The 48,435-nt window shown below is 62.4% G+C and carries 58 protein-coding genes, 1 other RNA gene and 2 pseudogenes (1 of these 61 only partly in view); 34 read left to right on the top strand and 27 right to left on the bottom strand.

Annotation, left to right across the window (positions count from 1 at the left end):
* From pyc to NKI73_RS18055, 4 genes are all read left to right on the top strand, one after another.
* Window positions 1–800: the 3' portion of a pyruvate carboxylase gene (gene pyc / locus NKI73_RS18040; protein WP_352631962.1), read on the top strand. 2,659 nt of this gene lie to the left of the window's left edge; only the last 800 of its 3,459 coding nucleotides appear in the window; its start codon lies off the left edge, out of view; the stop codon is at window positions 798–800.
* A gap of 157 nt (window positions 801–957) precedes the next feature.
* Window positions 958–1,218 (top strand): DUF2312 domain-containing protein, encoded by a 261-nt coding sequence (locus tag NKI73_RS18045; protein WP_013529099.1) that lies wholly within the window; start codon window positions 958–960, stop codon window positions 1,216–1,218.
* A gap of 50 nt (window positions 1,219–1,268) precedes the next feature.
* Window positions 1,269–1,709 carry a hypothetical protein gene (locus NKI73_RS18050; RefSeq protein ID WP_352631964.1) on the top strand — a complete coding sequence of 147 codons (441 nt, stop codon included), beginning with the start codon at window positions 1,269–1,271 and terminating at the stop codon, window positions 1,707–1,709.
* A gap of 7 nt (window positions 1,710–1,716) precedes the next feature.
* The gene (locus NKI73_RS18055; protein WP_352631966.1) at window positions 1,717–2,028 is read left to right on the top strand and encodes a hypothetical protein; all 312 of its coding nucleotides are present in this window, start codon (window positions 1,717–1,719) and stop codon (window positions 2,026–2,028) included.
* 166 nt (window positions 2,029–2,194) lie between these two features.
* Here the strand turns inward: NKI73_RS18055 and msrB are convergent, their stop codons facing one another.
* From msrB to NKI73_RS18090, 7 genes are all read right to left on the bottom strand, one after another.
* Window positions 2,195–2,599, bottom strand: coding sequence for a peptide-methionine (R)-S-oxide reductase MsrB (gene msrB / locus NKI73_RS18060; RefSeq protein WP_352631968.1), 405 nt, complete (start codon window positions 2,597–2,599; stop codon window positions 2,195–2,197).
* 197 nt (window positions 2,600–2,796) lie between these two features.
* Window positions 2,797–3,606, bottom strand: a complete 810-nt coding sequence (locus NKI73_RS18065) for an MBL fold metallo-hydrolase (protein ID WP_352631970.1) — start codon at window positions 3,604–3,606, stop codon at window positions 2,797–2,799.
* The gene (locus NKI73_RS18070; protein ID WP_352631971.1) at window positions 3,607–4,797 is read right to left on the bottom strand and encodes a vWA domain-containing protein; all 1,191 of its coding nucleotides are present in this window, start codon (window positions 4,795–4,797) and stop codon (window positions 3,607–3,609) included.
* A gap of 6 nt (window positions 4,798–4,803) precedes the next feature.
* A complete protein-coding gene (locus NKI73_RS18075; RefSeq protein ID WP_023758609.1) occupies window positions 4,804–5,208 on the bottom strand; it encodes a type II toxin-antitoxin system HicB family antitoxin in 405 nt (134 codons plus the stop codon).
* Between the two features lie 11 nt (window positions 5,209–5,219).
* Window positions 5,220–5,408, bottom strand: coding sequence for a type II toxin-antitoxin system HicA family toxin (locus NKI73_RS18080; RefSeq protein ID WP_352631972.1), 189 nt, complete (start codon window positions 5,406–5,408; stop codon window positions 5,220–5,222).
* A gap of 68 nt (window positions 5,409–5,476) precedes the next feature.
* Complete coding sequence (locus tag NKI73_RS18085; protein ID WP_352631973.1) at window positions 5,477–5,923, bottom strand: GNAT family N-acetyltransferase; 447 nt, start codon at window positions 5,921–5,923, stop codon at window positions 5,477–5,479.
* A 90-nt stretch (window positions 5,924–6,013) separates the two neighbouring features.
* The gene (locus NKI73_RS18090) at window positions 6,014–6,853 is read right to left on the bottom strand and encodes an AAA family ATPase (protein ID WP_352631974.1); all 840 of its coding nucleotides are present in this window, start codon (window positions 6,851–6,853) and stop codon (window positions 6,014–6,016) included.
* 162 nt (window positions 6,854–7,015) lie between these two features.
* Between NKI73_RS18090 and ssrS the strand changes: the two genes are divergently transcribed.
* From ssrS to NKI73_RS18110, 4 genes are all read left to right on the top strand, one after another.
* Window positions 7,016–7,171: non-coding RNA, 6S RNA (gene ssrS / locus NKI73_RS18095), on the top strand.
* A gap of 139 nt (window positions 7,172–7,310) precedes the next feature.
* On the top strand, window positions 7,311–7,898 hold the full coding sequence (locus tag NKI73_RS18100) for a 5-formyltetrahydrofolate cyclo-ligase (RefSeq protein ID WP_352631976.1): 588 nt from the start codon (window positions 7,311–7,313) through the stop codon (window positions 7,896–7,898).
* A 70-nt stretch (window positions 7,899–7,968) separates the two neighbouring features.
* A complete protein-coding gene (locus NKI73_RS18105) occupies window positions 7,969–8,793 on the top strand; it encodes a TIGR00282 family metallophosphoesterase (RefSeq protein WP_352631978.1) in 825 nt (274 codons plus the stop codon).
* Window positions 8,794–8,867: 74 nt separating this feature from the next.
* On the top strand, window positions 8,868–9,635 hold the full coding sequence (locus NKI73_RS18110; protein WP_352631980.1) for a TerC family protein: 768 nt from the start codon (window positions 8,868–8,870) through the stop codon (window positions 9,633–9,635).
* Window positions 9,636–9,640: 5 nt separating this feature from the next.
* Here the strand turns inward: NKI73_RS18110 and NKI73_RS18115 are convergent, their stop codons facing one another.
* Genes NKI73_RS18115 through NKI73_RS18130 form a run of 4 tightly spaced genes read right to left on the bottom strand, consistent with a single transcriptional unit; the run spans window position 9,641 to window position 11,469 of the window.
* On the bottom strand, window positions 9,641–10,108 hold the full coding sequence (locus NKI73_RS18115) for an SRPBCC family protein (RefSeq protein WP_352631982.1): 468 nt from the start codon (window positions 10,106–10,108) through the stop codon (window positions 9,641–9,643).
* Between the two features lie 26 nt (window positions 10,109–10,134).
* Window positions 10,135–10,497, bottom strand: coding sequence for a VOC family protein (locus NKI73_RS18120; protein ID WP_352631983.1), 363 nt, complete (start codon window positions 10,495–10,497; stop codon window positions 10,135–10,137).
* Window positions 10,498–10,548: 51 nt separating this feature from the next.
* Window positions 10,549–10,941 (bottom strand): VOC family protein, encoded by a 393-nt coding sequence (locus tag NKI73_RS18125; protein ID WP_352631985.1) that lies wholly within the window; start codon window positions 10,939–10,941, stop codon window positions 10,549–10,551.
* 45 nt (window positions 10,942–10,986) lie between these two features.
* Window positions 10,987–11,469: an SRPBCC domain-containing protein gene (locus NKI73_RS18130; RefSeq protein WP_352631987.1), complete on the bottom strand. Its 483-nt coding sequence runs from the start codon at window positions 11,467–11,469 to the stop codon at window positions 10,987–10,989.
* A 52-nt stretch (window positions 11,470–11,521) separates the two neighbouring features.
* On the opposite strand from NKI73_RS18130, the gene NKI73_RS18135 reads away from it, so the two are divergent.
* The 3 genes from NKI73_RS18135 to NKI73_RS18145 all read left to right on the top strand — a co-directional run bounded on the left by NKI73_RS18135 (window position 11,522) and on the right by NKI73_RS18145 (window position 13,164).
* A complete protein-coding gene (locus tag NKI73_RS18135) occupies window positions 11,522–11,845 on the top strand; it encodes an ArsR/SmtB family transcription factor (protein ID WP_352631989.1) in 324 nt (107 codons plus the stop codon).
* Window positions 11,846–12,056: 211 nt separating this feature from the next.
* A complete protein-coding gene (locus NKI73_RS18140; protein WP_352631991.1) occupies window positions 12,057–12,806 on the top strand; it encodes a YebC/PmpR family DNA-binding transcriptional regulator in 750 nt (249 codons plus the stop codon).
* A 61-nt stretch (window positions 12,807–12,867) separates the two neighbouring features.
* The gene (locus NKI73_RS18145) at window positions 12,868–13,164 is read left to right on the top strand and encodes an Rdx family protein (protein ID WP_352631993.1); all 297 of its coding nucleotides are present in this window, start codon (window positions 12,868–12,870) and stop codon (window positions 13,162–13,164) included.
* 18 nt (window positions 13,165–13,182) lie between these two features.
* On the opposite strand, the gene NKI73_RS18150 is transcribed toward NKI73_RS18145, so the two are convergent.
* Window positions 13,183–13,332 carry a glycine zipper domain-containing protein gene (locus NKI73_RS18150; RefSeq protein ID WP_352632071.1) on the bottom strand — a complete coding sequence of 50 codons (150 nt, stop codon included), beginning with the start codon at window positions 13,330–13,332 and terminating at the stop codon, window positions 13,183–13,185.
* An 80-nt stretch (window positions 13,333–13,412) separates the two neighbouring features.
* The gene (locus tag NKI73_RS18155; protein WP_352631995.1) at window positions 13,413–13,892 is read right to left on the bottom strand and encodes an anthrone oxygenase family protein; all 480 of its coding nucleotides are present in this window, start codon (window positions 13,890–13,892) and stop codon (window positions 13,413–13,415) included.
* Window positions 13,893–14,007: 115 nt separating this feature from the next.
* On the opposite strand from NKI73_RS18155, the gene NKI73_RS18160 reads away from it, so the two are divergent.
* The gene (locus NKI73_RS18160; protein ID WP_352631997.1) at window positions 14,008–14,649 is read left to right on the top strand and encodes a TetR/AcrR family transcriptional regulator; all 642 of its coding nucleotides are present in this window, start codon (window positions 14,008–14,010) and stop codon (window positions 14,647–14,649) included.
* A 9-nt stretch (window positions 14,650–14,658) separates the two neighbouring features.
* Here NKI73_RS18160 and NKI73_RS18165 read toward each other — a convergent pair whose 3' ends face one another.
* A complete protein-coding gene (locus NKI73_RS18165; RefSeq protein WP_352631999.1) occupies window positions 14,659–15,159 on the bottom strand; it encodes a hypothetical protein in 501 nt (166 codons plus the stop codon).
* Window positions 15,160–15,326: 167 nt separating this feature from the next.
* Window positions 15,327–15,548, bottom strand: a complete 222-nt coding sequence (rpmE, locus tag NKI73_RS18170; protein WP_352632001.1) for a 50S ribosomal protein L31 — start codon at window positions 15,546–15,548, stop codon at window positions 15,327–15,329.
* A 206-nt stretch (window positions 15,549–15,754) separates the two neighbouring features.
* Between rpmE and NKI73_RS18175 the strand changes: the two genes are divergently transcribed.
* Window positions 15,755–17,554: an ABC transporter transmembrane domain-containing protein gene (locus NKI73_RS18175; protein ID WP_352632003.1), complete on the top strand. Its 1,800-nt coding sequence runs from the start codon at window positions 15,755–15,757 to the stop codon at window positions 17,552–17,554.
* Window positions 17,555–17,589: 35 nt separating this feature from the next.
* On the opposite strand, the pseudogene NKI73_RS18180 reads toward NKI73_RS18175, so the two are convergent.
* Window positions 17,590–19,076, bottom strand: a pseudogene (locus tag NKI73_RS18180) (carboxypeptidase M32).
* A gap of 140 nt (window positions 19,077–19,216) precedes the next feature.
* Between NKI73_RS18180 and NKI73_RS18185 the strand changes: the two are divergent.
* Window positions 19,217–19,570 (top strand): DUF1304 domain-containing protein, encoded by a 354-nt coding sequence (locus tag NKI73_RS18185; RefSeq protein WP_352632007.1) that lies wholly within the window; start codon window positions 19,217–19,219, stop codon window positions 19,568–19,570.
* A 77-nt stretch (window positions 19,571–19,647) separates the two neighbouring features.
* Here the strand turns inward: NKI73_RS18185 and NKI73_RS18190 are convergent.
* The 9 genes and pseudogenes from NKI73_RS18190 to NKI73_RS18230 form a co-directional block, all read right to left on the bottom strand.
* Window positions 19,648–20,059, bottom strand: a pseudogene (locus NKI73_RS18190) (hypothetical protein).
* Between the two features lie 248 nt (window positions 20,060–20,307).
* A complete protein-coding gene (locus NKI73_RS18195) occupies window positions 20,308–21,339 on the bottom strand; it encodes a peptidoglycan -binding protein (RefSeq protein ID WP_352632008.1) in 1,032 nt (343 codons plus the stop codon).
* A 1-nt stretch (window position 21,340) separates the two neighbouring features.
* The gene (locus NKI73_RS18200; protein ID WP_352632010.1) at window positions 21,341–22,366 is read right to left on the bottom strand and encodes a MotA/TolQ/ExbB proton channel family protein; all 1,026 of its coding nucleotides are present in this window, start codon (window positions 22,364–22,366) and stop codon (window positions 21,341–21,343) included.
* A 109-nt stretch (window positions 22,367–22,475) separates the two neighbouring features.
* Window positions 22,476–23,162 carry a PAQR family membrane homeostasis protein TrhA gene (gene trhA, locus NKI73_RS18205; RefSeq protein WP_352632012.1) on the bottom strand — a complete coding sequence of 229 codons (687 nt, stop codon included), beginning with the start codon at window positions 23,160–23,162 and terminating at the stop codon, window positions 22,476–22,478.
* Window positions 23,163–23,285: 123 nt separating this feature from the next.
* Entirely contained in the window at window positions 23,286–24,086 is an 801-nt protein-coding gene (locus NKI73_RS18210) for an inositol monophosphatase family protein (protein WP_352632013.1), read from the bottom strand.
* Window positions 24,087–24,169: 83 nt separating this feature from the next.
* On the bottom strand, window positions 24,170–24,736 hold the full coding sequence (gene efp / locus NKI73_RS18215) for an elongation factor P (protein ID WP_013529127.1): 567 nt from the start codon (window positions 24,734–24,736) through the stop codon (window positions 24,170–24,172).
* Between the two features lie 140 nt (window positions 24,737–24,876).
* The gene (locus NKI73_RS18220) at window positions 24,877–25,872 is read right to left on the bottom strand and encodes a tetratricopeptide repeat protein (RefSeq protein WP_502905586.1); all 996 of its coding nucleotides are present in this window, start codon (window positions 25,870–25,872) and stop codon (window positions 24,877–24,879) included.
* Between the two features lie 46 nt (window positions 25,873–25,918).
* The gene (locus NKI73_RS18225) at window positions 25,919–26,566 is read right to left on the bottom strand and encodes a thiamine phosphate synthase (RefSeq protein WP_352632018.1); all 648 of its coding nucleotides are present in this window, start codon (window positions 26,564–26,566) and stop codon (window positions 25,919–25,921) included.
* 132 nt (window positions 26,567–26,698) lie between these two features.
* Window positions 26,699–27,604, bottom strand: a complete 906-nt coding sequence (locus NKI73_RS18230; protein ID WP_352632019.1) for a DMT family transporter — start codon at window positions 27,602–27,604, stop codon at window positions 26,699–26,701.
* Window positions 27,605–27,736: 132 nt separating this feature from the next.
* Here NKI73_RS18230 and NKI73_RS18235 point away from each other — a divergent pair, with 132 nt between their 5' ends.
* From NKI73_RS18235 to NKI73_RS18245, 3 genes are all read left to right on the top strand, one after another.
* A complete protein-coding gene (locus tag NKI73_RS18235; protein WP_352632021.1) occupies window positions 27,737–28,216 on the top strand; it encodes an Lrp/AsnC family transcriptional regulator in 480 nt (159 codons plus the stop codon).
* 100 nt (window positions 28,217–28,316) lie between these two features.
* Complete coding sequence (locus NKI73_RS18240; RefSeq protein ID WP_352632023.1) at window positions 28,317–29,045, top strand: class I SAM-dependent methyltransferase; 729 nt, start codon at window positions 28,317–28,319, stop codon at window positions 29,043–29,045.
* Window positions 29,046–29,162: 117 nt separating this feature from the next.
* Window positions 29,163–29,933 (top strand): sulfite exporter TauE/SafE family protein, encoded by a 771-nt coding sequence (locus NKI73_RS18245; protein ID WP_352632025.1) that lies wholly within the window; start codon window positions 29,163–29,165, stop codon window positions 29,931–29,933.
* 37 nt (window positions 29,934–29,970) lie between these two features.
* On the opposite strand, the gene NKI73_RS18250 is transcribed toward NKI73_RS18245, so the two are convergent.
* Window positions 29,971–30,522, bottom strand: a complete 552-nt coding sequence (locus NKI73_RS18250) for a DUF2269 family protein (protein ID WP_352632027.1) — start codon at window positions 30,520–30,522, stop codon at window positions 29,971–29,973.
* Window positions 30,523–30,855: 333 nt separating this feature from the next.
* On the opposite strand from NKI73_RS18250, the gene NKI73_RS18255 reads away from it, so the two are divergent.
* The 7 genes from NKI73_RS18255 (at window position 30,856) to NKI73_RS18285 (ending at window position 36,353) form a co-directional block, all read left to right on the top strand.
* Complete coding sequence (locus tag NKI73_RS18255) at window positions 30,856–31,236, top strand: hypothetical protein (protein ID WP_352632029.1); 381 nt, start codon at window positions 30,856–30,858, stop codon at window positions 31,234–31,236.
* 438 nt (window positions 31,237–31,674) lie between these two features.
* Window positions 31,675–32,208, top strand: a complete 534-nt coding sequence (gene rcdA, locus NKI73_RS18260; RefSeq protein ID WP_352632031.1) for a protease adaptor protein RcdA — start codon at window positions 31,675–31,677, stop codon at window positions 32,206–32,208.
* Between the two features lie 75 nt (window positions 32,209–32,283).
* Entirely contained in the window at window positions 32,284–32,793 is a 510-nt protein-coding gene (gene ruvC / locus NKI73_RS18265) for a crossover junction endodeoxyribonuclease RuvC (RefSeq protein ID WP_352632033.1), read from the top strand.
* Between the two features lie 62 nt (window positions 32,794–32,855).
* The gene (gene ruvA, locus NKI73_RS18270; RefSeq protein WP_352632035.1) at window positions 32,856–33,476 is read left to right on the top strand and encodes a Holliday junction branch migration protein RuvA; all 621 of its coding nucleotides are present in this window, start codon (window positions 32,856–32,858) and stop codon (window positions 33,474–33,476) included.
* Window positions 33,477–33,519: 43 nt separating this feature from the next.
* Window positions 33,520–34,557 (top strand): Holliday junction branch migration DNA helicase RuvB, encoded by a 1,038-nt coding sequence (gene ruvB, locus NKI73_RS18275; protein ID WP_352632038.1) that lies wholly within the window; start codon window positions 33,520–33,522, stop codon window positions 34,555–34,557.
* 14 nt (window positions 34,558–34,571) lie between these two features.
* Window positions 34,572–35,339, top strand: a complete 768-nt coding sequence (locus tag NKI73_RS18280; protein WP_352632040.1) for a hypothetical protein — start codon at window positions 34,572–34,574, stop codon at window positions 35,337–35,339.
* 117 nt (window positions 35,340–35,456) lie between these two features.
* A complete protein-coding gene (locus tag NKI73_RS18285; protein WP_352632042.1) occupies window positions 35,457–36,353 on the top strand; it encodes a metallophosphoesterase in 897 nt (298 codons plus the stop codon).
* A gap of 13 nt (window positions 36,354–36,366) precedes the next feature.
* Here the strand turns inward: NKI73_RS18285 and NKI73_RS18290 are convergent, their stop codons facing one another.
* Window positions 36,367–37,617: a glycoside hydrolase family 5 protein gene (locus tag NKI73_RS18290; RefSeq protein ID WP_352632044.1), complete on the bottom strand. Its 1,251-nt coding sequence runs from the start codon at window positions 37,615–37,617 to the stop codon at window positions 36,367–36,369.
* 57 nt (window positions 37,618–37,674) lie between these two features.
* Here NKI73_RS18290 and ybgC point away from each other — a divergent pair, with 57 nt between their 5' ends.
* The 10 genes from ybgC (at window position 37,675) to ftsH (ending at window position 48,096) form a co-directional block, all read left to right on the top strand.
* Window positions 37,675–38,157: a tol-pal system-associated acyl-CoA thioesterase gene (gene ybgC, locus NKI73_RS18295; RefSeq protein WP_352632046.1), complete on the top strand. Its 483-nt coding sequence runs from the start codon at window positions 37,675–37,677 to the stop codon at window positions 38,155–38,157.
* 261 nt (window positions 38,158–38,418) lie between these two features.
* Window positions 38,419–39,129 carry a protein TolQ gene (gene tolQ / locus NKI73_RS18300; RefSeq protein ID WP_352632048.1) on the top strand — a complete coding sequence of 237 codons (711 nt, stop codon included), beginning with the start codon at window positions 38,419–38,421 and terminating at the stop codon, window positions 39,127–39,129.
* A gap of 10 nt (window positions 39,130–39,139) precedes the next feature.
* Window positions 39,140–39,592: a protein TolR gene (tolR, locus tag NKI73_RS18305; protein WP_352632050.1), complete on the top strand. Its 453-nt coding sequence runs from the start codon at window positions 39,140–39,142 to the stop codon at window positions 39,590–39,592.
* A gap of 8 nt (window positions 39,593–39,600) precedes the next feature.
* Entirely contained in the window at window positions 39,601–40,758 is a 1,158-nt protein-coding gene (gene tolA / locus NKI73_RS18310) for a cell envelope integrity protein TolA (RefSeq protein ID WP_352632052.1), read from the top strand.
* 67 nt (window positions 40,759–40,825) lie between these two features.
* Window positions 40,826–42,109: a Tol-Pal system beta propeller repeat protein TolB gene (gene tolB / locus NKI73_RS18315; protein WP_502898032.1), complete on the top strand. Its 1,284-nt coding sequence runs from the start codon at window positions 40,826–40,828 to the stop codon at window positions 42,107–42,109.
* 38 nt (window positions 42,110–42,147) lie between these two features.
* On the top strand, window positions 42,148–42,525 hold the full coding sequence (locus NKI73_RS18320) for a four helix bundle protein (RefSeq protein WP_352632055.1): 378 nt from the start codon (window positions 42,148–42,150) through the stop codon (window positions 42,523–42,525).
* A gap of 255 nt (window positions 42,526–42,780) precedes the next feature.
* Window positions 42,781–43,287: a peptidoglycan-associated lipoprotein Pal gene (gene pal / locus NKI73_RS18325; RefSeq protein ID WP_109664780.1), complete on the top strand. Its 507-nt coding sequence runs from the start codon at window positions 42,781–42,783 to the stop codon at window positions 43,285–43,287.
* A 222-nt stretch (window positions 43,288–43,509) separates the two neighbouring features.
* The gene (ybgF, locus tag NKI73_RS18330) at window positions 43,510–44,619 is read left to right on the top strand and encodes a tol-pal system protein YbgF (protein ID WP_352632057.1); all 1,110 of its coding nucleotides are present in this window, start codon (window positions 43,510–43,512) and stop codon (window positions 44,617–44,619) included.
* 52 nt (window positions 44,620–44,671) lie between these two features.
* Window positions 44,672–46,045 (top strand): tRNA lysidine(34) synthetase TilS, encoded by a 1,374-nt coding sequence (gene tilS / locus NKI73_RS18335; protein ID WP_352632059.1) that lies wholly within the window; start codon window positions 44,672–44,674, stop codon window positions 46,043–46,045.
* Window positions 46,046–46,170: 125 nt separating this feature from the next.
* Window positions 46,171–48,096, top strand: a complete 1,926-nt coding sequence (gene ftsH, locus NKI73_RS18340) for an ATP-dependent zinc metalloprotease FtsH (protein ID WP_352632061.1) — start codon at window positions 46,171–46,173, stop codon at window positions 48,094–48,096.
* The last annotated feature ends 339 nt before the right edge of the window (window positions 48,097–48,435 follow it).

Raw genomic sequence — 48,435 nt, forward strand, 5'->3', positions numbered from 1 at the left:
TCGGCGACATGGCATTGATGATGGTCAGCCAGGATCTGGCCGTCGCCGATGTCGAAAACCCGGACAGGGATATCGCCTTCCCGGATTCGGTCGTCTCGATGCTGCGCGGCGATCTCGGCCAGTCGCCCGGCGGCTGGCCTGAGAAGCTGCAGAAGAAGGTGCTGAAGGGCGACAAGCCGATCAAGGTGCGGCCTGGCTCGCTGCTCAAGCCGGCGGACCTCAAGGCCAACCGCAAGGAGATCGAGGAGAAGCTCGATCGTAAGCTAAGCGAGTTCGAATTCGCCTCGTGGCTGATGTATCCCAAGGTGTTTACGGATTTCGCCGGCGCGCAGGAGACCTACGGTCCGGTCAGCGTCCTGCCGACGCCGACCTATTTCTACGGCATGAAACCTGAAGACGAAATCTTCGTCGACATCGAGAAGGGCAAGACGCTGGTGGTGCGCTGCCTTGCCATCGGCGATGTCGACGAGAAGGGCATGGTCACCGTGTTCTTCGAACTCAACGGCCAGCCGCGCCGCGTCAAGGTGCCCGACAGGGCCCATGGCGCGTCCGCCGCCAAGGCCCGCCGCAAGGCCGAGCCCGGCAACGAGGCCCATGTCGGCGCGCCGATGCCGGGCGTCGTCTCCGCACTTGCGGTTGCTGCCGGCCAGGCCGTGAAGGCCGGTGACGTGCTGCTCTCCATCGAGGCGATGAAGATGGAGACGGCGCTGCATGCCGAGCGCGACGGCACCATCGCCGAGGTGCTGGTCAAGGCCGGCGACCAGATCGATGCAAAGGATCTGCTGATCGCCTTCGGATAATGCTACCTTCCTGGGGATGGCTGTCCGCATCATGGCGGCAGCCTTTCATGCAGCATCGATAACGGCTTGACCCGCCGCCGCTGGTCGGGCATCGAACCGGCTCAAATTTGCCGCCGTCGTCACCGAGTCGCGGCGCGAAAAACGATGTGGAGAAAAAATGGCCGACGATATCACCGATACCAGCCAGACTGTTGCCGCCGGCCAGCTGCGTGCCTTCATCGAGCGCATAGAGCGGCTCGAGGAAGAGAAGAAGACTATTTCCGACGACATCAAGGAAGTGTTCGCCGAGGCCAAGGGCACCGGCTTCGACACCAAGGCGATGCGCACGATCATCCGGCTGCGCAAGAAGGACCAGGCCGAGCGGCAGGAAGAGGAGACCATCCTCGATCTGTACAAGGCCGCACTGGGCATGGTGTAAGACTAACCGGCCCGGCGCCCAATGCGGTTGCCGGAGAAACGGTTCGGACCATGAGCGAATTCGACTTCGGCGCCCGCCGTGCTTCTGAATTCCGCCAACGCGGTTTCTGGATGCTGTTCGCCGAACGGCATCCGGAAGAAAAGCCTCTGATGGCGAGGCGCGGACCCTGGTTCTGGCAGCGCGGGCTGCCCGATTTCGCATTGGTCCTTTCCATGTATGTCGCGCCGGCACAGAACCATGTCGGCGTCTTTTTCGGCCGCAACGAGAAGTTCGGCGCCACGCAAGCCTGGTCGCGGCTGAAGCCGTTCCAGCCGGCGATCGAAGACAGGCTGAAGCTTAAGCCGGAACAGAGTTGCGAAGGCCTCGGCATCAATTCGATGTGGCGGGTGAACTGTTATGCCGAAGACAATTGGCCGGCGATGACCGATTGGCTGGTGACCGAATGCTCGCGTATCGAGCGCGCGGTGACAGAAGTCCTGGGACAGGGGTAGATATCAGGTGTTGCCAGAAGGCGTCGGATCCTTCTTCCGCTCACGCTGGCAAGGCCTGGTGCCGCTCGACCGGCTGTTCTGGCGCGACCTTGTTCTTGTCGGCACGGCGCTCAACGTCGCATCAGCGGTGGCCGCGATCATCCTGCTTGCGCTGAAGCTGCCGCTTGTGCTGGTTCTGGCGGTGCATTTCGCGCTGGTGCCCTACAACATCTTCCTGACCTTTGCCGTATGGCGAACCACGGAAAAGGCCAGTGGCACCAAAGCTTCATTGATGGCGCTCGGCGCCATATTGTGGCTGATCCTGACGGTCGTGGCCTGAGCGAGTATCGACGGCACCAACCAATTTCACGGACCGCAAACAAAAAAGGGCGGCCGCAGCCGCCCTTCCTATCTATCTAGCGATCGTTTGGCTCAAAGCGCGTCGCGCTTTGAGTTCTATGCATGTCGTTGTCCCAAAACCGCTGCGCACTTTTGGGCGACTTGCGTCAAGCCGCCGGCTCGAATTTCAGCGCCACGCCGTTGATGCAATAGCGCAGGCCAGTCGGCGGCGGGCCGTCTTCGAAGACATGGCCGAGATGGCTGCCGCAGCGGGCGCAGTGGCATTCGGTGCGGACCATGCCGTAGCTGCGGTCGACAGTGTTCTCGACCGAGCCCGGTACCGGGTCGTTGAAGCTCGGCCAGCCGGTGCCGCTCTCGAACTTCAGTTTGGATTCAAACAAAGACTGATCGCAGCCGACGCAGGAAAACGTGCCGGCGCGCTTCTCGTAGAGCAGAGCGCAGCTTCCCGGTCGCTCGGTGCCATGGCCGCGCATGACAGCATATTGCTCCGGCGTCAGCCGGGCGCGCCATTCTGCGTCGGTGCGGGTTACGGGGTAGGTATGGGTGTCCATTCGATCTCCTCAGCCTTGCCGGCTCGTTACTACAGCGCCGCGCGTCCATCGGACGCGCAAAGGACGCTGTAGCGCTTTGGTTTTTGCGCATGATCCTTTCCGAACCGGAGGTTCGGCGTCATGCGCGGATTGCGACTTCATATTCGCACCAAGATAGGCATTTGTTACGGCATTTGCCCGCAATTTCGATGGCGTCTTTATGCGATCGCCGCGAGATAGCGGGCGACCGATGTGGCTAATGCCCCTTTTGCATCCCCGATGACATTCTGGTTCCACCATGCACCGTAGATATGGTCGAACTGGAACGGCTCCAGCGCCGAGGCGATGCGGTGCACGGTGGCAGCATTGAGCGGGATGTAGTTCGGATAGCTGTACATGAAAGAGACATGGCGGCGCGTCGGCGTCACCTGCAAGATATCGCCGGCCAGCAAGACGTCGCCGCCATCGCGTTTCCAGTGCAGCACCTGACCGCCGGCAAAGTGACCGCCGCAGCGAATGAGTGTCAGCGACGGGTTGATGACCAACATCTCGCCTTGCCAACTGACGATCGCCTTGTGCGGCCGCATGATCCACTCACGATCGTCGGCGTGGAGATAAATCGGCACGCCGCCAAACGCCTCGCTCCACTCGACCATCACCGAATAATAGTGGCAGTGCGAGATGGCGATCGCCGTCAGGCCGCCGCGGCGGTTGATTTCGGCCACCGCCTCGTCGGTCACCATCGAAATGCAATCCCACAGCACATTGCCGTGCGGCGTCTGCGCCAGCAGCGCCCGCTGGCCGATGGCGAAGCGCGGTTCGATGCCGAAGGCGAGCACGCCGGTATCGTCCTTCATCACAAGCCGATGTCCGTCAGCGAGTTCCTGCGACGTAATCCACGCTGGGCCTTTCCAGCGCACATACTGGCGCTCATCCTCGCAGATCGGGCAGTGTTCCGGCGGCGCCTCTGTTGCCGCGAACTGGACGCCGCATTGCAGGCAGAGAAAGCAGGTTTCCCGTCGGTCCATTCAATGCTTCCTTGAAAGCTGCTTCGTCGCGCTTTCGAGCCCGGCCAGTGTCATCGGAAACATGCGGCCGCCGAAAATGTCGCGGATCATCGCGATCGAATGGGTGTAACCCCAGTTCTTTTCGGCCTCGGGATTGAGCCACACCGCGTTCGGCCATTGCTGCAGCAGGCGACCGAGCCAGACGGCTCCGGCCTCCGGGTTCCAGTGCTCGACCGAGCCGCCGGGGTGTGCAATCTCGTAGGGGCTCATCGAAGCGTCGCCGACGACGATCACCTTGTAGTCGGGCCCATATTTGTGGAGGAGGTCGAAGGTCGGGACCGTCTCGGCATGCCTGCGGCGATTGTCCTTCCACACGCCCTCGTAGAGGCAGTTGTGGAAATAGAAATATTCGAGCTGGCGGAATTCGGCGCGGGCGGCCGAGAACAGCTCCTCGACGCTTTTGATGTGATCGTCCATCGAGCCGCCGACATCGAAGAACATCAGGAGCTTCACGGCGTTGCGGCGTTCCGGCCGCGTCCGCACGTCGAGATAGCCGTGCTCGGCGGTGGCGTGGATGGTTCCGGGCAGGTCGAACTCCTCCTCGGCACCCTCGCGCACCCAGCGGCGCAGACGCTTCAGCGCGATCTTGATATTGCGGGTGCCGAGCTCGACGGCATCGTCGAAATTCCTGAACTCGCGCTTGTCCCACACCTTCACCGCGCGGCGGTTGCGGCTTTCATGCTGGCCGATGCGCACGCCTTCGGGATTATAGCCATAGGCGCCGAAAGGCGAGGTGCCGTCGGTGCCGATCCATTTCGAGCCGCCCTGGTGGCGGCCGTTCTGCTCCTTGAGCCGCTGCTTCAGCGTCTCCATCAGTTTCTCGAAACCGCCGAGCGCCTCCACCAGCTTTTTCTCTTCGTCGGTCAGGTGCTTTTCTGCGAGGCGGCGCAGCCATTCTTCGGGAATGTTGGCGACATCGACGGCATCCGGCCCGCCCAGTGCTTCGATGCCCTTGAAGACATGCGCGAACACCTGGTCGAAGCGGTCGATATGACGCTCGTCCTTCACCAGTGCCATGCGGGCGAGGTAATAAAAACCTTCGACATCATAGTCGACCAGCCCGGCTTCCAGCCCTTCCAGCAACGACAGATATTCCCGCAGCGAAACGGGAACACGCGCTGCCTTCAGTTCGAGGAAGAAGGGAATGAACATTGTCGGTTATCTGTGGCCCTCGATCTTCTCTCGTGCGGCGCTTGCAATGAATGCGGAACGCGTCAGGCCACGCCGGCCTGCTTCTTCGTCGATCGCCGCCAGAAGACCGGCGTCGAGCGACAGATTGGCTCGGACGGGCCGGCCCGAGTCGATCAGCACCGGGATCATCACGGCGGATTCGCCTGCGGCAGTATCGAGTTCGTCTTGCAGGAGCAATTGCGCCACCGTACGCGAGACCGGTAACTGCAGATGTTTCGTCGCACGTGCTTCGACCCATTCGCGCACGGCGGAAGTGGCATCGGCAATGGCTTCTTCGGGGCTTGCGCCGCCGCCATGGCAGCCGGGAAGATCAGGGACTCGCACCCCCCAGATGTCCTCTGCCCCATCGAGAATTCCAACATAATGCGTCATGCGGTCTGTCCTCAAATCCATGCAGCCAGCCGGGCGATCGACCGGGCGACACCGGGAGATTGTTCACGATGCCTAGGCACGATGATCATCACCTCTGGCCGTTCCGGATGCTCATACTTGTCGTGCTTGCCGCCGCCGACACTTACCCAGCCATCGCGCAAAAGCCTGATGATAATTTCGCGCGTATTGGTCTCGATCAACGGCACTACACACCCAGGTCATGCGCAATATATTGCGCAATGGCGACCATATCAATCTCCCACTTTCTTCACAATAGATCATACTCGATGAAGCCGGTCCGGCGCGCCACATGGTCGTAGAGCTTGCGCGCGGTGGTGTTGGTCTCGTGCGTCATCCAGTAGACGTTCTTGACGCCGATTTTTGCGGCTTCCTGTTTCACCGCCTCGATCAGCGCAGCACCAATGCCCTTGCCGCGCACATCCGGGTCGGCAAACAGATCCTGCAGATAGCAGTTGTTTTTCTCCGACCAGCCGGAGCGGTGGTAGAGATAGTGGGTGAGGCCAACCGCCTTGCCGTCGAGGGTGGCGATGAAGCCCTTGGGCTCGAACTCGCCCGCCGTGAACAGCCGCTTCCAGGTGACGGCGTAGACCTCTTCCGGCAGCTTCGTCTCGTAGAAGGTCAGGTAGTCGGTCCAGAGCCGCCGCCAGTCGGCGTGGTCGGACTGCGCGAGCGGGCGGACAATAATCTCAGACATTTCATCTCCTCCGAAGGTTCTGGCCGAAGCTGCCTCCCAGTTCGGCGGGCGGCAACGGTCCACAGAAGGGAAAGTGCTACTGCTGCCGCCCTATTGCTGCCTTCTGGCCATGAAGGCCAGCCGCTCGAATAGGTGCACGTCCTGTTCGTTCTTCAGCAGCGCCCCATGCAGCTTGGGCAGCGCGTTCTTCGGGTCGGCGCGCAGGTCCTCCGGCGCGATATCGTCGGCGACCAGCAGGCGGATCCAGTCGAGTGCCTCGGAGGTCGACGGCTTCTTCTTCAGCCCCGGCACCTCGCGGATCTCGTAGAACTGGGTGAGGGCCGCCCGCACCAGGTTCTGCTTGATGCCGGGATAGTGGACGTCGACGATTCTGTGCAGCGTGTCGACGTCGGGAAAGCGGATGTAGTGGAAGAAGCAGCGGCGCAGGAAGGCGTCCGGCAATTCCTTCTCGTTGTTGGAGGTGATGATGACGATCGGCCTGACCTCGGCGCGGATGGTTTCGCCGGTCTCGTAGACGAAGAACTCCATCCGATCGAGCTCCTGCAGGAGGTCGTTGGGGAATTCGATGTCGGCCTTGTCGATCTCGTCGATCAAAAGCACGATTTTCCTGCCGGCCGCGAACGCTTCCCAGAGCTTGCCGCGTTTGATGTAGTTCCTGATGTCGTTGAACCTGATATCGCCGAGCTGGCTGTCGCGCAGCCGCGAGACGGCATCATACTCGTAAAGGCCCTGCTGCGCCCTGGTGGTCGACTTGACGTGCCATTCGATGAGGTCGAGGCCAAGTGCTGACGCCACCTGGCGGGCGAGCTCCGTCTTGCCGGTGCCGGGTTCGCCCTTGACCAGCAAGGGCCGTTCCAGCGCGATCGCCGCGTTGACGGCCACCATCAGATCCTTGTCGGCGACATAGGCCGCCGTGCCTTCGAAACGCATTTTTGCTCCTTGGTTGCCATGACAACCGTAAGGAGGCGGACTTGCCAGTGCAAGGCACGGCGGCGAACGGCGCTGAACAGGGGTAGCGGATTCGCAGCGAATAAAGTCGCCGGCCACTCTGTCTCTCTGGCGCTTGCCCGATGAGCAGCCTATATTGGGTGGGACGGTCTGTGCTTCCCGGCAGGAGAACATTTTCCCCGGGGCCTTAACGATCCTTAGGGAGCTGTCCCTGGGAAGACCCGTGGGTTTTCTCACACGGCGCCCACCTACTTTGTAGGTTCCCGGGATCGCTCTCTCCACCGGTTGTGTGGACCGTCACCCATCGAAAAGGCCATATTTGGCGGATTTCGTCGTCGCGTCGCTTTGTGTGGTGCTCACGAACGAAAAGTTCGCTCCGCTCCTCCAAAACGTCGCTCCTAAAACTCCATCCAAATCTGACCTTTTCTAGCGTCGGCGCATGACATCCTCAAAAGACCTGAAAAAGCAGCTTCGCCGCGAGGCCCTCGGGCGCCGCGACGCGCTCAATGAATTCTGGCGGGTTGAGGTCGCGCTTGAAATGGCCGAGACGGCACGCGATCACCTGCATATCGAGCCGGGGCAGATCGTTTCCGGCTTCTGGCCGATGCGCTCGGAAGTCGACGTCAGGCCGCTGATGTTTGCCTTGCGCGAGAAGGGTGCACGGCTCTGCCTGCCGGCCATTCTCGACAAGACCACGATCGTCTTTCGCGAGCTGGTGCGCGGCGCGCCGATGGTTGAGATGGGTTTCGGCACGGTCGGTCCACATGAGGAGGCCGAGGTGCTCGACCCCTCGGTGATGCTGGTGCCGCTCGCCGCCTTCGATGCGCGCGGCCATCGCATTGGCTACGGCGCCGGCTATTACGACCGCGCCATCGCCGGGCTGATCGACAAGGGACAGCCGCCGCGGCTGATCGGCATCGCCTTTGATTGCCAGGAGGTGGCGCAGGTGCCGGATGAGGATCATGACGTCATCATCGCGGAAATACTCACCGAGAGCGGGTTGCGCCGCTTCGTGCCAAAATTGTAGATAAATGGACGCATGATCTTCCACTGGCGTCATGCAGCTTTTGCTTTGCTGACTTTCGGTGCGGGATCTTATGAGACTTCTCTTCCTCGGTGACATGGTTGGAAAGACGGGACGCACGGCGGTGTGGGAACAACTGCCGGGGCTGATCTCCGATTTCAAACTCGATTTCGTCATCGTCAACGGCGAGAATGCCGCCGGCGGCTTCGGCATCACCGAAGACATCTTCCGCGAGACGATCGCGGCCGGCGCCGATGTCGTCACCACCGGCAACCATGTCTGGGACCAGCGCGACGCGCTGGCCTTCGCGCCGCGCGAAGAACGCTTCCTGCGCCCCTCCAACTTTCCCAAAGGCACGCCCGGGCGCGGCTCCGGCGTCTACATCGCCAGGAGCGGTGCGCGCGTGCTGGTCGCCAACATCATGGGCCGGGTGTTCATGCATCCCGAGCTCGATGACCCGTTCCAGGCCGGCGAACGGGAGCTTGCCGCCTGTCCGCTCGGCGAGCAGGCGGATGCGGTGGTCATCGACTTCCACGCCGAGGCGACGTCTGAAAAAATGTGCTTCGCGCATTTCGTCGATGGCCGCGCCAGCCTCGTCATCGGAACCCACACCCACCAGCCGACCGGCGATCACCAGATCCTCAATGGCGGCACCGGCTATATGTCCGACGCCGGTATGTGCGGCGACTATGATTCCTCGCTCGGCATGGACAAGGAGGAACCGCTCAACCGGTTCCTGTCGAAGGTGCCGAAAGGGCGTTTCGAGGCCGCGACCGGACCGGCGACATTGTGCGGCGTCGGCGTCGATATTTCCGACCGCACCGGACTGACAGAGCGGATCGCGCCGTTTCGTCGCGGGCCACGGCTGGAGGAAACCGCGCCATCCTTCTGGTCGTGACATTGATATAAACGCGCTTAGTACCTAATTGCCGGCGACACTGCTCTAGATCGTTAAAAGAGGGGACGACCTCCATGCAGCTCATCGAATTCCTGGCGCCGCATTTTCAATTCGTGTCCGACCCAACGGCCTGGGTCGCGCTGCTGACGCTGGTGGTGCTGGAGATCGTTCTCGGCATCGACAATCTGATTTTCATCTCGATCCTGACCAACAAGCTGCCGCAAGCGCAAAGGGCCCGCGCCCGCCGCCTCGGCATCTCGGCGGCGCTGATCATGCGGCTGGTGCTGTTGGCCACCATTTCGATCATCGTCCAGCTGACGGCGCCGGTTTTCACGGCCTTCGGTCACGGCTTTTCCTGGCGCGACCTGATCCTGATCGCCGGCGGCCTGTTCCTGGTCTGGAAGGCGACCAAGGAAATCCATCACACGGTCGACCCCGACGACCACAAGGACACGATGCTGGGCGAGACGCTGCAGATCAGTCTTGCCGGGGCGATCTTCCAGATACTGCTGCTCGACCTGGTCTTTTCGATCGATTCGATCATCACCGCCGTCGGCATGACCGACGAAATCGCCATCATGTACATCGCCGTGATCGTCGCGGTCAGCGTGATGATGCTGGCGGCCGGGCCGCTGGCCAACTTCATCGCCAAGAACCCGAGCATCGTCATGCTGGCGCTGGGCTTCCTTTTGATGATCGGCATGACGCTGATCGCCGACGGCATGGGCTACCACGTGCCCAAGGGTTACATTTACGCGGCGATGGGCTTTTCGGCGTTGGTCGAGGGGCTCAACATGCTGGCGCGACGGCGCAAGAAGGCGAAGTCCGGCAGCGGGTACTGAGGAAACTAATTCGTCGGCACCCCTTTCGGATGACGGTCGCCGATCAGACCCAGCGTCAGGCCTTGCTCCAGCCACGCCTTGGCGCCGGCCAGCACGAGCGTGAAGCCGCCGGTTGAGCCGACGGCTTCCTTCACCTGCTCGTCGCCATTGCCGGCGAAGCCGAAATTGCGAACCTCGAGAAAGGTCGCATCGCCTGGCATTTCGGTGAAGGTCCAGACCACCGTGGTCGGCGGATCGCTCCATTGCATGACGATCTTCTCGTTCGCGACGATCTCGCTGACATTGACTGTCGTTGAGACGTCGTACATGCGCCACTCCCAGCGAACCACCTTGCCGCTGTCCAGCCGGTCGCTGCCGTGGGTGAACCAGAATTTCGTGGTGATGGCCGGATCGACGATGGCTTCGAACACTTCGGCGACAGGTCGCCGGATCAGCATGCCGGCTTCGGCGGTTGGTGTTTCGCTGATCTCCATCGGATGCTCCTTTCGAGGCTTGGCGCTCACCAGGCGTCGGGTTCGCGCAGCATGTGAACGATGCTGGCAGGGTTGGTTATCCAGCCGCCGCGGAAGCCCTCGCCCAGGGGTTCGATGGCGTCGCAACGCACAACGCCGGCCTTGGCGAAATGATCCGCCGCGGCGGGAAAATCATCGGTGAACAGCTCCAGCCAAACCTCGGCCTGGCTCATCATCGGCGCCTCGTCGATCCACAGACGGTTGGGGCCGAGCTCGAAGCCGATTGCCGGCGCCTTGTCGGTGAACGGCTTCAGGCCGACGACGTCGCGGTAGAAGGCGACCGTCGCCTGATATTGGTGCGGCGGCACCTTCATGGCGATGTTGATGCCGCCGGTGATCTTCGCGGTCATTGCTGGCTCCGTTGTCGTTCAGTTGTTGTTGCTCGCCTTTGCCCAGACTGGTTATGCAAGATTGATCTGCCAGGAGACCCCGAACCTGTCGTTGAGCCAAGCGAAGCGGCGGCTGAAGCCGTAATTGTCGGGCGGCATTAGAAACCCGCCGTCCTTTGCCAGTGTCTCGACAATGCGGTTCAGCTCGTCCTCGGAGGAACAGTCCACATACAGCGAGACCGACGGCGTGAACGTGAAGGCGTGGTGCACGGGGCTGTTGAAGACCATCACTTCCAGGCCGGCGATCGACATGCGCGCCAGCTTGACCGTTCCATCCGGGCCGTCTTCGCCTGGGCCATAGCGTGTGATATCAAGGATGCTGCTGTCCGGAATGGTCTCGCTATAGAGGGCCATTGCCTCTTCGGCCTTGCCTTCGAACATCAGGAATGGCGTAACTTTCGTCATCGCAAGGCCTCCATCTTCCTCTTGGACGCTCAAATTTGGGGTCGCTCAAATATTGGTCTCGTTGGCGGGTTCGCCCTTCATCTCGCTGCGGTAGTAGCCGTCGCGCAGATTGATGCCGTATTCGACATAGGCTTTCATGCAGGCCAGCATCTGCGACCAGCCTTCGCAGTTGAGGTAGGACTTCTTCAAGCCGACAGCACCTTCCTGCCAGCCGCTCTCGGCGATGGTGACGAAGGTGCCGCCATCGTCGAGCGGTTCGAAATTCATCTCGATGCGGGTCTTGTAGGCGGGCTTGCCGTCGGCATCGGTGGCATCCCAGCGCAGCACGATGCGGCTGTCCTTGACCACTTCATCGACCTCGACCGGCACCTTGCCCCACCAGACGACGCCGGCACCGGCTTCCAGCGGGGCGCTGGCGCCGCCGATGGTGGTGAAATAGCCGCTGAGCTTTTTTGGATTGACGACCGCGTCGAAGACTTCGGCGACCGGTTTGCCAATGCGTCCTGAGACACTGAATCCAAGTGACATATCCACAACTCCTTCCCTTGATCGGTTCAATAATATGTTATATAAACATAACATGTCAAGCCGATCGCAAGATGACAATGTTTTCAAGGCGCTGGCGCATCCGCGCCGGCGCGAAATGCTGGACCAGCTGAAGGACACGCCGAAGACGACCGGCATGCTGTGCGATGCGTTTCCCGATATCGACCGCTGCACGGTGATGCTGCATCTCAAGGTGCTGGAGGAGGCCGACCTGATCATCGCGCGGCGCGAGGGACGCGAGCGCTGGAACCATCTCAACGCGCTGCCGATCAAGCAGATCCACGACCGCTGGATCAGCCAGTATGCCGGCCATGCACTCAGCATCATCGACCGGCTGAAGTCGGATCTGGAGGCGTGAGCAACCGCAGCAGACTATGTCGTGTGTCCCATACGCCCTGTGGCTGGACGAATTGAGCCGATTTATCTATAAGCCGGCCATTCCGACAGAGAACGCCGTGCTTCCACGAGTTGCACCTGGGACGCTCTGAAATTTTGAATTCGAGCATTGCGGAAGACGAGGTGAGATCACCCGCTTCGGATGCTCTAGCCGAGAAGACGACAGGGGTGCCATGGCTGGCCATTCACAGTTCAAGAACATCATGCACCGCAAGGGCCGCCAGGATGCGGTGCGGTCGAAAATGTTTTCCAAGCTGGCGCGCGAAATCACCGTCGCCGCCAAGAGCGGGACGCCCGATCCGTCGATGAACCCGCGCCTGCGCCTGGCGATCCAGAACGCCAAGGCGGTGTCGATGCCGAAGGACAACATCCAGCGCGCCGTCAACAAGGCTTCGATGGGCGACGCCGAGAACTACGAAGCCGTGCGCTATGAGGGCTATGGCCCAGGTGGCGTCGCCGTCATCGTCGAGGCCCTGACCGACAACCGCAACCGTTCGGCATCGAACGTGCGCGCCGCCTTCACCAAGGCCGGCGGCGCGATGGGCGAAACCGGCTCGGTGTCGTTCATGTGGGACCGTGCCGGCGAGATCTACTATCCGGCATCGGCCGGCAGCCCTGACAAGATCATGGATGCGGCGATCGAAGCCGGTGCCGACGATGTGGAATCGGATGAAGAGGGCCACACGATCTATTGCGCCTTCGAAAATCTCGGCGAAGTGTCGAAGGCGCTGGAAGGCGCGCTCGGCGAGGCTGAATCGGTGAAGCCGATCTGGCGGCCGCAGAACAATGTTCCGGTCGACGAGGAGCGGGCACAGTCGCTGATGAAGCTGGTCGCCACGCTCGAGGATGACGACGACGTGCAGAGCGTCTACGCCAACTTCGAAGTCGATGACGAGACCATGGCCAAGCTCAGCGCCGCATGAGCGGAACTCAGCCCGGCATGAGCGGAGCTCAGCCTGAGACATAAGCGGAGCTTAGTCTGACATGAGCGAAAAAGCGCTTCCCGCCATCCGCATCACCTATTGCACGCAGTGCCAGTGGCTGCTGCGTGCTGGTTGGATGGCGCAGGAGCTGCTGTCGACCTTCGGCGCGGATCTCGGCGAAGTGACGCTGGTGCCTGGGACCGGCGGCATCTTCACCATTTCCTGCAACGACGCTCTGGTTTGGGACCGCAAGCGCGATGGCGGCTTTCCAGACGCGGCCAAACTCAAGCAGCTTGTGCGCGACGTCATCGATCCGGATCGCGATCTCGGCCATTCGGATCGAAAAACAAAGGCCTGAAGAGCGCCGGCAGCACCGTCACTTACGTCGCAACGCTCCGAAAGCCGCGCCTATGGCGACGCCCATAGCGATGCCGATTGGCAGATCATCCAGAGCGGCGCCGATCGCCGAGCCGACACCAACTCCGATGGCCATGCCGAAGGCCATGTTTGAGTACTGATCCTTCAAAACGCATCTCCCAAACGATCGCCGTGAATTTCTAGTGCGGAGACCACGCGGTCGGTCACCGGTGGCTCCGCCCATTGCCGTCAACGCGCGGCGAACCAGAAGGATGCCAGCGCGGCTACGCCGCTGATGGTGCGGACATGGTTCCACATCACCCATTCATTGAGGTATCGCGACCATAGGCTTGCGCCACTGGCGCTTGCCGGATCGGCGGCGGCAAGTGCATCATTGAGCGGGACGTTGAAGATCATCGTCACCACCACGATGCCGATGAGATAGACCAGGCTGCCGGCAACCAGCCAGAGCGAACCCGGCTGGCTCGAGCCCATCACCGCGCCGATGGCGACAAGGACGCAGATAAGCGCCGTGCCGAACAGGGCGGTCATGAACAGCGGCGTCACGGCCGTCACGTTGATCGAATTCATTGCGGCGATGCCGCCAGCGGCGGGCATGCGGGCGAGGCCGGGCATGACGAAGCTGGAAAACGCAAAGAACACGCCGCCGACGACGCCTGAGCCGATTGCGGCGATGAAGATGAGGGTGGGGAGAAGTTTCGCGATCATCTCAGTTGCTCCAGATGCCTTCTGCATTAAAATGTGACTAATCCTCACATTTGCAAAACGTGATAAACCCTCGTATTTTCCAAGTCAAGCGATTTTTCCGACACTGGAGTTAGCCATGGTAGACACGGCCGCGCGGGTTTCCCCTCAGGAGCAGGTCGCTTCGCCGCGCCGGGCGCCGAGCCAGCGGCGCAGCCGCGAGCGGGTCGGGCGCATGCTGGCCGCCGCTTCGGCGCTGATTGCAGAGCAGGGCAGCGACGCCATGCGCATGGGTGAGGTGGCGGAACGGGCAGGGGTGTCGATCGGCTCGCTCTACCAGTTCTTCCCGGACAAGCGGGCGATCATCTGGGCGCTGGCCGAGCGCTACACCGCCGAGAGCCAGGCCTGCATCTCAGCCGCACTCGCCGGCGTCGACGACGCCGAAGGGCTGGGCCAAGCGTTTTCGGAACTGGTCGATATCTACTACCGGCTGTTCCTGGCGGAGCCGGTGATGCGCGACATCTGGTCGGGCACACAGGCCGACAAGGCGCTGCGCCAGCTCGAGCTCGCCGACAGCCGGGCCAATGCGGAGTTTCTGACCGCGGTGCTCAGGCGCTTGCGCCCCAACGCCGATCCGGTGGAACTCGATACAACGGCGTTCCTGGTCTGGCAGATGGGCGAGGCCGCCATGCGGCTGGCGATCTCCGTCGAGCGGCAGGAGGGCGACAGGCTGGTCGCTGCCTACAAGCGCATGGCGCTCAGGGAACTGGTGGCCGAGTAGAGCCTCGCGTTAGCGGCCGAAATAGTCCCTAAGCATTTCCGCGCGCTCATCCTCTGCGCACATCGCCATGCGACCGAGGTTGAACCGGCCCCGATAAAGCGCGACGACAGCCAATGCGCAATTCACCGTCTCATCATCGGTGGCAGTTGCCAGATCCCGCAATGCCAAATGCACAAATGTTCGCCACGCTGCCTTGTAATGCGGTTCGATCCAAGCAGGGATCGGCGGATTCCGGTCGTCGAGCAGGCGCGCTTCTTCGATGGTTGCGGCCAGACCATAGGCCCCCCAGTAAGCCGGAGCGTGGCCTTCGGAGATGCGAACGATTTCAACCACCGCCGCGTAAGACGCGGCTCCGACATCTCCCTGATGATGCAATTCATTCCAGAGTTCGTCCCAGACCGCCTTGTCGTCATAGCGAAGGGCCAGCGCTCGCAACGCTGGTCGGGGATCATAGACGACCTTGTATCCACCTTTGAGCCCTGACCATCGCTGATCGTTGAGCATAGACATATCGCTCTCCAGGACCGAATGCGTCCCACTACGGCTAGTCGAGGTCAACAAAAAAACCCGCCTCGAGGGCGGGTTTTCTGATCTGCGAAAGGCCGATACGGCTTAAGTTCTTACTCGGTGCAAGTCGTTATCCCAAAAACCGCTTCGCACTTTTGGGCGACATGCCCTTAGAGGCCGAAACCTTCGAAACGCTTCTTGAACTTCGACAGGCGACCGCCGCGGTCGAGCAGGGTCTGCTGGCCGCCAGTCCAGGCCGGGTGGGTGGTCGGGTCGATATCGAGGTTCATCGTATCGCCTTCCTTGCCCCACGTCGAACGGGTCGCGTATTCGGTGCCGTCGGTCATGACGACCTTGATGGTGTGGTAATCGGGATGGATGTCGGTCTTCATGGTTCGGTTCCTGGCTTGCCGGCGCTGCTGACGGGCATAAGCCTGCGTCGATGCGCCCCTTTTTAAAACTCGAAGCCGCAGCTATTGAAGAGCCACGGCTTCTAAAACGGTCGGCGAGCCTATACATCAGCCGGAATTGAATCACAAGGCCGCGGCAAGCGCATATTGAGGCGCAGACCCCAAGGGCGGCTAGAGGAAACATCGGGATGGCGCAAATCAGCAGCGCAGACGAGCGCCGGCGCTCGCTCAAGCCGCTCAGGCGCCTGTTTCCGTATATAACGCGCTACCGCACGCTGGTTGTCGGCGCCATCATCTCACTGGTCATTGCCGCGGCAACCACGCTGGCGCTGCCGCTGGCGGTGCGACGCATGATCGATCATGGGTTTTCGTCGTCCAGCACCACCTTCATCGCTGAATATTTCGCCGCACTGGTGGCGATGGCCGCCCTGCTGGCGGCGGCCTCGGCCGGCCGCTACTATTTCGTCATCACGCTCGGCGAGCGCGTCGTCGCCGACATCCGCCGCGATGTCTTTGCCCATGTGACGACACTGTCGCCTTCCTTCTTCGACACTGCCCAGTCGGGCGAGATCGTGTCGCGGCTCGCCGCCGACACGACGCAGGTCAAGTCCGCGGTCGGGGCGACGGCCTCGGTGGCGCTGCGCAATGTCATCCTCGGTCTCGGCGCGGTGGGGATGATGGTCATCACCAGCCCGAAACTGTCTGGCCTCGTCATTGCCGCTATTCCCGTGATCGTGCTACCGCTGGTCGCCTTCGGCCGTTCGGTGCGCGCCAAGTCTCGGCAGGCGCAGGATACGCTTGCCGACGCGACCGCCTATGCCAGCGAGCAGATCGGCGCGGTGCGCACCTTGCAGGCCTTCACCAACGAGAAGCTGGTCACCGGCCATTTCTCGGCCGCGGTGGAAGCCGCTTTCGAGGCGGCGCGCTCCTCGATCTTCGCGCGCTCCTTCCTCACCTTCTTCGCCATTTTCACCATCTTTTCGTCCGTCGTGGCGGTGTTGTGGTTCGGCTCGCGCGGCGTGCTCGAAGGCTCGATATCGCCGGGCACGCTCGGTCAGTTCCTGCTTTATTCGGTGTTCGCCGCCGGCGCGCTGGGCGCCCTATCGGAAGTGTGGGGCGAGCTTGCGCAAGCGGCGGGTGCCGCCGAACGGCTGACCGAGATCCTGGCCGAGAACCCAGCGATCCAGGCGCCTGCCGACCCGAAGCCACTGCCGGCGGTCGCCAAGGGCGCGATCGTCTTCGACAACGTCTCCTTCTCCTATCCGGCAAGGCCCGACCGGGCCGCCGTGCACGGCTTGAGCTTTCAGGTCATGCCCGGCGAGACCGTGGCGATCGTCGGGCCGTCAGGGGCCGGCAAGAGCACGGTCTTTTCGCTGATCCTGCGCTTCTACGATCCCGAAACCGGCAAGATCCTGATCGACGGCGTCGACGTGCGCGAGGCCGATCCCGTTTCGGTGCGCGAGCGCATCGCCATCGTGCCGCAGGACGTCACCATCTTTGCGGCCACCGCGCGCGATAATATCGGCTTTGGCCGGCCGGGCGCCAGCAGGGCTGAGATCGAGACGGCGGCGAAGGATGCGCTGGCCAATGAATTCATCCTGAGGCTGGAAAAGGGCTATGACAGCCAGGTCGGCGAGCGCGGTGTGACGCTGTCCGGCGGCCAACGCCAGCGTGTGGCGATCGCCCGCGCCATTCTGCGCGACGCGCCGATCCTGCTGCTCGATGAGGCTACCTCGGCGCTCGACGCCGAAAGCGAGACGCTGGTGCAGATGGCGCTGGAGCGCCTGATGCAGGGCCGAACCACCATCGTCATCGCGCACCGTCTGGCAACGGTGCTGAAAGCCGACAGGATCCTGGTCATGGATGGCGGCTCGATCGTCGAGGAAGGCACGCATCAGAGCCTGGTCGCCAAGGGTGGCATTTATGCGCGCCTGGCCAAGCTGCAATTCGAAACCGGCGCCAGTGCCTTCAGAGGCGCGGCGGAGTAGCCAGAACCATCTGTGCTCCTGACGTACCGACCACGCTAAGCGGCTCCGTATCGCTGCTTCAGATGGTTCACGAAATACGCCGCATTGAGCTTTTCGCCGGTGGCACGTTCGAGCAGATCCGGCGTCGACCAGCGTGATCCCTGCGACCAGATCTTTTGGCGGCGCCAGTCGTTGATCGCCGCGAAATTGCCTTTGGCAAGATCCTCGTCGGCTGAAGGATGTTCCCGCGTCAGCGCCGCCCATTGCTGCGCCGCCATCATCGCGCCCAGCGTGTAGGAGGGGAAATAGCCGAAGGCGGCCCCCGGCCAATGCACGTCCTGCATCGGCCCGTCGGCGGGGTTGTCGATGGTGGAAAGACCAAGATAGTCGCGCATCTTGGCGTCCCAGGCTTCGGGCAGGTCGGCCACCTCCAGCCGGCCCGAGACGAGCTCCTGTTCCAGTTCGTAGCGCAGGATGACATGCAGGGGATAGGTCACCTCGTCGGCATCGACACGGATCAGGCCGCGCTCGACGCGATGCACGTGCGGCAGGATGTCGTCGAGCGACCAGGCTTCGCCGAGATGCTTTTCGATCACCGGCAGCGCCCAGCGCCAGAAGGCCGGGTTGCGTCCGAGCTGCTTTTCGACAAACAGGCTCTGGCTTTCGTGCACGGCCATGCCACGCGCCTTGCCGAGCGGCCAGTGCGACCATGGCTTCGGCAGGTTCTGTTCGTAGAGCGCATGGCCGGTCTCGTGCAGCACGCCCATCAGCGCCGACAGGAAATCAGATGTCTTGTAGCGGGTGGTGATGCGCACGTCGCTCGGCACGCCGCCGCAGAAAGGATGGTGCGACACCGACAGCGACCCATGTGTCAGGTCGAAGCCGACCGCCGCCATCATGGCAAGGCCAAGCTCGCGCTGCCGGTCGATCGCGTAGGTGCCCGAAAGCGGCTTCAACGGGCGCTTGCGCAGCCGCGCTTCCTGGATCGCCAGCGCCTCCGGCACAAAATCTTTCAGGAAAGCCTTCAGGTCGGTGAAGACAGGCGTGATGTCGGCGGTGCGGTTGCCGGGGTCGTACTGTTCCATCAGTGCGTCATAGGGGGCGAGACCGAGCACGTCGGCACGCAGCGCCGCCTCTTCGCGCACCAGCGCCACCACGCCCTCCAGCGCCGGCTGGAAGGCCGTCCAGTCGTTCTTGGCGCGCAGGTCGCGCCACAGCTGCTCGCAACGCATGCGCGCGGTCGTCTGGCGTTCGACGAATTCGACCGGCAGGCAGGTCAGATTGGTGTATTGTCGCCGCAGTTCCGCAACAGCGGCCCGTTGCTCTTCACCAAGCGCCTCGCCTTCGGCGGCGGCAATCCAGTCCGCTATCTCCGGCGCCGTTGCCCTGGTGTGATACATGCCGGCCAGTGCCGACATCGCCTCGGCGCGCTTCTCACCACCGCCGACGGCCATGTGGGTGGCTTCGTCGGCGCCGAGGATGGCCAACGCGTGCTCGAGCGCTTCGAGCTTGTGGCCAAGGTCATCGAGTTCTGAAAGGACATGGCGGCTTCCGTGATTGAGGACGGCGCGAAAAGATACCAACGCAAAGGCGTTTGCAACCCTCAGGCACCGCGCGGGGACGCAGCTTGCGCAGGTGCGGTCATGCGTGAAATGCTGCCGGCGACAATTGAGGGGGAACAACATGATCGGCAACATCCTGGTCGGGCTGGTGGCCTTGATCCATGCCTACATCGTCTATCTCGAGATGGTGCTGTGGGACACGCCGCGCGGACGCAAGGCTTTCGATCTGACGCCCGAATTCGCCAGTGCCTCGAAGGTGCTCGCCGCCAATCAGGGGCTCTATAACGGTTTCCTCGCCGCCGGCCTGATCTGGGGGCTTTACCTCGGCGCGGCCGGTTTCCAGGTCAAGGTTTTCTTCCTGTTGTGCGTGGCCGTTGCCGGCCTCTATGGCGCGGCAACGGTCGGCCGCAAGATCCTGTTCATCCAGACCGTGCCGGCGATTGCCGCGCTGATCGCGGTCTGGCTCGGCTGGTAAAAAGGACGCCCGCGGGATTGGCTCCCTAAGGCGTCAGGGTGGTCCCTTCCTCTTGGACCGTTTCAGGCGCCGCGGTCTCAGCCGTTCGGGTAATTGCCGCCGTCGGCACCATCGCCCATCAGGAAACCGCTGCCGGTATCGAGCCTCAGCTGCTGGTCGACATTGTCGAGGCGGCGCAGCAGGGCATGGTATTGCGTGGCCGGTATCCTTCTCGGCCGCCTGGCTGATGCGGGCGGTGCGCATTTCCAGACGCTCCGCTACGGCCGGTGTAATGTTGTTGGCCTGTCTGGCGTCCACTATGCCCTGATGGACGCCTTGAATCTGTTGGATGAGACCCTCGGCGCGCGGGCCGGTGAAATCGGTCGGGTCGGTCGCGTCGAGGGCGCCCTTGTGATGGCCCGCGGCATAGGCGCCGGCAAGCGGAACGGCGATGAGGAACGCCGTGAGTGTCGCAGTTCTGAGCGAGGTCTTGGGAGTGAAAGAGCGCATCACGCGTCTCCTCTTGTAGAGAAAGGCAGCGGTGGTTCCGCCTGCCTTCCGGCCGTGGGCCGTCCGGTTCCGTCGCGTCGCGATGAGGAGGATTCATCGCCGGCGGTTCTCGGCCCAGGCGGGAAGCTAGGACCGCCCTGCGACAATGTGTAATTAAAAAAGATAATCTTTTCAGGCCTTGCCGGCCTCGGCCTGCGCCCTAGAGTTGAGCCGGCGAACAAATTCGCGTGAGTTCGCGTGATCACGGATCAACGTTCGGTGAGCTTCAGTTCAATGCGGCGGTTCTTGTTGCGCGCCTCTTCGGTGTCGGCGGGATCGAGCGGCTGGAACTCGCCGAAACCGGCGGCGACCAGCCGGTTGGCGGGCACGCCGTTTTCGATCAGGAATTTCACCACCGAGGTCGAACGCGCCGTCGACAGCTCCCAGTTGTCGCGGTAGCGGCCGGTGCCGGAGAGCGGCTTGTTGTCGGTATGGCCGTCGACGCGCAGCACCCAGTTGATCTCGGGCGGGATCTCCTTCTGCAGCTCGATGATGGCGTCGGCGAGCTTCTTCATCTCGACCTTGCCGGCATCGTTGATTACCTCGGAGCCGGTCGGGAACAGCACTTCCGACTGGAAAACGAAGCGGTCGCCGACGATGCGGATGTTCTCGCGGTCGGCGAGGATTTCACGCAAGCGGCCGAAGAAATCGGAACGGTAGCGGTTCAATTCCTGCACACGCTGCGCCAGTGCGACATTCAGGCGGCGGCCGAGATCGGCGATCTTGGTGTTGGAATCGCGGTCACGGGTTTCGGAGACGTTGAGCGCATCCTCGAGCGCGCCGATCTGCTTGCGCAAAGCCGCGATCTGCTGGTTGAGGATCTCGACCTGGCTCAGTGCCTGCTGGCTGATCTGGCGCTGGCTGTCGAGTTCGCCGCCCAGCGCCGCGGCGCGCTGCTTGGCGGCGTCGCCGGCGCCCGCACCTTGCGCCAGCAATTGTTCGAGCCGGCTCTTTTCCGCTTCAGCCGCCGACAGCGACGCCTGCAGATTGGCGAGCGAATCATCCTTGTCCTGCGTTGATGAGCGCTCCAGCGCCAGAAGCTGGGTCAATTCGTTGATCTGCGAGTTGAGGCGCGTGAGTGCAGTATCCTTGCCTGAGAGTTCGCGGCCGAGCAGGAACTGCGCCAGCACGAAGACCGTGAGCAAGAACATGATGGCCAGCAGCAGCGTCGACAGCGCGTCGACGAAGCCCGGCCAGTAGTCGATGCGGCGATCGGTGCGCCGGCCCCTGGCGAGTGCCACGTCAGTGCACCCCTGGCTTCTTCAGGGCGTCGGCGATTTTTTCCAGCGTGTTGCGCATCGCCTTCTGTTCGTCCGACTGGGCCTCGACCCAGTCGCGCATGATCTGCTGTTCCGAGCGCATGTTCTTGACCAGGCCGGAAATGCCGTCGGCGAGATTGGCCATGGCGGTGGCGACGCGCGGGTTGGAGCCGCCGCCATTCTCCTGCATGCTACGCAGCCGTTCGGACAGAACCCGGATCTCGTCCGAGGATTCGGTCTTGGCCGGATCGGAGACGACGATGTCGGACGAAAGGTCCGTCACCGAGGACAACCAGTTTTCCAGTTCGGTATAGAAGCGCGTCTGGGCGCGGCCGGCCTGCAGGTCGAGGAAGCCGAGCACCAGCGACCCGGACAGGCCGAACAGCGAGGACGAGAAGGCCGTGCCCATGCCGGCCAGCGGCGCCGAAAGCCCTTGCTTCAACGAATCGAGCACCGCGGCAGCGTCACCCGTGCCTGGGTCGAGCGATTCAATCGTCTCGCGGATCGAACCGATGGTGTTCAACAGGCCCCAAAAGGTGCCGAGCAGGCCGAGGAACACCAGCAGCCCGACGAGGTAGCGCGAGGTGTCGCGGCTTTCATCGAGGCGCGTGGCGATGGAATCGAGCATGGTGCGCATCGAACTGGTCGAGAAAGCCGTCGCCGAGGAACGGCCGATCATCGCCTTCATCGGCGCCAGCAGCACCGGTTCGGTGCTCTCCGAGCCGGCGCGAAAGGAGTTGACCCAGCGCACTTCGCGAAACAGCCGGCCGACCTGGGCGAAGGCCAAGAGGATGCCGACCACCAGCACGCCCACGATCAGGCCGTTGAGGCCGGGATTGCTGCCAAAGGCGGTCGAGATCTGGCGGGTCAGGATGGCGGCGATGAAGGCGACGATGACCAGGAAGATCACCATGGTCAGCAGGAAGACCTGTGGGCTCGATAGCTTATGGGGGTCGTAGATCAGGACATCCGAGCGTCTGCCCATGCCGAAGGATTTGAGAAAAGCCATCCGTGCCCCGTTTCCGATGCCGCCCGCCGATCACGTTGACCGCGACTCTAAACGGAATTGTGACCAAATTGAATGGCGCTTGGCAATATTGCCGCGTCGATAGTCTGTGTCAGAGGCGATTGATGACCAGACAGTCGACCATGGCGGCCAGATGCAGACCGGCGCCGGTGACCACGAAACCATGCCACAGCGCATTGTGGAAGCGCAGCCCCTTCCAGGCAAAGAAGATGACGCCGCAGGAATAGACGATGCCGCCGGCGACGATGAGGGCGATCGATGTCGTCGGCAGCGTCTGGACAAGCGGCTTGACCAGGATGATGCCGCTCCAGCCGATGGCGAGATAGAAGACGATGGCCAGCCGGTCGAAACGGCCGGGAAAAAACACCTTGACGGCAATGCCCAGCACTGCCGCGGTCCAGACCAGGACGATCATCCAGCGCGCCAGCGGCGAGCCTTCGAGCTGGGCCAGGAAAGGCGTGTAGGTCGCGGCGATCAGCAGATAGATCGCGGCATGATCGAAACGCCGCAAGACCCATTTCGCCGGCGACGACACCGGCCACAGATTGTAGGTCATCGACACCGACAGCACGGTGAGCAGCGAGACCACATAGAAGGCAGCGGCGATATATTCGCCCGGCCCGACACGAAAGGCAGCCAGCGCCAGCAGTGCCGAGCCGGCCGATACCGCCAGCACGATGCCGACCGCATGGACGATGCCGTCGGCGATCGTCTCGGCGCGCGAATAGTGCCAGCGTCCGATGAACGGGATGTCGGGGGTGGGCTTGATGTCGTTCACTGCCGGGTTTCCTGCGCCGCGCACCACAAATTTGGGCGCTCACCAAGCAGTATTTCAAGTCTTGTTTGCGGTTTTACGACTGCGGCGCATCAGCGCGGCGTACCCGTCAGCGCGGCTTGCCTGTCAACGAGAGGGGAGGGGCTTCTTCACGGTCTTCAGCAGGGCGCGTTGAATGATCTCGTTGCCGGCGACAACCGAGCCGTTGTCGAGCATGTCCTGGCCGCCATCCATGTCGGAGGCGAAGCCGCCCGCCTCGCGGATCAAAAGCAGCCCGGCGGCAATGTCCCAGGCAGACAGCCCGGTTTCCCAGAACCCGTCCATGCGACCGGCGGCGACATAGGCCAGATCGAGCGAGACGGCACCCATACGACGGACGCCCGAGACCTCGGCCATGACGTTGCGTAGCTCGACGAGGAAATTGCCGTGGTGGCCACGGCCGAGATGCGGCACGCCGCAACCGATCACTGTGTCGACCAGCTTGGTGCGGCCGGCGACGCGCAAGCGGCGGTCGTTCATGAAGGCGCCGCCACCGCGTTCGCAGGTGTAGAGTTCGTCCATCGCCGGATTGTAGATGACGCCGGCAACGATCTGGCCCTGGCGTTCCAATGCGATCGAAACGGCAAAGAGCGGGATGCCGTGCAGGAAATTGGTGGTGCCGTCGAGCGGATCGACGATCCAGCGATGCTGGCTATCGTCACCTTCGACCGCACCGCGCTCTTCCATCAGGAAGGCATAGCCCGGCCGTGCCTTGGACAGCTCGGCAAAGACGATGTCCTCGGCCTTGCGGTCGGCCTGGCTGACATAGTCGCCGGGGCCTTTCATCGAGACCTGCAGGTTCTGCACCTCGCCGAAGTCGCGCGACAGCGAGCGGCCGGCTTTCATTGCGGCCTGGACCATGACGTTGAGGAGGGCTGAGCGTGCCATACTGGTTCTTCCTGCTGCTCTTTAAGCTCTGGCTTGATGCATGTCGGTGACCCAAAACCGGGGCCACTTTTGGGCGACATGCATCAGTCTGCGCGGCGCACGTAGGTGATTTCGTTGGTGTCGACGATGATGCGCTCGCCGGCGCCGATGAATGGTGGTACCAGCACGCGGATGCCGTTTTCCAGGATCGCCGGCTTGTAGGAGGATGCCGCCGTCTGACCCTTCACCACCGGGTCCGCCTCGGTGATGGTCAGCGTCACATAGTCGGGCAGCGATATGCCGATCGGCCTCTCTTCGTAGAGCTGGACTGTCACCATCATGCCGTCCTGCAGGAACGCAGCACGATCGCCGACGAAGTCCTTGTTCAGTTCGAGCTGCTCGTAGCTCTGGGTGTCCATGAACACCAGCGCATCTTCCTGCGCATAGAGGAATGAAAAATCCTTCAGGTCGAGCCGGATCTGTTCGACCGTCTCGGCCGAGCGGAAGCGCTCGTTGAGCTTGGTGCCGTTGATGAGGTTCTTCAGTTCGACCTGGTTGTACGCGCCGCCCTTGCCGGGCTTGACGGTGTTGGTTCTGACCGCCACCCAAAGGCCGCCATCATGCTCGATGACATAGCCGGGACGGATTTCGTTGCCATTGATCTTGGCCATGATGAGGTGATCCGGGATGCTACCCACGGCCAGGCCGTTGGTATGGGATGTTCGCTGCGAAAGCGATTTCGGGCTCCCAAGACCACAAATCACCCGAAGAGGCAAGGGAGCGCCAAGTCGGGGTCGGGTTGGAGAGGCCGCTACGGCAGGCGGTTCGCCTTCTGCAGGGCCTGCTTGGTCTCGTCGTCGCTCAGCCCCTGCAGGAAATCGTCCATCTGCGGATCGATGAGGCCGGCGCGGCGGGCGATGATGTACCAGGCGCCGGCAAGGACGAGATCCGGATCGGTGCCGATGCCTTGCATATAGAGTTTTGCCAGGCGGTTCTGGGCGGCGATATTGCCGCCTTCCGCCGCCTGCTTCGTCCAGCCGAAGGCGGATTTCAGGTCGCGCGCACCGCCGCGGCCTTCAATCATCCAGGCGGCGAGGTCGATCTGCGCGGTGTCGTAATTCTGCCGTGCCGCCTGCGCCAGAAGGCGCCTTGCCTGCGCATCGTCGCGCGGCTTGCCGCCGACGCCATTGGCGTAGATCTGCGACATCGCATATTGCGCGTCGGCGAGGCCGGTCGCGGCGGCGCGCTCATAGTAGGAGACCGCCTTGGCTATGCCGGCGTCGCCGGGGTCCTGCTGGACCAGCATCTGCGCGAAATTGAACTGCGCCAGCCGGTTGCCGGCTTCCGCGGCGGCCTGCATCAAGGCATAGGCTGCCTTTTCGTCCTTCTTGACGTAGCGGCCGTCGAGCAGCATCAGCGCATACTGGAACTGCGATTCCGGCACGCCCTGTTCGGCGGCGAGCGCGTACCATTTCGCCGCTTCCGCCGAATTGAGCGGCACACCGAGCCCTCGCGACAGGATCTCGGCGACCAGCGTCTGCGCGGCAGGATCGCCTTTTTGCGCCCGGACCAGCGCGAGATTGTAGGCCGTCTTGTAGAGCCCGCGCTGGAAGGCACCATAGGCCGCATCGGCGGGTTTTGCACCGAAGCGGTCGGGGTTGATGGCGTCGGCCGACGGCAGCGGCGCCGGTTCTGCCGGGGTGGCGGGCTGCGGCAACGGCTTGTCGATCGGCTTGTCGGTGTGGATGCCGGGTTCCGGCTTGGGCTGAGGCAGCGGGATGGTCTCCGCTGCCGCTGCCTGGACCATCAGCACCGCAAGCAGAGCCTGGAAGGGAAGCGTCGCCGAGGGCACGTCAGTCCTCGAAGCGCGGCGCGGTCTCGTCGAGCAGCGCGTTGGCGGTGGCGACCGCTGTCCTGGGATCGGTGCCGTCGGCAAACACGGCGCTCGACAGCGCCACGAATTCGGCACCGGTGGCGCCCACTGCTTCGACCGAGGCGATGTCGGATCCGGCCATGACGATGCACGGGATCTGGATCATGTCCGCCCACCATCTGCCGAGCGACAGGTTGCGCGGGTGTGGTTCGGGCTTGTTGTCGTAACCGAAGCGGCCGAAGAAGATGTAGTCGGGCCGTGTTTCGCCAAGCTCGAGCGCGTCGTCACGCGTCTTGGCGCCGCCGGTGCCGACCATCATCTTTGCCTGGAAATGCTCGATCGTCTCGGCGAGTTCGGCCTTGGAGACCTCGACATGGATACCGTCGGCCTGGACGCGGCCGGCTATGCGGGTGTCGCCGGCGATGATGACGGCCGCACCGGCGGCTTGCGCTGCCGGCACGATCTGTTCGGCGAAAGCCTGGAAGGAGGCCTCATCCATGCCGTTCTCGGGCAGGATCAGCGAAGCGACGTCGCCGCCTTCGAATGCGGCGGCGATACGGGCCGCCGGCACTCCGGGCGGCGCGATCAGCACGATGCGACAGCGGTTGGGGGGCGTTGCGTCATTCATGGTTCTTCGGGTCCCGCGTTTCGCCTATGCCGGGCGAAGATGGTTGGATTGCGGCATAGAGCAAAGTGCCCGCTTTGAACAGGCGGGCAGCCGGGATCGCGATGTTGGCCCGCCAGACGCCGGCGGACCGCTTTATTTGATCGGGTGCGGGCTTGCGACGGGTGGTTTGGCCCTCCACAGCGTCCAGCCCAGATTCATGCCGGCGGCGGCGATCAGGATGGCGGCGGCGCCGACGATCTGGCTCAGATGCAGCCGATGGCCGAAGGCAACGACATCGACCAGGATCGCGACCACCGGGTAGATGAAGGACAGCGACCCCTGCAGATGCGTCGGCAGCTTCTGGATGGCGCCGTACATCAATATGTACATGAGGCCAGTATGGACGATTCCGAGCGTCGCCAGCATGGTCCAGCTCCATGCATCGGCCGGAAGCTGGGATAGATCGGCGAAAGGCGCCAGCATGACTACGCCGACGCAGACCTGGATCAGCGCGATCAGGTGAGGCGGCGTGCCCTTGAGCTTCTTGGTGACGATGGCGGCGACGGCCCAGAAGAAAGCCGCACCCAACGCCATGACGATGCCGGTAGAGTAATCCGTCCCGACATCACCGGCGTCGGGAGCGGCCTCAACGATCAGCACCATGCCGGCGAAGGCGATGGCCAGCCAGGTCAACTTGGTCAGGGTCAGCCGCTCGGCGAAGAAGAGCGCGCCGAAGCCGACCAGCATGAAGGGCTGCGTGTTGTAGACGGCCGTGGCGATCGAGATCGATGCGCGCGAGAATGCACTGAACAGCAAAAGCCAGTTGACGACGATGGCGACGCCGCCGAGCGCGGCGATGCCGATGATGCGCAGCGACAGCCTGTTGCGCAGCAACCCCAGCCCGGCGCAGATGATAAGCAGCGTCAGCGCGCCGAACGCGCAGCGCCAGAACACCACATCCATGATCGGCTGGCCGGACAGGACGACGAACCATCCGATCGTTCCCAGGATAGCCATTGCGGCGGACATTTCGACCGTGCCGCGCACTGTATCGTTCACAACAAACCTCCGTATCAGTTCAACCGCTATAATCTCATGCGGCAACGCGGCTTTCCATCGGATGAAAAAGGAGGTATGGGTAAATATCCTAATTATATTAGGCGATGGCTCCAAATCAGCGAGAAATGTAAAATGCTTGATGATCTCGACCGAAATCTCCTTGAAATCCTGGTTAGGGATGCGCGGACCTCGCTGAAGGAGCTGGCCAGCCAGGTCGGGCTATCGTCGCCAAGCGTTTCGGAGCGGCTTCGACGGCTTGAGGAGCGCGGCGTCATCCGGGCGTTCACTGTCGAGATCGATCCGCTGGCGCTCGGTTATACCTTGCAGGCGATCGTGCGCATCCGGCCTCTGCCGGGCAAACTGCACATCGTCCAGAAGCTGATCGAGGAAATCCCCGAATTCGGCGAATGCGACAAGGTGACGGGCGATGACTGTTTCGTCGCCCGGCTGTTCGTGCGCTCGATCGGTGATCTCGACGGGATTTTGGACCGCATCGCCGACAAGGCCGAGACCAGCACTGCCATCATCAAGGCGCAGCCGATCCGTCGGCGGCCGCCACCGCTCGATGCAACCGCGTCTCGCGACAGGGCAAAAGTCTTGCAGGCATCCTGAACCGGACCGGTCGGGCCCGGCTTTCAGAAGGCCGATCGAGTCGGGTGGAAAGCCGGCGGCCGGCTGGTTATGGTGCCGACCCAAGCGAATCGAGACCGTCATGGCGCAGAATATATACGACCGGGAGGATTTCTTCGCAGGCTACAGCCAGCTCGGCCGTTCCGTCGAAGGCCTGGATGGCGCCGCTGAGTGGCCGGCGCTGCGCGCGATGCTGCCCGATGTCAGCGGCTTGAGGGTCGTCGATCTCGGCTGCGGCTTCGGCTGGTTCTGTCGCTGGGCGCGCGAGCATGGGGCCAAAGACGTTCTTGGCCTGGATCTTTCCGAAAAGATGCTTGCCCAGGCGATGGCCGCCGGCCCGGACGCCGGCATCACCTATGCGAAGGCCGATCTCGATCAGCTTAGTCTGCCGCAAGCCAGTTTCGATCTCGTCTACAGTTCGCTCGCCTTGCACTATGTCGAGGACGTGATGCGTCTGTTCAGGACCGTGCATCAGGCGCTGGGGTCCGGTGGGCATTTCGTTTTCTCGACGGAACATCCGATTTTCATGGCGCCCACCAATCCCGGCTGGGTGATCGATGCCGAGGGCCGCAAGACATGGCCTGTCGACCAGTATCTGGTGGAGGCGCCACGCCGGACGGACTGGCTGGCCAAGGGCGTGGTGAAACATCACCGCACGATCGGCACCACGCTCAACGCTCTGATCAGGTCCGGCTTCACCATCAGCCATGTCGAGGAGTTCCGCCCGACCGACGCGCAGATCGCGGCCAAACCCGAACTGGCCGAGGAACTAGAGCGGCCGATGTTCCTGCTGGTCTCGGCCCGCCCATAGGCAAAGGCTGCCGACAGCCAATGGTGGGGCGGCCATCCCGATATTTGCTGTCGCTCCGCTCGGGATTCTGGGCTATTCAAGCGTCGATACGCTTTCCCTCTAGACCAGTTCCCTCCCATGTCCGGCCTGCTTCTCGATCCGTGGTTCTATGCGGCTGCCCTTCCGGCGGTCATTCTGGTCGGCCTGTCCAAGGGTGGGTTCGGCGGCGCCGTCGGTTTCGTCGGCGTGCCGCTGATGGCGCTGACCATGCCGCCTGTGCAGGCCGCCGCCATCCTGCTGCCGATCTTGTGCCTGATGGACATCGTGTCGGTGTGGACATGGTGGGGTGTCTATAACAGAAAGATGCTGGTCGACATGATGCCGGGCGCCGTCATCGGCATTGGTCTCGGCTGGCTGACGGCGGCACTCGTTACCGAAGAGGCGGTGCGGCTGATCGTCGGCGCGGTCGCCATCATTTTCGTCCTGCGCTGGCTCTATCTGCAGTTTCGTCACGGCGCCGATCACGCGGCCGCGCCCAACCGTGCCGCCGCCGCCGTCTGGGGCACGGTCGCTGGTTTCACTAGCTTCGTCGCCCATGTTGGCGGCCCGCCTTTCCAGGTCTATGCCTTGCCGATCCGGCTCGACCCGAAGGTGTTGTCGGGCACAGCGGCGATCTTCTTTGCCGCCACCAATGCGCTGAAGCTGGTGCCTTATTTCGCGCTCGGCCAGTTCGACACCGCCAATCTGACGGCGTCGGCGGTGCTGATGCCGCTGGCGCCGCTGTCGACCATCGCCGGGGCGTGGCTGGTGCGGCGGATGCGCCCGGAAACATTCTATCCCTTCACCTACGCAACCGTCGCGGTCGTGGCGCTGAAGCTGCTTTGGGACGGCATCGCGGGCCTTATGTAGGAAGGTGAGGCGGCCGCGTAGCCGCCTTCACTGAGGGTCAGGCGGCGCTCGGCACAAGGCGACGGTTGCCGCCAAAGGCCAGTGCGGCACCCACCACGACGACCAGCACCATGCCGGCGAGGATGCCGATATCATGTGCGGTCGGCTTGAGCACCATGTCGGCAATGATCACCAGCATCACCGCATAGTCGAAGCGTGCCGCGCTCATCATGCGCTGACCGATGGCAAGAACAGCCGGTGTGACACCCTCCTTGGCGATCATCGCGCCCATGCGCTCGCCGGTCGGCTTGAAGATCAACATGCCGATCGAAAAGGTCGTGGCATAGCCGGCAAGGCCGATCAGTATCCACAGATCGGAGAAGCCGACCCAGAACCAGCACATGATGAGGCCGAAGATCAGCGTCAGCATCGACATCGGCGCGAAAAACCTGCCGCCCAGCTGGCCGCTGGCGCGCATCGCCTGCAGCTTGTCCTCGATGTTGCCCGCCCGTTCGGCAAGCATGCCGAGCAGGAACAGCACGAAGCCGCCACCGACCCACAGAATGGCCGAGATGACGTGGAGGAATTTGACGATCGAGTACCAGTCCATGGGTTGCTCCTGCAATATTCCGGTCAGGTTTGCGGCGGTGCGGATTTGCGCCGGCCGTCAGAGGAGCAGGCGTTTAGCGCGGCGCCTGTTTCGGAACGATGTCGCGAAAAACCCGGCTCTGTTTCAGCGCCCTGCCAATGAACGAAGCGGCTGAGATAGTGATTGCGCAATCTGATTTTCTGCTAATGTACGGATGTCGGGAGGGGTTGGCGCGACATCATCCGGAAACATTGCCGATGCTAGTGCGCCGACGCCGGGAGCCCGGTGGCGACAGGAATCGCCTGACGATCAACCCATTCCCGCAAACGGGAAGAGGCAATTCGGGGGAACATTATGCAAGGGGTAGCACGGAATTTCTTCACGCTGGCCATCATCTATGCGCTGTGCGGCATGGCGCTCGGCCTGTACATGGCGATCAGCCAGGATCACGGCCAGATGCCGACCCATGCCCACACGATGGTGGCCGGATGGCTGATGTCGGCGGTCTTCGCCTTCTTCTACCATCTGTTTCCGGTAATCGGGCAAAAGACGCTCGCCACCGTTCATTTCTGGCTTACTGCAATCAGCGGCATCGGCCTGCTGATCGGCCTCTTTTTCCTGCTTGCCGGCAATGCCGCGATCGAACCGCTGGTGGCGGCCTCTTCGATGGGCTTCTACGCTGCCCTGCTGCTGTTTGCCTTCATCGCTTTGCCTGCGGTCTGGAAGACCGCCTGAACTGGGCATGAGGCAAGATAAGGCTATGCCTGCGGTCTGACGGCCTGAGCTGAACTCTGCTCTGGTGGCCAAGTTAGGTTCGTTCTGTGCTGTTACGGCACAGGACAGGGGAGTTCGGTCAAAAAAGCATCATGCTGTTAAGGCTTCATTAAGCTTTACAGGTGTTTACTATGTTCATCCAGTGATCTGGATTCTTACCGAGTGGTTGGAGCCACTTTGTTTGACGCCTCCCTGTTAAACTCCTGAGAGCCGCCTTATCCGCGGCTCTTTTTTTGTCCGCATTTTCGGGCATCGGCCAACGGACAGACGTTAACCTTCTGTTAAACATGTGCTTGCCTTCACCGGTGACGAAGCGCATTTTCAAGCTTCAGTCAGATAGGGTTCCGGGTGTATCGGCAGGGAGCCGAATCAGCCGGTTGCAAGTGCAGGGGCGTATCAATGAACGAGCTCTCGAAGGGCAGTGCGAAAACCGTCAAGCTGGCGGAACGCCGGGTTTTCTCGCAATCCTTCAAGCCGCTTTACCAGGAAGGCATGGGCCTGGTCGAACACGCGGCCGAATATCTTGACGGCAAGGGCCGGGCCGAGGCGAAGAAACTGTCCAGGCTGGCGGCCACGCTCTATGCGGCCGAATCGATGCGGCTGACCACCAGGCTCATGCAGGTTGCCTCCTGGCTGCTTTTGCAGCGCGCCGCCAACTCCGGCGAGATGACCCGCGACCAGGTCGCGTCGGAAAAGTCCAAGGTGCGCCTTGATACCGCTTCTGCCCATGATGAAGCCGCTGGCTGGGCCGAACTGCCCGAGGATTTCCTCGACCTCGTCACCCGATCGCTGCGCCTGCAGGCACTGGTGCGCCGCATGGACGAGGAGATCTATGGCTCCGGCGCCGTGGTCGACATGCAGCCGATGGCGCGCCGTCCCAATCCGGTCTCCGACCAGATCAGCCTGCTCAACACGGCTTTTGCCCGCGGCTAAACCTCGGTCCGCCTTCTGTTTCCGGTTTGTTCACATTTCGCTGGCATCGCTGTGTGCCAGAGGTAAAGTCGGCAAATGGCGGAAGCGATTCGCATCATCGGTATTGATCCGGGGCTCAGGCGCACCGGTTGGGGCATCGTCGAGAGCCTTGGCAATTCGCTGCGCTTCATTGCTTCCGGCACCGTGAAGTCCGACGACAAGGCGGCTCTGGCGACGCGGTTGTGCCAATTGCATGACGGGCTGGCCGAAATCCTGCACACCGCCATGCCGCACGAGGCGGCCGTCGAGCAAACCTTCGTCAACAAGGACGCCGTGGCGACGCTGAAGCTTGGCCAGGCGCGCGGCATCGCCATGCTCGTGCCGGCGCGTGCGGGTCTGGTCGTCGCCGAATATGCGCCCAACGCCGTCAAGAAGGCAGTGATCGGCGTCGGTCATGGCGACAAGAAGCAAATCCATATGATGGTGAAGGTGCTGTTGCCGAAAGCTATTTTCGATACCGAACATGCCGCAGATGCGCTGGCGATCGCCATCTGCCACGCGCATCACCGGCAGAGCGTGGCCTATAGGATGGCGCTTGCAGGATAGCGATGTTCTTGATCTCTCCGGAAACGCACCCATGAGGGCCCATCGTCCATGAAAGATCAGGCATGATCGGCAAGCTCAAGGGCACGCTCGACGAGGTCGATGAGGATCATTGCCTCGTCGATCTCCATGGCGTCGGCTATGTTGCCTATTGCTCGGCGCGCACGCTGGCCGCACTGCCTTCGCCCGGCGAAACTGTGGTGCTGTTCATCGAGACCTATGTGCGCGAGGACATGCTGCGGCTCTACGGTTTCAAGTCGCAGCTCGAGCGCGAATGGTTCCGGCTCTTGATGAACAATGTGCCGGGCGTCGGCGCCAAGGTGGCGTTGGCCATCCTGTCGACGCTGGCGCCGGCGGATCTCGCCAATGCCATCGCGCTGCGCGACATCGCTATGGTTTCGCGCGCGCCCGGCGTCGGCAAGAAGGTGGCCGAGCGCATCGTCACCGAGTTGAAGAACAAGGCGCCGGCCTATGCCGGGACCGCTTCGGGGACCATCGGCCTGAAGCAGGAGCTCGGCGACGGCGTGGCATCCGCGCCGATTACCGACGCGGTCTCGGCGCTGGTCAATCTCGGCTATTCGCGCGATACCGCGGCCAATGCGGTGTCGGCGGCGCTGAAGGCGGCGGGTGAGGATGCGGACGCGCCGAAGCTGATCCGTTTTGGGCTGAAAGAACTGGCGCGATGAGTCGTCGCTTGTTCAGCTCCTTGCCGTATGCAAGGAAGGCGTCATGAGCCTGTCGCCCCGCCTGATTGCGCCGGAAAAACGCGGCGAGGATGCCGAGCAGACCTTGCGGCCGCAGACGCTTGACGATTTCGTCGGCCAGGCGGCGGTGCGGGCCAATCTCAAAGTGTTCATCGAGGCCGCCAAGGGCCGCAACGAGGCGCTCGACCATGTGCTGTTCGTCGGGCCGCCGGGCCTCGGCAAGACGACGCTGGCGCAGATCATGGCGCGCGAACTCGGCGTCAATTTCCGCTCGACCTCCGGCCCGGTCATCGCCAAGGCCGGCGACCTCGCGGCGCTGCTGACCAATCTCGAAGAAGGCGACGTCTTGTTCATCGACGAGATCCACCGACTGAGCCCGGCGGTGGAGGAAATCCTCTATCCGGCGATGGAGGATTTCCAGCTCGACCTGATTATCGGCGAGGGGCCGGCGGCGCGCTCGGTCAAGATCGACCTCGCCCGCTTCACCCTGGTCGCCGCCACCACGCGGCTCGGCCTGCTGACCAATCCGCTGCGCGACCGTTTCGGCATTCCGGTGCGGCTCAATTTCTACACGGTCGAGGAGCTAGAGCAGATCGTGCGGCGCGGCTCGCGCATCCTGCAGATGCCGCTCGGTGACGACGGTGCGCTGGAGATCGCGCGGCGCGCGCGCGGCACGCCACGCATCGCCGGAAGGCTCTTACGCCGCGTGCGCGATTTCGCCTCGGTCGCCGGCGACGGCCATGTCGACCGCCAGATCGCCGACGAGGCGTTGACCCGGCTGGAAGTCGATGCGCTTGGCCTCGACGCGCTCGACCGCCGCTATCTGTCGATGATCGCGCGCAATTTCGGTGGCGGGCCGGTCGGCATCGAGACGATCGCCGCCGGCCTGTCGGAGCCGCGCGACGCCATCGAGGATATCATTGAGCCCTATCTGATCCAGCAGGGTTTCATCCAGCGCACGCCGCGCGGCCGCATGCTGACGGCCAATGCCTGGCGTCATCTAGGCCTCGACGCGCCGAAGGATCTGGCGCAGCAGCAGATCAACCTGTTCCAGGAAGAGTAGTAGGGCGCGAAATAATGGACGAAAAGTCCCTCGAAAATGCCTTGTCGAGTTTAGGCGAAAAGATCTTATTTTTGCAGAGCGCCGTTTCGTTTCTTGAGGCTGAACTGGGTCGTCTACTTATCGTGCCTGATGGCGATCAGGCAATCGCATTTAGATTTGCGAGTCCGAATATAGTGCATTTTTGCATTCTTCATCTGATCCGAGTTGTGTCTTGCCTTAACGCTACGATCGTTTTGGCGAGACATGGATATGTGCAGGAAATATGTGTATTAATTAGAACTGGGTATGAATTTATATCGAAAGTTGATTATGTTTCTACGGGATACTACGATCCTGAACAGCGGCAAAAGGTAAAGCTGTATGTAGAAAGATATTTTTCGGACAGCACGCGAAAGCCAAAGAGATTGGATAAAGATGTGTCTCCTAGGCAGAAAGAAATCAACGAGGGTCTACAGAAAAACTACGAAAATACGACAAAGGCTCCGAAGCCATCTGACGACGAGAGGGGCATAGCGGAGATGCATCGATACGTACTGTCTGTTTTTGGCAACTACGTGCACGCCCGATATCCAGAAGTGATGGACATGTTTGGGGGAACACCCGTTCAGCTGCATATGAGCGGAATGAAGGGGACACCCAAAGATGCCGAGAATATCGTTCAAATCTACACACTTTTTGAATCAACGGACCTTTCTTTGAAAAATGTATATTTGAGGTTGGGCTACGCGAATTCAGACTCAACTCCACCATCCTTGCGCGAGTGGGCCAGATCGTTCGACTAGTAAATGCCGGACACGTGAACGTTCTGCGCAAAATCTCCTCAGCTTAGCCGACTTGCCGGCGCAATCGTGGACTTTAACGCTGCCTTGCGGCACGCCGCTGCGATCCGAGTGCCATGCATGATAACAAGACGCGGGTTCCTGCGCTTCATTGGCGGGTCGGTTCTGTCGGTCGCCACGTTCAGCGCCTATGCGGTCGGCATCGAGCCGATGCTGCTGACTCATGTGAGGCGCTATGCGCTGACGCCGCCGCATTGGCCGGCGGGGTTGAAGTTGCGCGTCGTAGTCCTCGCCGACATCCATGCCTGCCGGCCCTGGATGACGCCGGAGCGGATCGCTTCGCTTGTCGAAGACGCCAATGCGTTGCAGCCGGACCTGATCGTCCTGCTCGGCGACTATATTGCCGGCATCCCGCTGGTGACCAGTCCGGTGACGCCAACGCAATGGGCATCGGCACTGTCGGGTCTCAAGGCACCGCTCGGCGTGCTGTCGATCCTTGGCAACCACGACTGGTGGAGCGATGGCTTTGCGCAGCGTGCCGGGGCCGGCCCGACCATAGCGCGCAAGGCCTTGGAGAAAGTCGGCATTCCAGTTCTGGAGAACGATGTCGTGCGCCTGGAAAAGGACGGGCATGGTGTCTGGATTGCCGGGCTCGCCGACCAACTCGCACTGCTGCCGACCAGGCATCGCGCCGGCTTCACGGGGCTGGACGATCTCGACGGCACGCTGGCCAAGGTCAGCGACACTTCGCCCATCATCCTGCTCGCGCACGAGCCCGATATTTTTCCGAAGGTGCCGCGGCGGGTCTCGCTGACCCTGTCCGGCCACACCCATGGTGGGCAAATTCGGCTGTTCGGCTATTCACCTGTTGTGCCGTCGCGTTTCGGCAATCGCTATGCCTATGGCCATGTCGTCGAGAACGACCGCAATTTGATCGTCTCGGGCGGGCTCGGCTTCAGCATTCTGCCGGTGCGTTTTGGAATGCGCCCCGAAATCCTGTCGATTGACCTCGGTTAAATCCAGATCGGCCTCAGCGAAGTGATTTGATCGCGTCCAACACATCCGGTTCGGCCTTTTCGCCATTGAAGGCGTCGACGATGCCGAAGGCGCCGCCATAGCTCCACACCGACCATGAGAAGCCATGCGCTTCGGCGCGCGCGATCATGTCCCTGACATAGGTGGCCCGGTACTCCGCCGGCATCACATAGGCGTTGCCATATTCCTGGCGGATCATGCCGAATTCACCCAGCGTGATGTTTTCCGGCTTGATGGCGTTGGCCTTCGCCCACGCCTCGACCTTTTTGAACGGCCCATCCATCAGCCCAAGCAGCTTGTCGGGACTGTCCATGCTAGCGACCTGTTCGTCGAGATAGGCAAGCAGGCCGCTTTGCCGTGTCCATGGCGCCTCGGCCTTGATCCTGGCGCGGATGGTGTCGAGCGTCACCTCGAGCTGTGCCCGCGGCACCGCGGTCAGCGGATAGGACAGGCCGGTCACATAGGGGATGAAGTCGCCGGCCCAGGTCGCGCCCTGATGGGTCAGCAAGAACGGATCGTAGGAGTGGAAGGTCCAGATGACGTTGTCGTCCGGGATCGTCTTCGGGTCGATCTTCTCAAGCGACGAGGCGGCGGAGTAGCAGGCGCCGGTCAGCATCAGGGTCAGTTTCGTCGCCGAGGATCGCGCCGCGGCGAACAGTTTGCGCTGGCGGTCCGGCCACAGGTTGGTGCCGGCGCTGTCGCAGTCTACGATCGGTTCGTTCATCGGCTCGAAGGCGACCTGGGTGGCATCTTCGCTCGCCAGCGTGCGGGCCATCCTGCGCACCGTCTCGACATAGGCGTCGAAGGTTTGCGGGTCGTCCATCACCTCGGCCATGCCGATCTTGCGGCTGCCGCCGGCCGGGATCAGGTGCATGTCGACGACCACCTTCAGCCCGGCGCGGTTGATCATGCGCACCGAGCCCAGCACGCTGGCATAGAGGCTGTCGCGCAACGCCACGGTCTGGCCGGACAGGAAAGGCGACGGGTCGATAGGCATGCGCAGGAAATCGAAGCCCGCGTCCTTCAGTGCCTTGAGGTCGTCTTCCCCAAGGAATTTGCGCCATTCCGGATAGGGCAAGATGGCCTTGGCATCGCCCCATTGGTCTTCGCCCGGCCACGTCGTCCACTGGTCGAGATTGAGGCCGCGCTTCATCGAGAAGGTTACCGCCTCGCTGGGCCACACCAACGCCGCGAGCACAAGCAGCACCGCCGTCAAGGTCTTGATCATCGCCGTCAACAGTGCCATCCGATGCTATGCCACGCAGGAAACAGGTGCCTCGTCGGGGCTGAAAAAGGAAGCGCAATGGGCGATCATGGTGAATCGGCGACGCTGCTGGCCGGTATTTCCGGTGCGCTGACGGCGTTCGGCCACCGGCTGATGGCGAGGGTCTATTACGCCGACACCGATTTCTCCGGTGTCGTCTACCATGCACGCTATCTCGAATTCTTCGAACGTGGACGCTCCGACTATCTCAGGTTGACCGGCGTGCACCACACCGAACTTGCCGACGGCAAGCATGGCGAAAGAATAGTCTGGGTGGTGCGGCGCATGGAGATCGACTTTCGCGGCCCGGCCCGCATCGACGACATCCTGACGGTCGACACCCGCACCGAAGACATTTCCGGTGCGCGCATCTTCATGGCACAGCAGCTCAAGCGCGGCGACGAGGTGCTGGTCGAGGCAAAGGTCGAGGCGGCGATCATCGGCGAGAATGGCCGGCCAAGGCGTTTTCCCAGGGAATGGGTCGCAGCGTTCATGCCCAAGGCCTTACCCGCGACCGATTAGCCCCATTGTGATCAACTGTGCTTTGCCACCGGGCGTGGCAATGCGCCGCGCCTTATATACTAACCCATCCTTAACCATAACGGTTCATGAAGAGATTGGTGAAGATTGGCGTTATCAAGCGCCTTCCTTTCACCAATATTTGCCCCGAAAAGGCCGAGAACGGCACAGTTTGGGGTTGTTCCGGTAGCTTCGTGCGAACCGACCACAAGGGATGCCAAGGGCCAGCCACCAGCTCGCCCGGAAAATCTTAAGGACGTAACGATGGAAAATATCGCACTCGCCGATCCGGGCGCGCAATTGTCGGTTTGGGCGTTGTTCATTTCGGCCAGCTGGGTGGTCAAGCTGGTCATGATCGGCTTGCTCTGCGCTTCGGTCTGGACCTGGGCGATCATCGTCGACAAGCTGGTTTCTTATGCCCGCATGCGGCTGTCGCTGAACCGTTTCGAGCAGGTGTTCTGGTCGGGGCAGTCGCTGGAGGAGCTTTACCGCACGCTCGCCGATCGCAAAACCACCGGCATGGGCGCCATTTTCGTGGCTGCGATGCGCGAGTGGAAGAAGAGCTTCGAGAAGGGCGCCAAGTCGCCGCTCGGCCTGCAGACCCGCATCGACAAGGCGATGGACCTGGCGCTAACGCGCGAAATGGAAAAGCTTGAGGGCCGCCTCGGCTTCCTCGCCACCACCGGCTCGGCCGCACCCTTTATCGGCCTGTTCGGCACCGTCATCGGCATCATGACCTCGTTCCAGGCGATCGCCGGCTCCAAGAACACCAGTCTCGCGGTGGTTGCGCCCGGCATTGCCGAAGCGCTGCTGGCGACGGCCATCGGCCTGCTCGCCGCCATTCCCGCCGTCATTGCCTACAACAAGCTGTCGTCCGATGCGAGCAAGATAGCCGTGCGCATGGAAGGGTTCTCCGACGAGTTCTCCGCCATACTCTCGCGCCAAATCGATGAAAAAGTGGCCCCCAAGGCCTGAGGAGTAGCAGATGGGTATGTCCATGGGCATGGGAGGACGCGGCGGGCGCGGCCACAGGCGGCGCGGCCGCCACCATGCACTGATGTCCGAGATAAACGTCACGCCGATGGTCGACGTGATGCTGGTGCTGCTGATCATCTTCATGGTCGCCGCACCGATGCTGACGGTCGGCGTGCCGATCGACCTGCCGGACACGCAGGCCAAGGCGATGAATGCCGACACGCAGCCGATCACCGTCTCGATCGACGCCGCCGGTCAGATATTTCTCCAGGAAACCGAAATTCCGATTGAGGAGCTGGTGGCCAAGCTCCAGGCAATCTCGAAGACCGGCTATGAGGAACGCATCTTCATCCGTGGCGACAAGTCCACCGACTATGGCACGGCGATGAAGGTGATGGCCCGCATTTCGGCTGCCGGCTACAAGAACATCGGCCTCGTTTCGTTGCAGGAACAGGATCAGTAGACAAGAAGATGAAGACCGGCCTCACCACATCGGTGATCTTGCATGCGGCGGCGCTGACCTTCGGCCTGTTCACGCTGACGGCGCCGGCCGCGCTTCCGTCTTCCGACGTCGAGTCGGTCGCGGTCGATATCGTGCCGATGGAAGCCATTGCGCAGACGTTGCAGGGCGACAAGAAGGCCGTGATGCATGAAAAGCCGGCACCTGTGCCGACGCAGCGCCCGGACGTCGTTCCCGATGCGCAGAAGGTTGGCGAGAACAGCGTCGATACCGACAAGCCGATAACGCCGGAAGCCAAGCCGAAGCCCGTCGACATGACCTCGGCTCCGCCGCCCGCGCCGACCCCGATCGAGAAGCCGAAGCCCGAGGACGTGCCGAAGCCGCAGGAGAAGCCGAAGCCTACGCCGGCAACGGAAGTGGCGCCGGCACCGACGCCCAAGGAAGAGGTCAAGCCCGAGCCGGTCAAGCAAGTCGATCCCAAGCCGACACCGGCCAAACCGGCCCCGACCCCGCCGCCGCAGGACAAGACCGCTGCGATCGATCCGACGCCCGAGGTCAAGCCTGACGCCGTTGCCGAAGCCATAGCGCAGGAGCCGCCGGCCGAAGCGACGCAGCTGCCGGATTCCGCGCCCGCGCCGGAAGCACGGCCAAAGCCGCAGCCGGCACAGGCCGAAAGCGCCAAGGCGCCGGACCGCAAGGATGCCGACAAGCCAGTCAAGGAAGCCTCGTCGAAGCCGAAGTCCGACGACAAGCAATTCAACGCCGACGAGATTTCCGCTCTCCTCGACAAGCAGAAGCCATCCGGCGGCGGCGCCAAGCGCTCGACCCAGCAGGCGTCGCTTGGCGGCGACAAGGACCAGGGCCAGAAGCTTTCCAGGTCGGAAATGGGCGCCCTGGAAAGCCAGCTCGGCGGCTGCTGGACCCTTCCCGCAGGCCTTGAAGGTTCCGAGAATTTTGTCGTCGTGGTGCGGTTCAATCTGGATGCCTCCGGCAAGCTGGATGGGCGCCCGGCGGTCGAAAAGTCGAGCGGAAGCCGTCAGTTCGACGAAAGTGCCGTTCGCGCGGTGCAAAAATGTGATGTCACCGGCCTGCAGGTTCCCGCGGGCAAGCAGGACATCTGGGCCGACGTCCGCGTCACCTTCGATCCTAGGGAAATGCTCGGCCTCTAAGGCCCGAGTATCCGAAAATCAGTACGAGAAGCGAGAAGACATGAAATCAATCCTCAAGCCGCTCCTGATGGTCGCAGCAATGGCGATGGGCATGACCGCTGCGGGCACGTTGCCGGCGCTGGCGCTCGTCGAGCTCAACGTCAACAAGGGCAATGTCGAGCCGCTTCCGATCGCCATCACCGATTTCCAGGGCGGCGACGCGCTTGGCGCGCAGATTTCGCAGATCGTCACCGCCGACCTGAAGCGTTCGGGGCTCTTTGCGCCCATCGACAAGAGCGCTTTTATCGAGAAGATCACCAACCCGGATGCAGCCCCGCGCTTCGACGACTGGAAGGTCATCAACGCGCAGGCGCTGGTCACCGGCAGCGTCAGCAAGGAAGCCGACGGCCGTATCCGCGCCCAGTACCGGTTGTGGGACACCTTTGCCGGCCAGCAGATGTCCGGCGAGCAGTTCTTCGCCAACGACGCCAATCAGCGGCGTGTCGCCCACATCATCGCCGACGCCATCTATGAGCGGCTGACCGGCGAAAAAGGCTATTTCGACACACGCGTTGTCTTCATCGACGAATCCGGCGCCAAGAACGCGCGCAAGAAGCGCCTCGCCATCATGGACCAGGACGGCGCCAACATCCGCTATCTCTCGGATGGCAAGTCGATCGTGCTGACGCCGCGTTTCTCGCCGAACCGGCAAGAAATCACCTACATGTCCTATGAAAGCGGTCAGCCGCGGGTCTATCTCTTGCAGATCGAGACCGGCCAGCGCGAACTGGTCGGCAATTTCCCCGGCATGACCTTTGCGCCGCGCTTTTCGCCCGATGGCCAGAAGGTGATCATGAGCCTGCTGCGCGACGACGGCAATTCCAACATCTTCGCCATGGATCTGCGTAGCCGTTCGACGACACGGCTGACCAATTCGACCGCCATCGACACCTCGCCGTCCTATTCGCCCGACGGTAGCCAGGTGGTGTTCACCTCCGATCGCGGCGGCCGTGCACAGATCTACGTGATGGGCGCCGATGGCTCGGGCCAGAACCGCATCTCGTTCGGCGACGGGGTCTATTCGACGCCGGTGTGGTCGCCGCGCGGCGACCTCATCGCCTTTACCAAGCAGACCGGCGGCGAATTCCAGATCGGCGTCATGAAGACCGATGGCTCCGGCGAGCGCATCCTGTCCTCCGGCTTCCAGCAGGAGGGACCGACCTGGGCGCCGAACGGCCGCGTACTGATGTTTTTCCGCGACTCCGCCGGCGGGCCCAAACTGGTTTCGGTCGATCTTACTGGACGCAACGAGCAATCGATCCCGACGACGAATTTCGCTTCGGACCCAGCTTGGTCGCCGCTGCTCGAGTAAGAGGCGAATTGGAGAAATGACGAATTGAAGAATTGAAGATGGAGAAACCGGCGAATTATATCAAGCGTGCGAAGGATCTAGAAGTCTATAAGCGCGCTTATGCGGTTTCTCTTGACGTACATAAAGCTACGCTCGCTTTCCCGAAGATTGAGCAATACGCATTGGCCGATCAGTTGCGTCGTTCCAGCAAGGGAATCTGCGCCAATCTGGCTGAGGGATTTGCCAAGCAGACACATTCCAGACCGGAGTTCGCACGGTTCATTTCGATGGCGATGGGGTCGTGCAGCGAAGTGGAGACGTGGATATCCTACGCGTTCGATCTGGAATACATCGGCCGGGCGCAATACGACGAGTGGCTGCAAGCATATGCGCATGTCCACGGCATGCTGATCAATCTGAGAGAAAAGCTGAAGTGAACTATCCCGCCGGGTTCGTCATTTCTTCAATTCCTCAGCTCTTCAATTCCCTTTTTTCCATCACCTCGTCGCGTTTTGGCCGCATTTCCGCCTAGGGTCCGCGCCAACTGTGGCTCATGGCCAAACAGCTGCGGACGGGCAGCCTAAACCAAATTTTAACCGTGTTTCTTGAATGCCGGTTAACCCAAACGTGGTTACTGGGTGATCAACGAAATCACTCGAATACAATCACTCGAAATACGAAGGAGAGGCGGCATGGGCCGTATTGCAGCACTTACCAGAAACCCGGTCATGATCGCGCTGGTGGCGATGCTCGCCATCGCCGGTTGCGCCTCGAAGAAGACGCCGAACAACGCGGCCGATCTTGGCCTCAACGGCGCCGGTGCTGCAACACCCGGCTCGGCGCAGGATTTCACCGTCAACATCGGCGACCGTATCTTCTTCGATACGGACTCGACCTCGATCCGCGCCGACGCTCAGACGACGCTGGCTCGTCAGGCGCAGTGGCTGAACCAGTACAAGCAGTATGCCATCGTCGTCGAAGGCCATGCCGACGAACGCGGCACGCGCGAGTACAATCTGGCGCTCGGCGCCCGCCGCGCTGCAGCCACCCGCGACTTCCTCGTCGCCAAGGGTGTCTCGGCCAGCCGTCTCAAGACCATTTCCTATGGCAAGGAGCGTCCGGTCGCGGTGTGCGACGACATCTCCTGCTGGTCGCAGAACCGCCGTGCGGTCACCACGCTCAGCGGCGCCGGTTCCTGAGGCATCAGCCGACCGGCGCGTCAAAAGAACGCGCGGCGGTCTAGCGGTAAAAATGCAACATACCTCTGCGAAAGGCGGCCTTTTGGCCGCCTTTTTCATATCCAGCCACCTGAAACAAAATTTGGCCGAAGTCTCGGCTCCTGCTATGAGCCGAGGGCGCTTGGCTGGTCCCATTCTGATTGGAAGGCGCAAACAAGCTAACGAAATCACTGCGAGAGGCACATGCATTTGAGATCGGTTCTGAGCGGCACGCTTGCGCTGCTGCTCCTATCAGGCGTCACCGCCCTAGCTAGCGGCTTGGGGGTGAGCGGCACAGGGCAATCAACCGAAAGCGGCTTTTCCTTCCATCTGCCCAGCATCGAATTGCCCGGCATTTTCGGTCAAAAGAAAAAACCGGATCAGGTTCAGATGGTGCAGTCCGATCCTGCCGCCGTCACCAGCCTGGAAGAGCAGCTGCGGCAGATGAACGGCAAGATCGAGGAACTCAATTTCCAGGTCCTGCAGATGCAGGAGCAGATCCGCAAGCAGCAGGAAGACAATGAATTCCGCTTCCAGCAGCTTGAAGGCGGCGGCACGCAAGGCGGACAGCCGCCGGCACAGAAGAAATCGGACGCAACCACCGGCACCGACAACGACGTAGCGGCGGCCCCGGCAACACAGACGCCAGCCGATGCCGGCGCCGCGCCCGGCAACGACCAGTCAGCAGGCGGCAAGACGGTCCAGGACGTCATCGTCGAATCCCCCGATGGCGACCCCGGCAAGGTAATTCCCGGTACGGGAGCGCCCGAAAAGACTTTCGGAACCATCACCGTCGACAAGAACGGTAATGTCGTCGACGCCGGCGGCAACACCCAGTCGACCGCGCCGGCGCAGGAAACCGCGCCTGCCACCAGCGCGCCTCCCAAGGCCGGCAAATCCGATACGGTGATCGCCGCATTGCCCGCCACCAACGATCCGGAGGAACTCTACCGCAACTCCTACCAGTTTATCCTCTCGGGCGATTACGGCACCGCCGAACAGGGTTTTCGCGACCACATCGCCCGCTTCCCCAGGGATGCGAAGGCGGCGGACGCGCATTACTGGCTGGGTGAGTCACTGCTCGGCCAGCAGAAATACCGAGACGCCGCTGAGACTTTCCTTGCCGCCAGCAAGGACTACCCCAAGGCCAAGAAGGCTCCCGACATGCTGCTGAAGCTCGGCGTGTCGCTGGTCGGCCTCAAGCAGCACGACGTTGCCTGCGCCACCTTCAGCGAGGTCGGCAAGCGCTACCCTGATATTTCCACTGCGCTCAAGGAACGCGTCAAGCAGGAGAAGGCCCTGGCTGCGTGCTGATCTTTCTGATGCATGTCGTTGTCCCGGGGCCACTTTTGGGCGACACGCATTGATGCTCGACATCGAGCCTGAATTTTCGACCAGAATTTTTTCGCACATCGATTTTACCAGCGGCGCTGTTGCAGCCGTTTCCGGCGGCGGCGACTCGACCGCCCTGCTCCTTCTTCTCAAACACCATCTCGACCGCACGGCGCCGGCAACGAAGCTGCTGGCAGTGACGATCGACCATGATTTGCGGCCCGGTTCGGCGGCGGAAGCGCAAGCGATGGCCAAGCTGTGCGCCACGTATGGAATTCCACACCGTATCCTGACATGGTCGGGCCCCAAGCCCTTGACCGGTCTGCCCGCCGCCGCGCGCGAAGCGCGCTACCGGCTGCTGGCCGAGGCGGCACGAGCGGAAGGCATCGGCCTGATCCTGACCGGCCATACCGCCGACGACCAGGCGGAGACGGTGCTGATGCGGCACGCGCGGAATGAGGGCCCAGGCGATGCCGGCATGACAGGCCGCGGGCTTGCCGGCATGGCGCCGGCCACTCTGTATGGCTGGCGCGAGTGGATCGTTCGCCCGCTTCTGGGGACGCGACGCTCGGCGCTTCGTGATTTCTTGCGGGGTGAACATGTCGGCTGGGCCGACGATCCGACCAATATCGACGAGGCCTTCGAGCGGCCGCGTGTGCGCGCCGCACTTGCTGGCGAGAGTGTCGAGCATATGGAGGGCACGTTAATGCTCGCCAGCCAGGCCGCCGTCGAGCGCATGCAGCTTGGCGCCAGCGCTGCCGATTTGATCCATCGCTTCGCCAGCCAGCCAGCCATCGGCCTCATTCGTCTTGATCCGGGTTTTCTGTGCGCCGGTGACGAGCGGGCGGCCGTTTACGCGTTGCGCATCCTGCTGGCCACGACAGGCGGGATTGCGTTCTTGCCGGATCAGGCCCGCGGCGAGGCGCTGTTTGGCCGGCTGAAGGCCGGATTTCTTTGCGCCACATTGTCGCGGACGGTTGTCGATTCCCGGCGCGCCGGCATTTTCCTGCGCCGTGAGGCGCGCGGCCTGCCCGCCGCCGCTGCCGCCACCGACAGCACCCTCTGGGACGGCCGCCGGCACATCACATTGAACGACAGCAGCGGAGCATTGTTGATTGCCCCGTTCGGCACGGCAGCGGCGAAGCGGCTGGCGATGGGCGAAGGAAAAGCCCCGCCGAGCCTGATGCGCGCCGCGCTCGCCGCCGAGCCGGCGTTGTGGCAGGCCGGTGAATGCCTTGGTTTGCCTGGACATGGACGGGTGTCCGCGATGGTTGACGTGCGGCCGGTCGTTGCGCCCTTTGCCCGCTTCCTGCCGTCCTTCGATCTGGCACCGGCGCGGGCCGTCGCCGGGCTGATTGGTGCGGCCCCGGTCCCGCCCTTGCCTTTCAGCGGCCACAGTGCCGGTTGATGATAGGGCGAAAGCTTAACCCAGACATGCTGTTATGCTTGGCAAGGGGAGGCGCCCTCCCTATGTTAGGCCCAAGTTTCCTCTCATGACGTGTGTCCGCCCCGCGGACGCCAACGGGACAATTGATGAATCCGAACTATCGCAACCTCGCGCTCTGGGCGATCATAGCGGTCCTGCTTATCGCCCTGTTCAATCTGTTCCAGACGCCGCAGACGCGAGGGGCTTCCAGCGATGTGCCTTATTCGCAGTTCCTGCAGGACGTCGCGGCGGGCCGGGTCAAGACGGTGACCATTGCGGGCGCCCGGATCACCGGCACCTACACCGACAATGCCAGCGGCTTCCAGACCTATTCGCCAGGCGATCCGTCGCTGGTTACGCGGCTGCAAGACAAGAACGTCACCATCAACGCGCGGCCTGAGACCGACGGCTCCAATTCGCTGTTCGGCTATCTGATCTCATGGCTGCCGATGATCCTTATCCTCGGCGTCTGGATATTCTTCATGCGCCAGATGCAGTCCGGATCTGGGCGCGCCATGGGCTTCGGCAAGTCGAAGGCCAAGCTGCTTACCGAGGCGCATGGCCGGGTTACCTTCCAGGATGTCGCCGGCGTCGACGAAGCCAAGGAAGATCTGGAAGAGATCGTCGAGTTCCTGCGCGATCCGCAGAAGTTTCAGCGGCTCGGCGGCAAGATTCCGCGTGGCGTGCTGCTCGTCGGTCCTCCGGGAACCGGCAAGACGTTGCTCGCCCGTTCTGTCGCCGGCGAAGCCAATGTGCCGTTCTTCACCATTTCCGGTTCGGACTTCGTCGAGATGTTCGTCGGCGTCGGCGCCAGCCGCGTCCGCGACATGTTCGACCAGGCCAAGAAGAATGCGCCCTGCATCATCTTCATCGACGAAATCGACGCCGTCGGCCGCCATCGCGGCGCCGGTCTCGGTGGCGGCAATGACGAACGCGAGCAGACGCTGAACCAGCTACTGGTCGAGATGGATGGTTTTGAATCCAACGAAAGCATCATCCTGATCGCCGCCACCAACCGGCCCGACGTGCTCGATCCGGCGCTGCTCAGGCCGGGCCGTTTCGACCGCCAGGTGGTGGTGCCGAACCCCGACATCGTCGGCCGCGAGAAGATCCTCAAGGTGCATGTGCGCAACGTGCCGCTGGCGCCCAATGTCGACCTCAAGGTCGTCGCTCGCGGCACGCCGGGCTTCTCCGGCGCGGATCTGATGAACCTGGTCAACGAGTCTGCGCTGATGGCGGCGCGGCGCAACAAGCGTCTCGTCACCATGGCTGAGTTCGAGGACGCCAAGGACAAGATCATGATGGGCGCCGAGCGCCGCTCGTCGGCCATGACTCAGGCCGAGAAGGAGCTGACCGCCTATCACGAGGCCGGCCACGCCATCCTGGCGCTCAACGTGCCGTCGGCCGACCCGCTGCACAAGGCCACCATCATCCCGCGTGGCCGGGCGCTCGGCATGGTCATGCAGTTGCCGGAGGGCGACCGCTATTCGATGAGTTACAAATACATGATCTCGCGCCTTGCGATCATGATGGGTGGCCGTGTCGCCGAGGAGTTCAAGTTCGGTAAGGAAAACATCACCTCGGGCGCCTCCTCCGACATCGAGCAGGCGACCAAGCTGGCGCGCGCCATGGTCACGCGCTGGGGCTTTTCCGACAAGCTCGGCCATGTCGCCTATGGCGACAACCAGGAGGAAGTATTCCTCGGCCATTCAGTGGCTCGCACACAGAACGTCTCGGAAGAAACCGCGCAGATCATCGACGCCGAAGTGCGCCGCCTGATCGACGAGGCCTATTCGACGGCGAAGTCCATCCTGACCAAGAAGAAGAAGGAATGGATCGCGCTGGCGCAAGGGCTGCTCGAGTATGAGACGCTGTCCGGCGAGGAGATCAAGCAATTGATCGCTGGGCAGAAGCCTTCACGGGACCTCGGCGACGACACGCCGCCAAGCCGTGGCTCGGCCGTGCCGAAGTCCGGCCGTCGCAAGAAAGGCCCCGAGCCCGAAGGCGGCATGGAACCGCAGCCATCAAGCTAGGCTCGGCCAGAGACTGATTTTTCGAAACGCCGCGGCAATTGTTCCGCGGCGTTTTTCGTTCGGGCGCTCGAGAGGAGCTGTCCGCGACCTTGCATCCTCGACGTTGACGATTGGCGAAGCCGGCGTGCCGGCCAATCGCCCCCCACGAGGGGGGATTGGCAGCTTTGCCGACGGCGCTTGCCTGCAAACAGCCTGTCCCGAGCGTCGCCCAGCAAAAAAAAGGCCCGGGGGACGGGGGGGGTGGGGGGGGGGGGGGGTTTTTTTTGGGGGGTGTTATAACAAACGGGGCCCCCCGCGCCGGCGGGGGTTGGGGGGGGGCGGGGGGGGGGTTGGAAAAAA

Source organism: Mesorhizobium sp. M0496, from assembly GCF_040321205.1.
GTDB lineage: Bacteria > Pseudomonadota > Alphaproteobacteria > Rhizobiales > Rhizobiaceae > Mesorhizobium.

What these genes read in the sequence shown, in the direction of transcription:
- efp (WP_013529127.1), bottom strand. Translation starts at nt 24,736, where the DNA reads ATGGCCAAGATCAATGGCAACGAAATCCGTCCCGGCTATGTCATCGAG.
- NKI73_RS18110 (WP_352631980.1), top strand. Translation starts at nt 8,868, where the DNA reads ATGCAGCTCATCGAATTCCTGGCGCCGCATTTTCAATTCGTGTCCGAC.
- NKI73_RS18120 (WP_352631983.1), bottom strand. Translation starts at nt 10,497, where the DNA reads ATGACCGCGAAGATCACCGGCGGCATCAACATCGCCATGAAGGTGCCG.
- NKI73_RS18250 (WP_352632027.1), bottom strand. Translation starts at nt 30,522, where the DNA reads ATGGACTGGTACTCGATCGTCAAATTCCTCCACGTCATCTCGGCCATT.
- ybgC (WP_352632046.1), top strand. Translation starts at nt 37,675, where the DNA reads ATGGGCGATCATGGTGAATCGGCGACGCTGCTGGCCGGTATTTCCGGT.
- NKI73_RS18070 (WP_352631971.1), bottom strand. Translation starts at nt 4,797, where the DNA reads ATGTTCATTCCCTTCTTCCTCGAACTGAAGGCAGCGCGTGTTCCCGTT.
- NKI73_RS18200 (WP_352632010.1), bottom strand. Translation starts at nt 22,366, where the DNA reads ATGGCTTTTCTCAAATCCTTCGGCATGGGCAGACGCTCGGATGTCCTG.
- ruvC (WP_352632033.1), top strand. Translation starts at nt 32,284, where the DNA reads ATGGCGGAAGCGATTCGCATCATCGGTATTGATCCGGGGCTCAGGCGC.
- NKI73_RS18130 (WP_352631987.1), bottom strand. Translation starts at nt 11,469, where the DNA reads ATGTCACTTGGATTCAGTGTCTCAGGACGCATTGGCAAACCGGTCGCC.
- NKI73_RS18160 (WP_352631997.1), top strand. Translation starts at nt 14,008, where the DNA reads ATGGTAGACACGGCCGCGCGGGTTTCCCCTCAGGAGCAGGTCGCTTCG.
- ruvB (WP_352632038.1), top strand. Translation starts at nt 33,520, where the DNA reads ATGAGCCTGTCGCCCCGCCTGATTGCGCCGGAAAAACGCGGCGAGGAT.
- NKI73_RS18125 (WP_352631985.1), bottom strand. Translation starts at nt 10,941, where the DNA reads ATGACGAAAGTTACGCCATTCCTGATGTTCGAAGGCAAGGCCGAAGAG.
- rcdA (WP_352632031.1), top strand. Translation starts at nt 31,675, where the DNA reads ATGAACGAGCTCTCGAAGGGCAGTGCGAAAACCGTCAAGCTGGCGGAA.
- NKI73_RS18240 (WP_352632023.1), top strand. Translation starts at nt 28,317, where the DNA reads ATGGCGCAGAATATATACGACCGGGAGGATTTCTTCGCAGGCTACAGC.
- NKI73_RS18220 (WP_502905586.1), bottom strand. Translation starts at nt 25,872, where the DNA reads ATGGTCCAGGCAGCGGCAGCGGAGACCATCCCGCTGCCTCAGCCCAAG.
- NKI73_RS18185 (WP_352632007.1), top strand. Translation starts at nt 19,217, where the DNA reads ATGATCGGCAACATCCTGGTCGGGCTGGTGGCCTTGATCCATGCCTAC.
- NKI73_RS18085 (WP_352631973.1), bottom strand. Translation starts at nt 5,923, where the DNA reads ATGTCTGAGATTATTGTCCGCCCGCTCGCGCAGTCCGACCACGCCGAC.
- ybgF (WP_352632057.1), top strand. Translation starts at nt 43,510, where the DNA reads ATGCATTTGAGATCGGTTCTGAGCGGCACGCTTGCGCTGCTGCTCCTA.
- NKI73_RS18155 (WP_352631995.1), bottom strand. Translation starts at nt 13,892, where the DNA reads ATGATCGCGAAACTTCTCCCCACCCTCATCTTCATCGCCGCAATCGGC.
- NKI73_RS18210 (WP_352632013.1), bottom strand. Translation starts at nt 24,086, where the DNA reads ATGGCACGCTCAGCCCTCCTCAACGTCATGGTCCAGGCCGCAATGAAA.
- NKI73_RS18140 (WP_352631991.1), top strand. Translation starts at nt 12,057, where the DNA reads ATGGCTGGCCATTCACAGTTCAAGAACATCATGCACCGCAAGGGCCGC.
- NKI73_RS18075 (WP_023758609.1), bottom strand. Translation starts at nt 5,208, where the DNA reads ATGACGCATTATGTTGGAATTCTCGATGGGGCAGAGGACATCTGGGGG.
- NKI73_RS18100 (WP_352631976.1), top strand. Translation starts at nt 7,311, where the DNA reads ATGACATCCTCAAAAGACCTGAAAAAGCAGCTTCGCCGCGAGGCCCTC.
- NKI73_RS18225 (WP_352632018.1), bottom strand. Translation starts at nt 26,566, where the DNA reads ATGAATGACGCAACGCCCCCCAACCGCTGTCGCATCGTGCTGATCGCG.
- ftsH (WP_352632061.1), top strand. Translation starts at nt 46,171, where the DNA reads ATGAATCCGAACTATCGCAACCTCGCGCTCTGGGCGATCATAGCGGTC.
- NKI73_RS18290 (WP_352632044.1), bottom strand. Translation starts at nt 37,617, where the DNA reads ATGGCACTGTTGACGGCGATGATCAAGACCTTGACGGCGGTGCTGCTT.
- NKI73_RS18165 (WP_352631999.1), bottom strand. Translation starts at nt 15,159, where the DNA reads ATGTCTATGCTCAACGATCAGCGATGGTCAGGGCTCAAAGGTGGATAC.
- NKI73_RS18050 (WP_352631964.1), top strand. Translation starts at nt 1,269, where the DNA reads ATGAGCGAATTCGACTTCGGCGCCCGCCGTGCTTCTGAATTCCGCCAA.
- NKI73_RS18235 (WP_352632021.1), top strand. Translation starts at nt 27,737, where the DNA reads ATGCTTGATGATCTCGACCGAAATCTCCTTGAAATCCTGGTTAGGGAT.
- NKI73_RS18105 (WP_352631978.1), top strand. Translation starts at nt 7,969, where the DNA reads ATGAGACTTCTCTTCCTCGGTGACATGGTTGGAAAGACGGGACGCACG.
- tolA (WP_352632052.1), top strand. Translation starts at nt 39,601, where the DNA reads ATGAAGACCGGCCTCACCACATCGGTGATCTTGCATGCGGCGGCGCTG.
- NKI73_RS18115 (WP_352631982.1), bottom strand. Translation starts at nt 10,108, where the DNA reads ATGGAGATCAGCGAAACACCAACCGCCGAAGCCGGCATGCTGATCCGG.
- tolB (WP_502898032.1), top strand. Translation starts at nt 40,826, where the DNA reads ATGGTCGCAGCAATGGCGATGGGCATGACCGCTGCGGGCACGTTGCCG.
- tilS (WP_352632059.1), top strand. Translation starts at nt 44,672, where the DNA reads ATGCTCGACATCGAGCCTGAATTTTCGACCAGAATTTTTTCGCACATC.
- NKI73_RS18045 (WP_013529099.1), top strand. Translation starts at nt 958, where the DNA reads ATGGCCGACGATATCACCGATACCAGCCAGACTGTTGCCGCCGGCCAG.
- ruvA (WP_352632035.1), top strand. Translation starts at nt 32,856, where the DNA reads ATGATCGGCAAGCTCAAGGGCACGCTCGACGAGGTCGATGAGGATCAT.
- NKI73_RS18090 (WP_352631974.1), bottom strand. Translation starts at nt 6,853, where the DNA reads ATGCGTTTCGAAGGCACGGCGGCCTATGTCGCCGACAAGGATCTGATG.
- msrB (WP_352631968.1), bottom strand. Translation starts at nt 2,599, where the DNA reads ATGGACACCCATACCTACCCCGTAACCCGCACCGACGCAGAATGGCGC.
- NKI73_RS18280 (WP_352632040.1), top strand. Translation starts at nt 34,572, where the DNA reads ATGGACGAAAAGTCCCTCGAAAATGCCTTGTCGAGTTTAGGCGAAAAG.
- NKI73_RS18065 (WP_352631970.1), bottom strand. Translation starts at nt 3,606, where the DNA reads ATGGACCGACGGGAAACCTGCTTTCTCTGCCTGCAATGCGGCGTCCAG.
- tolQ (WP_352632048.1), top strand. Translation starts at nt 38,419, where the DNA reads ATGGAAAATATCGCACTCGCCGATCCGGGCGCGCAATTGTCGGTTTGG.
- NKI73_RS18320 (WP_352632055.1), top strand. Translation starts at nt 42,148, where the DNA reads ATGGAGAAACCGGCGAATTATATCAAGCGTGCGAAGGATCTAGAAGTC.
- NKI73_RS18255 (WP_352632029.1), top strand. Translation starts at nt 30,856, where the DNA reads ATGCAAGGGGTAGCACGGAATTTCTTCACGCTGGCCATCATCTATGCG.
- pal (WP_109664780.1), top strand. Translation starts at nt 42,781, where the DNA reads ATGGGCCGTATTGCAGCACTTACCAGAAACCCGGTCATGATCGCGCTG.
- NKI73_RS18245 (WP_352632025.1), top strand. Translation starts at nt 29,163, where the DNA reads ATGTCCGGCCTGCTTCTCGATCCGTGGTTCTATGCGGCTGCCCTTCCG.
- NKI73_RS18285 (WP_352632042.1), top strand. Translation starts at nt 35,457, where the DNA reads ATGATAACAAGACGCGGGTTCCTGCGCTTCATTGGCGGGTCGGTTCTG.
- NKI73_RS18135 (WP_352631989.1), top strand. Translation starts at nt 11,522, where the DNA reads ATGTCAAGCCGATCGCAAGATGACAATGTTTTCAAGGCGCTGGCGCAT.
- NKI73_RS18145 (WP_352631993.1), top strand. Translation starts at nt 12,868, where the DNA reads ATGAGCGAAAAAGCGCTTCCCGCCATCCGCATCACCTATTGCACGCAG.
- NKI73_RS18175 (WP_352632003.1), top strand. Translation starts at nt 15,755, where the DNA reads ATGGCGCAAATCAGCAGCGCAGACGAGCGCCGGCGCTCGCTCAAGCCG.
- rpmE (WP_352632001.1), bottom strand. Translation starts at nt 15,548, where the DNA reads ATGAAGACCGACATCCATCCCGATTACCACACCATCAAGGTCGTCATG.
- tolR (WP_352632050.1), top strand. Translation starts at nt 39,140, where the DNA reads ATGGGTATGTCCATGGGCATGGGAGGACGCGGCGGGCGCGGCCACAGG.